This window comes from Serratia sp. Ae19-1, from assembly GCF_059801225.1.
In genome coordinates this window covers 55,477-111,956 of sequence record NZ_JBCHWD010000007.1, presented here as the reverse complement: position 1 = coordinate 111,956, position 56,480 = coordinate 55,477, and the positions used below count along the sequence as shown (strand labels likewise).

52 protein-coding genes and 1 riboswitch (2 of these 53 only partly in view) are annotated in these 56,480 nt (G+C 61.4%); of the genes, 19 read left to right on the top strand and 33 right to left on the bottom strand.

What is annotated here, in order from left to right; all coding sequences use genetic code 11:
• Window positions 1–508 carry the 3' end of a glutamine-hydrolyzing GMP synthase gene (gene guaA, locus AAIE04_RS19510; RefSeq protein ID WP_019452367.1) on the top strand. 1,070 nt of this gene lie to the left of the window's left edge, so only the last 508 of its 1,578 coding nucleotides appear in the window; its start codon lies off the left edge, out of view; its stop codon occupies window positions 506–508.
• 269 nt (window positions 509–777) lie between these two features.
• On the opposite strand, the gene AAIE04_RS19505 is transcribed toward guaA, so the two are convergent.
• Entirely contained in the window at window positions 778–1,140 is a 363-nt protein-coding gene (locus AAIE04_RS19505; RefSeq protein WP_063919889.1) for a winged helix-turn-helix transcriptional regulator, read from the bottom strand.
• 123 nt (window positions 1,141–1,263) lie between these two features.
• Here AAIE04_RS19505 and AAIE04_RS19500 point away from each other — a divergent pair, with 123 nt between their 5' ends.
• Complete coding sequence (locus AAIE04_RS19500) at window positions 1,264–2,097, top strand: enoyl-CoA hydratase/isomerase family protein (protein ID WP_025159559.1); 834 nt, start codon at window positions 1,264–1,266, stop codon at window positions 2,095–2,097.
• 14 nt (window positions 2,098–2,111) lie between these two features.
• Here the strand turns inward: AAIE04_RS19500 and AAIE04_RS19495 are convergent, their stop codons facing one another.
• Both AAIE04_RS19495 and AAIE04_RS19490 read right to left on the bottom strand, forming a co-directional pair.
• The gene (locus AAIE04_RS19495; protein ID WP_019452370.1) at window positions 2,112–3,893 is read right to left on the bottom strand and encodes a hybrid sensor histidine kinase/response regulator; all 1,782 of its coding nucleotides are present in this window, start codon (window positions 3,891–3,893) and stop codon (window positions 2,112–2,114) included.
• On the bottom strand, window positions 3,890–4,522 hold the full coding sequence (locus tag AAIE04_RS19490) for a LuxR C-terminal-related transcriptional regulator (protein ID WP_498577550.1): 633 nt from the start codon (window positions 4,520–4,522) through the stop codon (window positions 3,890–3,892). The genes AAIE04_RS19495 and AAIE04_RS19490 overlap by 4 nt, the downstream gene beginning before the upstream one ends.
• Window positions 4,523–4,697: 175 nt before the next feature.
• On the opposite strand from AAIE04_RS19490, the gene AAIE04_RS19485 reads away from it, so the two are divergent.
• Window positions 4,698–5,012: a lipoprotein gene (locus AAIE04_RS19485; RefSeq protein WP_004941478.1), complete on the top strand. Its 315-nt coding sequence runs from the start codon at window positions 4,698–4,700 to the stop codon at window positions 5,010–5,012.
• Between the two features lie 195 nt (window positions 5,013–5,207).
• A complete protein-coding gene (locus AAIE04_RS19480; RefSeq protein WP_498577549.1) occupies window positions 5,208–8,255 on the top strand; it encodes an autotransporter outer membrane beta-barrel domain-containing protein in 3,048 nt (1,015 codons plus the stop codon).
• A 146-nt stretch (window positions 8,256–8,401) separates the two neighbouring features.
• Here the strand turns inward: AAIE04_RS19480 and rluF are convergent, their stop codons facing one another.
• Both rluF and AAIE04_RS19470 read right to left on the bottom strand, forming a co-directional pair.
• Window positions 8,402–9,271 (bottom strand): 23S rRNA pseudouridine(2604) synthase RluF, encoded by an 870-nt coding sequence (gene rluF / locus AAIE04_RS19475; protein ID WP_019452373.1) that lies wholly within the window; start codon window positions 9,269–9,271, stop codon window positions 8,402–8,404.
• A gap of 105 nt (window positions 9,272–9,376) precedes the next feature.
• Complete coding sequence (locus tag AAIE04_RS19470) at window positions 9,377–9,817, bottom strand: winged helix-turn-helix transcriptional regulator (protein ID WP_025159561.1); 441 nt, start codon at window positions 9,815–9,817, stop codon at window positions 9,377–9,379.
• Between the two features lie 94 nt (window positions 9,818–9,911).
• On the opposite strand from AAIE04_RS19470, the gene AAIE04_RS19465 reads away from it, so the two are divergent.
• Window positions 9,912–11,141, top strand: a complete 1,230-nt coding sequence (locus tag AAIE04_RS19465) for an MFS transporter (protein WP_498577548.1) — start codon at window positions 9,912–9,914, stop codon at window positions 11,139–11,141.
• Here AAIE04_RS19465 and AAIE04_RS19460 read toward each other — a convergent pair.
• Together AAIE04_RS19460 and AAIE04_RS19455 are read right to left on the bottom strand one after the other, a co-directional pair.
• Complete coding sequence (locus tag AAIE04_RS19460; protein ID WP_063919883.1) at window positions 11,118–11,798, bottom strand: class I SAM-dependent methyltransferase; 681 nt, start codon at window positions 11,796–11,798, stop codon at window positions 11,118–11,120. The two genes, AAIE04_RS19465 and AAIE04_RS19460, sit on opposite strands and share 24 nt — an antisense overlap.
• 101 nt (window positions 11,799–11,899) lie before the next feature.
• Complete coding sequence (locus AAIE04_RS19455; RefSeq protein ID WP_019452377.1) at window positions 11,900–12,325, bottom strand: GNAT family N-acetyltransferase; 426 nt, start codon at window positions 12,323–12,325, stop codon at window positions 11,900–11,902.
• A gap of 178 nt (window positions 12,326–12,503) precedes the next feature.
• Here AAIE04_RS19455 and AAIE04_RS19450 point away from each other — a divergent pair, with 178 nt between their 5' ends.
• Both AAIE04_RS19450 and AAIE04_RS19445 read left to right on the top strand, forming a co-directional pair.
• Entirely contained in the window at window positions 12,504–13,820 is a 1,317-nt protein-coding gene (locus AAIE04_RS19450) for an aconitase X (protein ID WP_063919882.1), read from the top strand.
• The gene (locus AAIE04_RS19445; protein ID WP_019452379.1) at window positions 13,817–14,215 is read left to right on the top strand and encodes an aconitase X swivel domain-containing protein; all 399 of its coding nucleotides are present in this window, start codon (window positions 13,817–13,819) and stop codon (window positions 14,213–14,215) included. Before AAIE04_RS19450 ends, AAIE04_RS19445 begins: the two co-directional genes overlap by 4 nt.
• A gap of 51 nt (window positions 14,216–14,266) precedes the next feature.
• On the opposite strand, the gene AAIE04_RS19440 is transcribed toward AAIE04_RS19445, so the two are convergent.
• Complete coding sequence (locus AAIE04_RS19440) at window positions 14,267–14,488, bottom strand: hypothetical protein (RefSeq protein WP_498577547.1); 222 nt, start codon at window positions 14,486–14,488, stop codon at window positions 14,267–14,269.
• A gap of 305 nt (window positions 14,489–14,793) precedes the next feature.
• On the opposite strand from AAIE04_RS19440, the gene AAIE04_RS19435 reads away from it, so the two are divergent.
• From AAIE04_RS19435 to AAIE04_RS19420, 4 genes are all read left to right on the top strand, one after another.
• On the top strand, window positions 14,794–16,491 hold the full coding sequence (locus AAIE04_RS19435; RefSeq protein WP_498577546.1) for a hypothetical protein: 1,698 nt from the start codon (window positions 14,794–14,796) through the stop codon (window positions 16,489–16,491).
• A 1-nt stretch (window position 16,492) separates the two neighbouring features.
• A complete protein-coding gene (gene eno, locus AAIE04_RS19430; RefSeq protein ID WP_498577545.1) occupies window positions 16,493–17,746 on the top strand; it encodes a phosphopyruvate hydratase in 1,254 nt (417 codons plus the stop codon).
• A 66-nt stretch (window positions 17,747–17,812) separates the two neighbouring features.
• Window positions 17,813–18,523, top strand: coding sequence for an AzlC family ABC transporter permease (locus tag AAIE04_RS19425; protein ID WP_019452383.1), 711 nt, complete (start codon window positions 17,813–17,815; stop codon window positions 18,521–18,523).
• The gene (locus tag AAIE04_RS19420) at window positions 18,520–18,840 is read left to right on the top strand and encodes an AzlD domain-containing protein (RefSeq protein WP_019452384.1); all 321 of its coding nucleotides are present in this window, start codon (window positions 18,520–18,522) and stop codon (window positions 18,838–18,840) included. The genes AAIE04_RS19425 and AAIE04_RS19420 overlap by 4 nt, the downstream gene beginning before the upstream one ends.
• A gap of 6 nt (window positions 18,841–18,846) precedes the next feature.
• Here AAIE04_RS19420 and AAIE04_RS19415 read toward each other — a convergent pair whose 3' ends face one another.
• Complete coding sequence (locus tag AAIE04_RS19415) at window positions 18,847–19,686, bottom strand: AraC family transcriptional regulator (RefSeq protein WP_063919877.1); 840 nt, start codon at window positions 19,684–19,686, stop codon at window positions 18,847–18,849.
• A 334-nt stretch (window positions 19,687–20,020) separates the two neighbouring features.
• Window positions 20,021–20,117, top strand: a riboswitch (TPP riboswitch).
• Window positions 20,118–20,152: 35 nt separating this feature from the next.
• Between AAIE04_RS19415 and thiM the strand changes: the two genes are divergently transcribed.
• From thiM to AAIE04_RS19400, 3 genes are all read left to right on the top strand, one after another.
• Window positions 20,153–20,944, top strand: coding sequence for a hydroxyethylthiazole kinase (gene thiM / locus AAIE04_RS19410; protein WP_019452387.1), 792 nt, complete (start codon window positions 20,153–20,155; stop codon window positions 20,942–20,944).
• On the top strand, window positions 20,944–21,744 hold the full coding sequence (gene thiD / locus AAIE04_RS19405) for a bifunctional hydroxymethylpyrimidine kinase/phosphomethylpyrimidine kinase (protein WP_019452388.1): 801 nt from the start codon (window positions 20,944–20,946) through the stop codon (window positions 21,742–21,744). Before thiM ends, thiD begins: the two co-directional genes overlap by 1 nt.
• Before the next feature lie 84 nt (window positions 21,745–21,828).
• Window positions 21,829–22,287 (top strand): inhibitor of vertebrate lysozyme family protein, encoded by a 459-nt coding sequence (locus tag AAIE04_RS19400; protein ID WP_019452389.1) that lies wholly within the window; start codon window positions 21,829–21,831, stop codon window positions 22,285–22,287.
• Window positions 22,288–22,326: 39 nt separating this feature from the next.
• Here the strand turns inward: AAIE04_RS19400 and gutQ are convergent, their stop codons facing one another.
• From gutQ to AAIE04_RS19345, 11 genes are all read right to left on the bottom strand, one after another.
• Complete coding sequence (gene gutQ, locus AAIE04_RS19395) at window positions 22,327–23,298, bottom strand: arabinose-5-phosphate isomerase GutQ (RefSeq protein ID WP_063919874.1); 972 nt, start codon at window positions 23,296–23,298, stop codon at window positions 22,327–22,329.
• Complete coding sequence (gene srlR, locus AAIE04_RS19390) at window positions 23,291–24,064, bottom strand: glucitol operon DNA-binding transcriptional repressor SrlR (protein WP_019452391.1); 774 nt, start codon at window positions 24,062–24,064, stop codon at window positions 23,291–23,293. The genes gutQ and srlR overlap by 8 nt, the downstream gene beginning before the upstream one ends.
• 83 nt (window positions 24,065–24,147) lie before the next feature.
• Complete coding sequence (gutM, locus tag AAIE04_RS19385; protein WP_019452392.1) at window positions 24,148–24,504, bottom strand: transcriptional regulator GutM; 357 nt, start codon at window positions 24,502–24,504, stop codon at window positions 24,148–24,150.
• Between the two features lie 45 nt (window positions 24,505–24,549).
• Complete coding sequence (gene srlD / locus AAIE04_RS19380) at window positions 24,550–25,329, bottom strand: sorbitol-6-phosphate dehydrogenase (protein WP_074055521.1); 780 nt, start codon at window positions 25,327–25,329, stop codon at window positions 24,550–24,552.
• 10 nt (window positions 25,330–25,339) lie between these two features.
• On the bottom strand, window positions 25,340–25,702 hold the full coding sequence (gene srlB / locus AAIE04_RS19375) for a PTS glucitol/sorbitol transporter subunit IIA (RefSeq protein WP_019452394.1): 363 nt from the start codon (window positions 25,700–25,702) through the stop codon (window positions 25,340–25,342).
• Between the two features lie 22 nt (window positions 25,703–25,724).
• A complete protein-coding gene (srlE, locus tag AAIE04_RS19370; protein WP_063919872.1) occupies window positions 25,725–26,705 on the bottom strand; it encodes a PTS glucitol/sorbitol transporter subunit IIB in 981 nt (326 codons plus the stop codon).
• 15 nt (window positions 26,706–26,720) lie between these two features.
• Window positions 26,721–27,269 carry a PTS glucitol/sorbitol transporter subunit IIC gene (gene srlA / locus AAIE04_RS19365; protein WP_004941528.1) on the bottom strand — a complete coding sequence of 183 codons (549 nt, stop codon included), beginning with the start codon at window positions 27,267–27,269 and terminating at the stop codon, window positions 26,721–26,723.
• Window positions 27,270–27,505: 236 nt separating this feature from the next.
• Window positions 27,506–28,555 (bottom strand): class I fructose-bisphosphate aldolase, encoded by a 1,050-nt coding sequence (gene fbaB, locus AAIE04_RS19360; RefSeq protein WP_019452396.1) that lies wholly within the window; start codon window positions 28,553–28,555, stop codon window positions 27,506–27,508.
• 272 nt (window positions 28,556–28,827) lie between these two features.
• A complete protein-coding gene (yegS, locus tag AAIE04_RS19355) occupies window positions 28,828–29,733 on the bottom strand; it encodes a lipid kinase YegS (RefSeq protein ID WP_019452397.1) in 906 nt (301 codons plus the stop codon).
• Window positions 29,734–30,200: 467 nt separating this feature from the next.
• Window positions 30,201–31,553 carry a prephenate-dependent tRNA uridine(34) hydroxylase TrhP gene (trhP, locus tag AAIE04_RS19350; RefSeq protein ID WP_498577544.1) on the bottom strand — a complete coding sequence of 451 codons (1,353 nt, stop codon included), beginning with the start codon at window positions 31,551–31,553 and terminating at the stop codon, window positions 30,201–30,203.
• A gap of 179 nt (window positions 31,554–31,732) precedes the next feature.
• Window positions 31,733–32,071, bottom strand: a complete 339-nt coding sequence (locus AAIE04_RS19345; RefSeq protein ID WP_033644064.1) for a YegP family protein — start codon at window positions 32,069–32,071, stop codon at window positions 31,733–31,735.
• A 338-nt stretch (window positions 32,072–32,409) separates the two neighbouring features.
• Between AAIE04_RS19345 and AAIE04_RS19340 the strand changes: the two genes are divergently transcribed.
• Together AAIE04_RS19340 and AAIE04_RS19335 are read left to right on the top strand one after the other, a co-directional pair.
• Entirely contained in the window at window positions 32,410–32,673 is a 264-nt protein-coding gene (locus AAIE04_RS19340; RefSeq protein ID WP_019452401.1) for an antitoxin, read from the top strand.
• A gap of 3 nt (window positions 32,674–32,676) precedes the next feature.
• Window positions 32,677–33,066: a type II toxin-antitoxin system VapC family toxin gene (locus AAIE04_RS19335; protein WP_498057189.1), complete on the top strand. Its 390-nt coding sequence runs from the start codon at window positions 32,677–32,679 to the stop codon at window positions 33,064–33,066.
• A gap of 7 nt (window positions 33,067–33,073) precedes the next feature.
• Here the strand turns inward: AAIE04_RS19335 and baeR are convergent, their stop codons facing one another.
• Genes baeR through AAIE04_RS19305 form a run of 6 tightly spaced genes read right to left on the bottom strand, consistent with a single transcriptional unit; the run spans window position 33,074 to window position 44,047 of the window.
• Window positions 33,074–33,790 carry an envelope stress response regulator BaeR gene (baeR, locus tag AAIE04_RS19330; protein WP_019452403.1) on the bottom strand — a complete coding sequence of 239 codons (717 nt, stop codon included), beginning with the start codon at window positions 33,788–33,790 and terminating at the stop codon, window positions 33,074–33,076.
• Window positions 33,790–35,172, bottom strand: coding sequence for an envelope stress sensor histidine kinase BaeS (gene baeS, locus AAIE04_RS19325; protein WP_019452404.1), 1,383 nt, complete (start codon window positions 35,170–35,172; stop codon window positions 33,790–33,792). The genes baeR and baeS overlap by 1 nt, the downstream gene beginning before the upstream one ends.
• Complete coding sequence (gene mdtD, locus AAIE04_RS19320) at window positions 35,169–36,599, bottom strand: multidrug transporter subunit MdtD (protein ID WP_019452405.1); 1,431 nt, start codon at window positions 36,597–36,599, stop codon at window positions 35,169–35,171. The genes baeS and mdtD overlap by 4 nt, the downstream gene beginning before the upstream one ends.
• Window positions 36,600–36,609: 10 nt before the next feature.
• Window positions 36,610–39,690 (bottom strand): multidrug efflux RND transporter permease subunit MdtC, encoded by a 3,081-nt coding sequence (gene mdtC / locus AAIE04_RS19315; protein ID WP_019452406.1) that lies wholly within the window; start codon window positions 39,688–39,690, stop codon window positions 36,610–36,612.
• The gene (locus tag AAIE04_RS19310; RefSeq protein ID WP_435981670.1) at window positions 39,687–42,806 is read right to left on the bottom strand and encodes an MdtB/MuxB family multidrug efflux RND transporter permease subunit; all 3,120 of its coding nucleotides are present in this window, start codon (window positions 42,804–42,806) and stop codon (window positions 39,687–39,689) included. The genes mdtC and AAIE04_RS19310 overlap by 4 nt, the downstream gene beginning before the upstream one ends.
• Window positions 42,806–44,047: an MdtA/MuxA family multidrug efflux RND transporter periplasmic adaptor subunit gene (locus AAIE04_RS19305; protein WP_154747534.1), complete on the bottom strand. Its 1,242-nt coding sequence runs from the start codon at window positions 44,045–44,047 to the stop codon at window positions 42,806–42,808. The genes AAIE04_RS19310 and AAIE04_RS19305 overlap by 1 nt, the downstream gene beginning before the upstream one ends.
• Window positions 44,048–44,320: 273 nt before the next feature.
• On the opposite strand from AAIE04_RS19305, the gene AAIE04_RS19300 reads away from it, so the two are divergent.
• Window positions 44,321–45,274: an aldo/keto reductase gene (locus AAIE04_RS19300; RefSeq protein ID WP_154747535.1), complete on the top strand. Its 954-nt coding sequence runs from the start codon at window positions 44,321–44,323 to the stop codon at window positions 45,272–45,274.
• A 68-nt stretch (window positions 45,275–45,342) separates the two neighbouring features.
• Window positions 45,343–45,960 carry a pyridoxamine 5'-phosphate oxidase family protein gene (locus AAIE04_RS19295; RefSeq protein WP_154747536.1) on the top strand — a complete coding sequence of 206 codons (618 nt, stop codon included), beginning with the start codon at window positions 45,343–45,345 and terminating at the stop codon, window positions 45,958–45,960.
• Here AAIE04_RS19295 and AAIE04_RS19290 read toward each other — a convergent pair.
• Both AAIE04_RS19290 and yegD read right to left on the bottom strand, forming a co-directional pair.
• The gene (locus AAIE04_RS19290) at window positions 45,957–46,523 is read right to left on the bottom strand and encodes a GNAT family N-acetyltransferase (RefSeq protein ID WP_154747537.1); all 567 of its coding nucleotides are present in this window, start codon (window positions 46,521–46,523) and stop codon (window positions 45,957–45,959) included. The genes AAIE04_RS19295 and AAIE04_RS19290 overlap by 4 nt on opposite strands.
• A gap of 51 nt (window positions 46,524–46,574) precedes the next feature.
• Window positions 46,575–47,927 carry a molecular chaperone gene (gene yegD, locus AAIE04_RS19285; RefSeq protein ID WP_019452412.1) on the bottom strand — a complete coding sequence of 451 codons (1,353 nt, stop codon included), beginning with the start codon at window positions 47,925–47,927 and terminating at the stop codon, window positions 46,575–46,577.
• A 164-nt stretch (window positions 47,928–48,091) separates the two neighbouring features.
• Between yegD and alkA the strand changes: the two genes are divergently transcribed.
• Window positions 48,092–49,582, top strand: coding sequence for a DNA-3-methyladenine glycosylase 2 (gene alkA / locus AAIE04_RS19280; protein ID WP_154747538.1), 1,491 nt, complete (start codon window positions 48,092–48,094; stop codon window positions 49,580–49,582).
• An 8-nt stretch (window positions 49,583–49,590) separates the two neighbouring features.
• Here alkA and AAIE04_RS19275 read toward each other — a convergent pair whose 3' ends face one another.
• The 5 genes from AAIE04_RS19275 to ppx all read right to left on the bottom strand — a co-directional run.
• A complete protein-coding gene (locus AAIE04_RS19275; RefSeq protein WP_025159567.1) occupies window positions 49,591–49,944 on the bottom strand; it encodes a DNA-binding protein in 354 nt (117 codons plus the stop codon).
• Between the two features lie 173 nt (window positions 49,945–50,117).
• The gene (locus tag AAIE04_RS19270; protein ID WP_498577543.1) at window positions 50,118–53,444 is read right to left on the bottom strand and encodes a diguanylate cyclase; all 3,327 of its coding nucleotides are present in this window, start codon (window positions 53,442–53,444) and stop codon (window positions 50,118–50,120) included.
• 186 nt (window positions 53,445–53,630) lie between these two features.
• A complete protein-coding gene (gene mgtE / locus AAIE04_RS19265) occupies window positions 53,631–55,064 on the bottom strand; it encodes a magnesium transporter (protein ID WP_063919865.1) in 1,434 nt (477 codons plus the stop codon).
• 103 nt (window positions 55,065–55,167) lie between these two features.
• On the bottom strand, window positions 55,168–55,350 hold the full coding sequence (locus AAIE04_RS19260; protein WP_004941600.1) for a YfgG family protein: 183 nt from the start codon (window positions 55,348–55,350) through the stop codon (window positions 55,168–55,170).
• Between the two features lie 180 nt (window positions 55,351–55,530).
• Window positions 55,531–56,480 carry the 3' portion of an exopolyphosphatase gene (gene ppx / locus AAIE04_RS19255; protein WP_019452418.1) on the bottom strand. It continues 601 nt past the right edge of the window, so the window shows 950 of its 1,551 coding nt (coding positions 602–1,551); the start codon falls outside the window, past its right edge; the stop codon is at window positions 55,531–55,533.

Genomic DNA, 56,480 nt, shown 5'->3' with positions numbered 1-56,480 from the left:
GCACCACAACGTGGGCGGCCTGCCGAAAGAGATGAAGCTGGGCCTGGTCGAGCCGCTGAAAGAGCTGTTCAAAGACGAAGTGCGCAAGATCGGCCTGGAGCTGGGCCTGCCGTACGACATGCTGTTCCGTCACCCGTTCCCGGGTCCGGGTTTGGGCGTGCGCGTGCTGGGCGAAGTGAAGAAAGAGTACTGCGATCTGCTGCGCCGCGCAGACGCCATCTTCATTGAAGAGCTGCACAAGGCCGACCTGTACAACAAAGTCAGCCAGGCGTTCACCGTGTTCCTGCCGGTGCGTTCGGTCGGCGTGATGGGCGACGGCCGCAAATACGACTGGGTCGTTTCCCTGCGTGCGGTAGAAACCATCGACTTCATGACCGCGCACTGGGCGCACCTGCCGTATGACTTCCTCGGCCGCGTCTCCAACCGCATCATCAACGAAGTGAACGGCATCTCCCGCGTGGTGTACGACATCAGCGGCAAGCCGCCGGCGACGATTGAGTGGGAATGATTAATCCCTTCACAGCCTGTTCGTAACTAGGCCGACGTGACTGAAACCCTCTGTTTTTACAGAGGGTTTTTCTTTATATGACCAAATATTTTCTGCTTGATGCCAGCCATAAGTAAAGCCGAACATCGTTTGTGGTCTAAATATGGCCTATGTTCAGACCTTGGTATGATTGATAGCGCCAGGGGGCATGAAGAAAGTAGAGACCATCGGTTACGTTAAAAAGAACGGGCCATGCTCGATCTCTCTGAACCTATCTATGGGGGACCGCATCACTCGTCCTGCTCATCATACTTGCGCTGGCACTCCTGAATCGCCTCGATATTCCCCAACGTCCAGTCGAACAGTATCGAGAACGGCCCCTGCAGGGATTTGCCAAGCGGCGTCAGCGAATACTCAACGCCAAGCACCCGCCCATCCAACACTTTGCGATGCACCATACCGTTGCGTTCCAGCTTGCGCAGCGTCTGGGTCAGCACGCGTTGCGTGACGCCGTCCAAACGGCGCTTGATGGCGTTGAAGCGCTGCGGCTCGCGCAGCACTTCCAGCACCATCATGGACCATTTATCGGCAATCTGATCGAGCACGATGCGGCTTGGGCAGTCAGCGCGGTAAACAAGGTCGTTCTTTTCCATCGGTATCCTCCTGCATCCCTGGGATGCTTAAGGTGCGTAATTGACGCCAGGTATGCAAAGTATACCATTCGACACATGGCGCGAAAAACCCGCACTTGTACCCCCAGGTAAAAGGACATTGAGATGACAGATACAGATTTCAGCAAACTCAGGCTGTCTCATGCGCACGGCGTGATGACCATCGCTATCGATAACCCGCCGGTAAACGTGCTTGATGTGGCGCTGATGTCGGAAATCAGCCGTTTATTGCTGGCGGTGCGTGACGATCCGGATACGCGCGTGTTGGTGTTCCAGAGCGCGAACCCAGCGTTTTTCATCGCTCACGTCGACATGACCTTGATCGATGAGCCGCACGCTTTCGACGAACTGGCGAGCAACGCGCCGGAGGGGCTAAATCCGTTCCAGGCGTTTGGCGAACTGCTTCGCAGCCAGCCGCAGGTCACTCTCGTTAAGTTGAGCGGGCTGGCGCGCGGCGGCGGGGCCGAGTTTGTTGCGGCGGCCGATATGGCTTTCGCCGCACAAGAGCTGGCGGGGCTGGCCCAGTGCGAAGCCTTGATGGGCATTACGCCCGGCGGTGGCGCGACGCAGTATCTGACGAGCCGAATGACTCGCGGCCGCGCTCTGGAAGTGATCCTGGGCGCCGACCTTATCGATGCCGCTACCGCAGAGCGGTATGGCTGGATTAACCGCGCCTTGCCTGCCGCCGAGCTGGATGATTTCGTCGATCGGCTAGCGCGCAATATCGCGGCACTGCCTGAGGGCGTGATTGCAGCGGCCAAACAGGCGATGCCCGCACCGGATTTGCAGGCTGGTTTTTATCGCGAGCACGACGCCTGGGCGGGATTGTTTGCCCGCCCGGCTGCGGAACAGTTGATTCGCGGCGGGCTGAAGGCCGGGGCGCAAACCCCGGAGGGGGAGCGCAACCTTGAAAGCCTGCTGCGCCATCTTGCCCGCTAAGGTACCGCATCGCGCTAGCCGGCCCCCCACTGCGTCAGCAGCGCATGCAGCCTGGCCGGCTCCAGTGGCTTACGCAGCACCAGATAGCCTTCCTGCTCGGCCTCTTGCAATATCTGCGAGTTGAACTCGCCGCTGACCATCGCACCGCTTACGTCCGGCAGGCGTTCGAACAGCGCCTGCAGGATGTCGAAGCCGCTCTCGCCGGAGCGCAGGCGCTGGTCGCACAGCACGGCGAACGGCGTGAAGCCGCCGTCGACGATGGCGAAGGCTTCCTCAGCGGAGGCCGCGCAGCGCACGGTGATGCCCCAGGTGCTCATCAGACTCTCCCAGGCGGAGGTCACCAAGGGATCGTCGTCCACCACCAGGCAGGCGCCTCGCAGCGGCGCATAGCGGGTAGGCGTGGCGGTGTTGTCGTAGGCGGCGGCGGTTTCCGGCGCTTTATCTTCGCCGCTGTATTGCGTGAAGCGCATCCAGAAGCGCGAGCCTTTGCCTTCGACGGAGTGCATGCCGTACTTCACCTTCATCAGCTTGGCGCAGCGCGCCACCACCGCCAGCCCCAGCCCGTGGCCGGCGCTGTCTATCTTCCACGCCAGCTCGGGGCGGTAGTAAGGGGAGAAGATTTTGCTTTTCTCTTCGTCGGCAATGCCCACGCCGGTGTCCCACACTTCCACCAGGCACTCGGCGCCGCGCGGGCGGATGGCGATCAGCACGCCGCCCCGTTGCGTGTAGCGCAGGGCGTTTTGGATCAGGTTGATCAGCGATTGCCGCACCAGCAGCGGGTCGCCCATCACGCTGATGCGCCGTTTGGGCCGCCAGGTGCGCAGCGCCAGGGTGCGGCTGTTGGCCTCTTCGCGGAACAGGGTGATCACCGAGTCGAGCAGGGCGCCGATATCCACATGGGTGGCGGCGGTGCGCACGTTGCCGGATTCGATCTTGCTGAGATCGAGCAGCGAATTGAACATCAAATGCACCGAACGCACGCTCTGCTGCAGATCCAGCAGCTGTGGCGTCAGGCTATCGTCGCGGTTTTTGTGGATGATGGCTTCGATCAGAAAACCCATGGCGTGCACCGGCTGGCGCAGGTCGTGGCTGGCGGTGGTCAGGAACTGGTTCTTATCCAGCAGCGCCTGTTCCGCCTCTTCTTTGGCCTGGCGGAACTGCTCCGCCAGGCGCGAGCTTTGTTCTTCGAGCAGCGCCTGCTGAATAAAGAACGCATGCGAGGTTAACGCGTGGCGGTAAATGGCGAAGCCGTACAGCAAGTTCAGCATCAGCACGATGAACATCACGTCTTCCAGCCGCCAGATGATGCCGATGTTCAGCAGCCCCCAGGAGGCGAAGAAAAAACGGGTAAAGGTGCTGATGACCGGCGTCAGATGCGTGGCGTTGGCGGCGACGATCGCGGCGATGCTGATATTGAGCAGCAGAAAAAAGTCAAAGTTATGGGTCTGCGGCGTAATTAAATAGAGTGAGGAGATCCCCAAGCCGTGAATAAAGGCCACCTTATTAATGCGCGGCAGCCAGCGGCGCAGCACGGTGTCTTCATCATTTTCTTTAGCCTCGCGCTGATAGCGGCGGTACCCTATTCGGATCGCCACGGCACATAGCAGGTAAACGATGATCCAGGTAATGGTTGGGCCGAGCTCATCGCCCAGCAAATAAATCCAGATGGCGAAAGGGATACCGACGAAAGGCACGGCGGTAAAGCTGAACACCAACCGCATGAAGGTATTGTCCAGCAGGCGGATCTGCGCGCGCGGCGAAATGCCATCATTTTGTAAATTCTGGAAAAACCTCATGACGACGGCTCCCGTTTGCCGTGCAACAGCGTGATGGCTTCCACCCGGCTGTTGACGCCGATCTTTTTCAATATATTACTGATATGCTCTTTGACGGTCGGCTCGGAAATAGACAGCTGCGCGGCGATCCTTTTATTTGGCAGGCCGCGCAGCATCATATTTAATACGTCAATTTGCCGTGGTGTTAAATTGAATTTATTTAAATGTTCGTGATTGTTTTTAGCGATGGCTTCATTCTCTTCGGGGAACCACTCCTGATTGTCATTTAGCGCAAAAACTGCCTTGGCGAATAATTCAGGTGGCTCGTTTTTTAATATGAATCCGTGCCCGCCGGCATTATGCACTTTCTGCCAGATATCGTTATTCTCGTCGCCGCTCACCACCAGTATTCGCACCTGGGGATAAAGCTGTTTGACTTCCTTGAGTAATTTCAACGCCGTAGCGGAAGAGAGCCAGAAATCGATCACCAGTAAACGCGGTGGGCCATTTTCCCTAATATGGCGGTAGCAATTTTCCTCATTGGTCACCACATGCGCCTGTTTGAATCGGCAATGCGTGCTGAGAAAATTAGCGATGCCGCTTGCTACCAATGGATGGTCATCAACGACCAACGCATAATCCTGCCCCAAAGGATTCTCCTTTCGCCTTCAAATATCAGATAGGTCTGATGAATTATTATCAACCCTCCCTACTTTAGGAGGGTTTTTTCGTTTAGGAAAGGGAAATATATTATTCGAGGATTTGGATAAGAGAAAACATAAAGCCAATCAATAAATTCAACTGATTGGTTATAAAGGATAATTTATGAAAAAACCACTTATCGCTTTAACCGTTACGATGATGCTAGCCGGTTGTTCCACCCTGAAAACCGATCAGGCCATTCCGCTGCTGCAGGCGGAAACCGCCAAAATGTTGGGCCTCGGCTCATCGGACGAAATTACCGTGACCAACGTCAATGGCGCGCAGCCGGATGCGCTGGGCGGGCAAAAACTTTCATATCGCGCCACCACGGAAAAGGGCCGAATTTTCGATTGCTCGTCGTTGATGATGCCGGGAATTTTAGGTTCCTCGCCGTCGCTGAGCGCGCCGACCTGTACGCCGGTCGTCACGCATAAATAATTCGCTTTGGGGGCGGTATTACCGCTTCCTGGTTTTCCATCGTCGGAGCGCCAGCGCCGGGGGGCAATAAGCTTTTGCTTCGACGATCAATAAACCGGCGTGCGCGGAATAACGCCTCATACCTCCTCTAGCGCATTGAGTTTCTCGATAACAATAAATTCCGCGACATCACGCTAATGAGTACGGAGATAGCCCGTGAATGACAAGACATCGCACCCTTTAGCGGTTAAAACGCCGCTTTCCAAACTTTACCTCGCTCTATTTTCCGCGCCGTTGTTGATGCTGGCGCCCGCCGATCTCGCTCGCGCAGACGATGCCATTTTTGACGGCGACTCACGCATTACCGAATCATTGGCCTACACCGGGGACGTTTACGTCGGCCGTAACCAAAGCGGCAACCTGCTGATCGATAATGGCAAGATCAGCGCCTATAACATCAATATCGGCCGGATGTTCAACGGCCAAATTCATGACAGCCTGGTCACGGTCCGCGGGCCGAACGCCGAGCTGAACGCGGTGAACGATCAGTTCGTACTGCGCGGCGGCCTGAATCTGGGGCGGGGCACCTTGCGGGTTGAAGACGGCGCGCTGGCCAGCGCAAAAGAGATCGTGGTCGGCACCACGCGCGGCTATGACAGCCACCTGATCGCCACCGGCGCGGGTTCCCGCGTCACCAGCAATTTTCTCAGCGTCGGCACCGACTTAGGGGCGCGATCCACGCTGGCGATTGAAGACGGCGCGGTGCTGAACACCGCCTTTGACGCGCGCATCGGTAATGGCAGCGGGCCGAACGAGACCGATACGCTGAGCCCGAAAGCCACGGTCACGGGGGCCAATTCCCAGTGGAACGTTGGCCGCGCGCTCACGCTTTACGGCGATCTGGATGTGCTGAATGGCGGCGTGGTCAACGTCGGTAATATTCAGGTGGCGGGTGTCTCCGGCGCGCGTAAAACCGCCGAGCTGGTGGTCGCCGGCAGCGGCTCGCGCTTTACCAGCGGTAGCAGCGTCAACGTCGGCGATTACGGCAACGGCGTGTTGGCGGTCATGGACGGCGGGACATTCTCCGCCGGCGCCAACGAAGTGGTGCTGGGTAAGACCGGCTCCGGCTCGAACCGCGGCGCGCTGATTATCGGCAGCCGCGGCAACATGGATACCGGCACCGGGTTGACCGAGCCGACGCTCGGCGCGGCGGGCGCTGCTGGAGCCATCGATGCCCAGACGGCGATCGCCCTGCGGGGCGGATTGTTCCGCAGCTATGTGTACTTTAACCATACCGACGGCAATTACGTTTTCAGCAACAAGATGAGCGGTGAAGGCGAGGTGATCAACACCGCCGGGCACACCACGCTGAACGGCGATCTCACTGAGTTACAGGCCAACGTCACCGCGCGCGGCGGCAAGCTCATCATCGCCAGCGACATCAATACCCAGAAAGAAGACGATATCTTCGAGATCCAAACTCTCAGCGCCGAGAACGGCGGCACGCTGATCCTCAACGCGACGGCGGGCTCCGACGTCAATAACGGGCAAGGCTACAGCAGCGCCGCCTCGATCAAGGCCGGCGGCACGCTGGGCGGCAACGGCACGTTGGGCCAGACCGAGATCCAGTCCGGCGGCCATATCTCGCCCGGCGACGGCAATATCGGCACGCTGACGCTGAAACGCTACCTGAACTTTATCGGCGAATCCTTCTACGACGTAGATATCGCCGGCGACGGCCGCAGTGACCAGCTGCTGGTGGCGGGCAAAACCACCATCAGCGATCGGGCCAAGGTGCAGGTTACGGCGCTGGATCCGCAAACCAGCTATAAAACCGGCCAAAGCTACCGCATCCTGACCTCGGACGGCGGCATTGATGGCCAGTTCGCGGCGGCGGTCTCCAAGTCTGCTTTCCTCGATGTGGCGTTGAACCACAGCGCCAACGCCGTCGATCTGACCATCGCGCAGAAAGATACGGGCGGTGAAAATCCAGGCGGCGAGAATCCGGGTGGGGAAAACCCAGGCGGTGAGAATCCAGGGGGCGAGAATCCGGGCGGGGAAAACCCAGGCGGTGAAAATCCGGGGGGCGAGAATCCGGGGGGTGAAAACCCAGGCGGTGAGAATCCGGGCAGCGGCAAACCGGGCATTTTCCAAACGGTGGCCGAGAGCGGCAACCAATGGAATACCGCCGGTGCGCTCTCAACGCTGACGCAGAGCGGCCCTTCGCTGGCGCTGTATAACTCGCTGCTGCTGCTGAGCGCGCCGGAAGCGCGCGAGGCGTTCAATCAGCTGTCCGGCGAAGTCTATCCGTCGATGCAGTCTAACCTGATCGCCGGCAGCACCCAGCTGTTCAACGTGCTGAACCAGCGCATGCTGCGCCTGTTCGACAACGACAGCCTGCCGGTGCCGCCGTTGGCGATGTCGCTGGTGCAACCGGCGCCGGCGCAAAACAGCGGCGTCTGGGGGCAGACCTTCAGCTCCTGGGGCAGAAACAGCGGCAACGGCAACGTGGGCAAGCTGGACGGTAATACCACCGGCTTCCTGTTGGGGGCGGATCGCAAGCTGACCGATCATAACGTACGCATCGGCGGCTACTTCGGCTACAGCCGCGGCGATTATGACGTCGACAGCCGCCGTTCCAAGGCCGATACCGACAACTACCACCTCGGCCTGTATGCGGCAGGGCAGCAGGATGCGTTCTCGCTGCGCGGCGCGCTGGGTTACACCTGGCACAAGATTGAAGGTAAGCGCAACGTCGATTTCAGCGGCTTCTCGGATCGGCTGAAGTCGGACTACGATGCCAACTCATTGCTGGCGTTCACCGAAGCGGGTTACCGTTTCGGCCAGCCGGAGATGAACGTCGAACCGTTCATCAATCTGAGCTATATCCGCCTGCATACCGACAGCTTCCAGGAGTCGGGCGGCGCGGCGGCGCTGAGCGTGCGCAATGAAACGATGAACACCTTCTACTCCACGCTCGGGGTGCGCGGCGTGACCGAACTGCCGAAGAACGTCAGCCTTTACGGCTCGCTCGGCTGGCAGCATGCCTACGGCGATAAGAACACCTCATCGCGCATGGCGTTTGCCGGCAGCGACGCGTTCGTCACGCAGGGCCAGGCCGTGGATGACAACGTGATGGTGGGCGATATCGGCGTGAGCGTGAAGCTGTCGCGCGCCGCGACGCTGGATGTCGGCTATCAGGGGCAATTTGGCGCAGATACCCGCGTCAATTCGGTCAACGCCAATTTGCGCTGGTCGTTCTGATTTTTCTTCTGAACTTCTCTGGTACTTACAGGCCCGCTTGATGCGGGCCTTTTTTATGGTGAGAGCTCAGCGGCGGCTTGCGACGGACTTTTATGATGCAAAAGCCCGCGCCATGGTGGGTGGGCTTGGCGAGAGCGAGCGGGGGATTAACGCCCTTTTTTCTTGCGCCCTGGCTGGGTAAAGCGTTTGCGGCCGGCCGGCGCAGCGGCTTTGTCGGCGCCTTTTGGCCCACCGGCGCTCGGCTTTTTCGCCGGGGCGGATTTGGCCGGGGCTTTCTTCGCCGGCTTGGCCTCGGACGAAGAGCCCTCGATCAGCTTGAACAGCTCAATCAGCTCGTCATCGGTCAGATCGCGCCACTCGCCCAGCGGCAACCCTTTCAGGCTGACGTTCATGATGCGCGTGCGTTCCAGCTTGGTGACCTCGTAGCCGAAGTGTTCGCACATGCGGCGGATCTGGCGGTTCAGCCCTTGCACCAGCGTGATGCGGAACACGAAAGGCGCCTCTTTCTTCACCTTGCACTTTTTGGTCACCGTGCCCAGCATCGGCACGCCGGCGCCCATGCCGCGAATAAACTCGTCGGTCACCGGCTTGTTGACCGTCACCAGATACTCTTTCTCGTGATTGTTGCCGGCGCGCAGGATCTTGTTGACCAGGTCACCGTGGTTGGTCAGAAAGATCAGCCCCTGCGAATCCTTGTCCAAACGGCCGATCGGGAAGATACGTTTGCTGTGGTTGACGAAGTCGGCGATGTTGTCGCGTTCGCCGTCTTCGGTGGTGGTGACGATACCGACCGGTTTGTTCAGCGCAATCAGCACCAGATCTTCTTCATTACGCGGTTCGATCAGCTGGCCGTTAACCTTCACGACATCGCCGGCAAATACCTGAGCGCCAACGGTGGCGCGTTTACCGTTGATGAAAACGTTGCCCTGTTCGATGTATCGATCGGCGTCGCGGCGTGAGCAGATGCCGCTCTCGCTAATGTATTTGTTCAGACGAATGGATGAGTTAGTCAGCATGGGATCTCCGTAAAACGCGGACTATACATTACCCGCAGGGGATTGCGGAAGCTGTTCGAGAATAGATGCAATAGCGCAAGGTAACGCAGGCCTTATTAAGACCCTTCATACCTTCACCACCCGGGTATTGAGCGGGGTCAGCGTCTGCCCGGCGCTGCCGATCGGCGTCAGGCGCGGTACGGGGCGGCCGCTGTCGCTTTCCACCAGCGTCGAATGCGGTTCTCCCTCGGCGAACAGATGATCCTCCCCCCACTGGCGCAGGCCGACGATCACCGGAAACAGCGCGCGGCCTTTCTCGGTCAGCACATATTCCTGATAGGCGCTACCGTCCGCGGCGGGCACGATCTCCAGCACGCCGTGCGTCACCAGGGCGCGCAGCCGGGTGGCAAGGATATTCTTCGCCATCCCCAGCCCTTTTTGAAACTCGCTGAAACGGGTGACGCCGTCGAAGGCGTCGCGCACGATCAGCAGCGACCACCAGTCGCCAATCACATCCAGCGTGCGCGCCACCGGGCAGGGCGCGTCTTCCAGGCTTTTACGTTTCACGGCGGTTATCTCCAGCTGCACATTCTGGTTGCATTATAAAACCTCCACGCCTAAAGTTCATTGGGTTTAATAATGAAACCAGCTTGAGGTGTGCATGAGCGACAAACTGCTGGATCCTCCTTGTGCGGCGCTGGGGCGCCTGCCGGCCGCCCTGGTGCTGCTGTTGGCCGCCGCCAGCGCCTTTAGCGTGGCCAACGTTTACTATGCGCAGCCGCTGCTGGACGCCATCGCCCGTGATTTTTCCATCAGCCTGGCGGCGGTCGGTATGGTGATCACCGTGACCCAACTGGGCTGTGCGCTGGCGCTACTGTTGGTGGTGCCGTTGGGGGATCGGCTGAACCGGCATCGGCTGCTGGCGGGGCAACAGCTGGGGCTGATCGGCGCGCTGCTGCTGGTGGGGTGGGCGCACGGCGCGCCTTGGCTGCTGGCGGGTATGTTGCTGGTGGGGTTACTGGGCACCGCCATGACGCAGGGGCTGATCGCTTTCGCCGCCGCACTGGCTGCGCCGCAGGAGCGCGGACGGGTGGTCGGTGCAGCGCAGGGCGGCGTGGTGTTGGGGCTGCTGCTGGCGCGCACCCTGTCCGGCGCGCTGGCGGACGTCGGCGGCTGGCGCACGGTGTACTTCTTTTCCGCTGGGGTGACGCTGGTGCTGCTGCCGATCCTGGCGCGCCTGCTGCCTGCGCCGCGCACCTCTCCCAGCACGCTGAGTTATCCCGCCTTGCTGTGTTCAATGCTGACCCTGTTGCGGCATGATCGCACGCTGCAAATTCGCGGCATGCTGGCGCTGCTGATGTTCGGCGCCTTCAGCCTCTTTTGGAGTTCGCTGGTGTTGCCGCTGAGCCAGGTGCCGTTCAACTTCACGCATGCGGCGGTGGGGGCGTTCGGCCTGGTCGGCGCGGTGGGGGCGCTGGCGGCGGTGCGCGCCGGGCATCTGGCGGATCGCGGGCTGGGGCAGGCGGCCAGCGGCGTGTGTCTGCTGCTGTTGACGCTGGCCTGGCTGCCGCTCGGTTTGCTCGGCAGCGGCCTGGCTTGGCTGGTGGCGGGCATTGTGTTGTTGGATCTGGCGGGGCAGGCGATCCACGTACTGAACCAGAGCATGATCTTCAGCGCCCACCCTCAGTCGCACAGCCGCCTGGTGGGCTGCTACATGTTGTTTTACGCCGTCGGCAGCGGGCTGGGCGCCTTTGCCGGCACCCATATGTACGCCTGGGCGGGCTGGCGCGGCGTCTGCTGGCTGGGTGCTGGCGTCAGCCTGAGCGCGTTGCTGTTTTGGTGGCTGACGCTGCGCCGGATGCCGGGCTCAGCTGCGGCGGTGGAGCAGTGAAAGCTGGAACCCCAGCGCACCGCACAACGCCTGAGGCGCGGTGAAGCCGCTTTCCGCCAGGAGGAGACGGCTGCGCGCCGCCGTCATCGGGTGCCAGTTACGGCGGATGCGTTCGATCGTTTCCTGCGCCTGCGCCGCCGAATGCCCGGTGCTTTGCAGCCAGTGTTGGTAGTGGCTGGCGGGCAGGCCCTCCGGTTGATAGTCGAACAGCAGCAGCGGTGCGGCGGGGGAGAGGCGCTGTGCCAACTGCCGCAGGAAATCCAGTTTTGCGCCATCGTCGGCGATAAAGTGCAGCACCAATGAGCACACCGCCGCGTCGTGGCGAGTTTGCGGCGCTTGTTGCAGCAGGGTTGGCTGGAAGCTCACCCGCTGTGTGTAACCTGCGGCTTCGGCCTTGGCGCGTGCGGCCGCCAGCATGCCGGCGGAGGGTTCCACGGCGCTGAAACGCCAGCTTACGTTGGCGGCGGCCAGCGCCTCCAGTTCGCTGCCGGTGCCGCAACCGGCCAACAACAATGTGGCGTCATTCGGCAGCGTCTGCACGAGCGTCGCCGTCAGCAGCGCCTGGGCAAACTGATAGCCGGGCACCAGGGTCAGAATACGGCGATCGTAGTCTGCCGCCGCAGCATCGGGGAAGCGAGTATCCGTTTGATGTTGCATAACCTTCCTTGCAAAGTTCATCGAGAGAAGCAAAGAAGGGTATGCCTAAATGGTAATGAAATCCATTATCGTTAATGGATTCTGTGACAGGACATGCGGCGCTAACGAACCGGCGAATGCATCAGGTAATAATCTTCTTCGCCGTCGTTGCCGGTAGAGATGACGCGCCAGCCGTGCTTGCGGTAGAACGCCAGCGCCTTTTCATTTTTCACCAGGCATTTCAGCGAGCCGGTGGCGGTGAAGGTAGCTTGCGCCGCCTGCAGCAACGCACTGCCGACGCCGCGCGGCGGCTGATGGGGATCGACATACAGGTTATGAATGAAGTTGTCTTCGCGGTAGACGGAGACGAATCCCAGCAGCGTGCCGCCGTCTTCCGCCACCCAAATCGCTTCGCCCAGCGTCGCGCTGTCGAAATCTTCCAACTGGTAGTTTGAGGTATCGCGCCAACCGAACGCCGCCTTGCGCGATGCCAGGTATAGCGTGCGCAAGAAGGGGCGATCGGCCTCTTGGTAAGGTCTTATCTGCATGGCATCTCCCGGTGGTTTGTGCTTCCAACTATAGCGCATCGCCGTGGCGCAAGTTGGCCGCTTATTGTTATTAATCTTCTGATTATTGATATTTCCATTCTGTTTGTGGTGTTAATTTTTCGTCACGCTCAATATTGCAGGGGCCGCTCTGGGGCTCCTTCCAAGGAATCAGTGACTTATGCAACTCACCGAAACGGATCGGGCATACCTTGCCGGCGCGGCCGGGCCAGGCGCGCAAAAGTGCATGCAGGTGCTCGTCAATTTCTCGAACGCTTTTGGCGCGCCGAAGCTGGTCAATATCGCCAGCGCACACGTTATTCCCAATATACCCTTGGGGCTGCTGGAAACGCTGACGGAGGGGGTGGAGACACTGCCGGTCATGACCACCTTGCATCCCCACATGTCGGCGCTTTGCCCCAGCGCCTGGCCAGCGATGGGTATCGATACGCAGTATGCGCAGACGAAACTGCCCGATGTGAAACGCCGGGCGGCCCTGTTCGCGGAGAAGGGCTTTAACCAAACCTACACCTGCTACCCGGCGATGGTGGGCAGCCTGCCGAAAAAAGGCGACTACGTCTCCTGGATCGGTTCCGGTGGCCAGGTATTGGTGAATTCGACGATCGGCGCGCGCTGCAATCGAGACGGGGCGCTGCTTACGCTGGCGGCGGCCATTACGGGGCGTTCGCCTTATTATGGTTTGTTCCTGGAGAGCAACCGGCTGGCGGAGGTATCGGTCACGTTTGACGGCCTCGATGCGAATCGGCTCTCAAAAACCGAGCTCAGCGCGATCGGCTATTACCTGGGGGCGCAGGCCAAATCGCACAATATCGTGATCGACGGCATCGATCGTGAACTTGGCATGGACTTTCTCAAGCAGATCATGATCCCGCTGACGGTCACGGGGGCCGTGGGGGTCTGTCATGTTCTCGGGGTCACGCCGGAAGCCGGCACGCTGAAAGAAGCGCTAGGCGGGCGCCGCCCGGTGAAAAAGATCTCGGTCGATCGCGAGATCCTGCGGCGCTCGCTGGCGCTTTATGCGCCGCAGAGCGGGGCGGGGGGGCCCCTGTTGTCGCCACTGGCCGGCGTGACGGCGCAGCGGGAGGTGGCGGCGACCGATATGGTGGTGCTGGGGTGCCCGCACCTCAGCATTCAGGAGATCCGTTTACTCGCTAAGCTACTGGCCGGGCGGCAGATCCCGCGCCATAAACATTTGTGGATTGGCCTGGCGCATCAGCAATATCAGCTCGCCAGGGAAATGGGCTATGTGGCGGCCATTGAGCGTGCGGGCGGTGTCATGGTCAGCGCCTGCATGTCTACCATTCCCGACTCTCCTATACCCGCGCAGGTGAACGCCGTTATGACGTCGTCGATGAAAGCCGCTCATTACATCTCGCAGCTGAACCAGAAACGCCTCTCCGTAGGCGTTGCGGACATCGAATGCTGCATCCGGTCATTGCTTGACTCCACCCCCCTCACACCGCAGGTGACCGCATGAAATTACAGGCCAGACCGCTGAACCCTGGTTGGGTGGTTGCCGAGGCGTTTCTCGTCGAACAGGCGTTTTCGTTTATCGGCGACTTTGATCCTCAGACCGGGGCGCTGCTGATCCCGCATCATCCGCGCTATGGCGAGTCGCTGGCGGGCAAGGCGCTGGTGTGCCCGGGCGGCAAAGGGGGAACCATGGCGCCGTTTTTAATTTACGAGGCGTTTCAGCAGGGCAACGCCCCGGCGGCAATTATTTGCAATCACGCAGATCCGATTCTGTTTGAGTCGGCGATGGCGATAGACATCCCCATTTTTGACCGCTTCGACGAGGACGTCTTGGCGCTGTTCAAGCACGGTCAACGGGTGGCGATCGACGGTGAAGATATCGCCATCGAGGCGGGTTAGCCAACGGATCAATAAAGCGCCGGTTGGAGAATGGCTGGCGCTGTTATATTTTCAATCGCGGTCAGCCTGCATTTTCAGCCAGAAACTTTCCTGGCAGCGGTTATAAAACTGCTTTTTCTGCGGCGAGATGGCGTATCCGCCATCATGCACCACGTCATAACTTATCCAGCATTCCCGGCAAATATCATCCGACTGGAAGGTATCGGATTCCATTTTATATAAAACCTGCACGCCATTATTAAAGGTGTAAAGGATCTCGCGTTCTTCGATCATGTTTTCCCCCTCGGGGAAACGCTCGAGGGTTTCCGTGGTCTTGACCGTTTTCACCGGTGACGGCAGCGCATGGATAGCGCAAAGGTAGGTGTAGAGTCGATGCATGGTAGTCTGTCCAAAACGCGCGGCGGGCGGAAATACGCCGCCCCAGAGTAAAGCAAATGCCCGCCGATGAAAAGGTGAAAGCGCGGCAGGCGGTCTTAGCTTGGCGGACTTTGGTAATTAACTGGCGTATTTCTTATATTTCGCCATTTAGACGGCTTGCTACTATTTTCATCCCGAAAACCTCAGGGTGAACAATGATAATGATGAACAATGAGTTGGCCGAAGCTATTTTCGATCCGCGTGGAGAGAACCGTTTTTACGAATTACAGTTGGCGCCGCGCCCCAGTCTGCAGGCATTACGGGATGGCAAAATCCTGTTTTTTGACAATACCAAGCTGGACTTCTGTCATTACCGCGAAATATTCACCCGTCTTGAAACGATCTTGAATGAACTCGGCATTCATCACATCGAACATGTTCGTCAGTCCGTGCGTGGCACGATGACGGCACAGATCCGCGTGTTGGCTGACCAGTTGGCGCAAACAGGGGTGCAGGCCGCCGTTGTGGCGTTAGCGGACATGGGCACTTCGGTGATGACCACCATCCTCGCCATCGAGTTGGAGAAAAGGGGTGTCGCCACGTTATTGATCGCCTCGCCCCCCGGCGACAATCTGGCCGAGCACGTGGCCCATTATCGAGCGGGGCAGCTGTGCATTTGCCGTCTCGACATCTATCAGGCAAGCTCCGTCAGCGATATTCGCCGGCAGGTTGACGCCCGGCGCGCTTACGTTCTGGAGGCGCTCACCGGCGCCGGCGATAGGCCTGCCGCCGCGGCGCTTCATCCGAAAATGGATCTTGACCGAGGCCATTCCGGGGCGGACATGATGCCTTACCACGGCCTGGACGCGCTGATGGCGGAGTATGAACGCCAGTCTATCGGTGACGGTTTGCCGGTGATCCCGCCGACGCCGGCGCGTTTTGCCGCCATGCTGGCCTACTGCCCCGAACCGCTGGATACCGTGCTGATCCCGGAAGCGGGCCCCTCGGGCAAAGACATTCGGGTGCGCGATGTGGTCATCAACAGCATCCTGGCCGGCTGCAAACCCGCATTCTTACCTATCGTGACGGCGACGCTGCGCGCGATGGCCGATCCCGCATTCAACTTCCAGCAATCCATCACCACCTCGTACAACGGCGGCAATCTGGTGTTGGTCTGCGGGCCGATCGCCGCTGAACTGGGGATCAGTTCCGGCCAGGGCTGTATGGGGCCGGGGTTCCGGGCCAACGCCACCATTGGCCGTGCGGTTAACCTGACCATCCTCAACGTGTGCCGTGCCTACCCGGGCAAGGCGGATCTGGGCTGCCTCGGCTCGCCGGTCGAGTTTACTTACTGTTTTGCGGAAAGCCTGGTCAACAGCCCCTGGCCGACCTTGAACGAAGAACGATTCGGGCCTGAAGCCACCAGCGTGTATCTGATGAAGGCGGAACCGCCGACCGACGTGGTTGATTTTCTGAGCCAAACGGCGGGCAGCCTGCTCGACGTGATTGTCGACAGCGCCACCCACCTGGGGCGCATGAATGCGTACATTCCGGGACGGATTTTGATTGTCCTGACGCCCGATCACGCCCAGATGCTGCATAACGCGGGCTGGAGCAAGAGCGCGCTGCGGGAATATCTGCACGCACATATCCATAACCCGCTTGGCGCCGTGCAGGGCAAAGGTCTGGTGCCCGTGAGGCCGGCGCAGTTTGCCGGCCGCGATCCCATGCCGGCGACGCGCAGCGCCCAGGATATCGATCTGGTGGTCGCGGGGGGGCGGGGCGGGCATTCCGCCATTCTGGCGAGCTGGGGCCTCTATTGCGATGCGGTGCTCACGCCGTTGACGCTGCCCGGCGGGCAACTTGCGCGCACCCTTGAAGACTTCCGGGCCGCGCCAGCAAACTTAAGGAATCACTAGCATGCCGACCATTATGGACATACGCGCGCGTGAAGTGTTTGACTCACGCGCGGACATTACGCTGGAGGTCGAAGTGGTGCTGGACAGCGGCAAGCGTGGCCGCAGCATCATTCCAACGGGGTGCTCCAAGGGCAAGCATGAGGCGATCGAGGTGCGTGATAACGATCCGCAGCGCTTCAGCGGGCAGGGCGTTTTGCGGGCGATAGACATCGTGCACACCGTGATTAAGCCGCGGCTGCGCGGCATGTCGCCCTATGCGCAAGACGAGATAGACCGCATGCTGATAGCGTTGGACGGCACCGCCAACAAAAGCCGGCTGGGGGCCAATGCGATCCTCGGCGTGTCGCTGGCGGTGGCGAATGCGGCGGCAGTGCACAGCAATCAGTCGCTGTGCGATTACGTCAGCCGCGGGCAGGCGAAATCCATGCCGCAGCCCATTTTCTCGATGTTGTCCGGCGGCATGCATGGCGACGGCAACTGCGATTTTCAGGATTATCAGGTGATCGCGCTGAACGCGGCGCATCTTGAAGCGGCGCTGCAGGTGGGTAAAAACGTGCATATGGCGCTGAAAGCCCTGCTGATGGCGCGCGGGATCGGCACCGGCGTTTCCGGCACGGGGGGATTTCTGCCGCCGCTGAGCTCCAATGAGCAGGGGCTGGCGCTGTTGCTGGAAGCCATCGGCAAAGCGGGCTATGAGCCGGGCGTGGACGTCGGCTTGAGCATGGACATCGCGGCCGAGATGTTCTTTAAAGATGGCCGCTATCACCTGGCGGCGGAAGGGCGGACGCTGACGACCACGGCCTTTATTGATTACCTGGCGTCGCTCTGCGAGCGCTATCCGATCGTGCTGATGGAAGATCCGCTGGGGGAGGACGACTTCGAGGGCTGGATTGCGCTGACGCGGCGGCTGGGTGGCCAAATCGAGCTGGTGGGCGACGATCTGTTCACGACTAATCTGGCGCGTTTTGAACAGGGCATCGCCCTGAAGATGGCCAACTCCATTTTGGTGAAACCGAATCAGGTCGGCACGCTGAGCGAAACCATGAGCCTGGTGGCGTCAGCCAAGGCAGCCGGATACGGCGTCGTGTTCTCACGGCGATCCGGTGAAACCGAAGACACCAGCATTGCCGATTTGGCGGTGGCGCTGAACGCCACCAAGGTGAAGTTCGGTTCGCTGGCGCGCACCGAGGCGATGGGCAAATACAATCAGCTGCTGCGGTTGCAGGATGCGATCGCCGATGCGCAGGCCGTCTGAACCCGCCCGCGCTTTTTACCCCTTGCCCCGTTGCCGTGGGCAAGGGGGATCCACGAGAAGCCTACCATGAAGCCGATGCCTTTCTTTGTTCAGGGCAGTAAAGACGCCATGCCTCTGTTGCTGGGTTTGCTGCCCTTCGCCGTCCTGACCGGCGTCAGCGCCATTCAGGCGGGAATGACGCCCTGGGTGGCTCAACTGTCGTCGTTGTTGTTAATGTCCGGGGCTTCGCAAATTGCCGCTGCCACGCTGATGACGGCCGGCGCCGCACCGTTGGTGGTGATCGTCACGCACATTGCGATCAATTTTCGCTATGCCATCTACAGCGCCGGGCTGTCTCAGCTCAGGCTCCAGTTCAGCCCGCTGACCAAGCTGGCGGCGGCGCAGGTATTGATCGACCAGACTTACGCGCTGACGTTTTTGCGCTGCCAGGCCCAGCCGCTGAGCGCGAAAGAAAAAACGCTGTATTACTTCGGCACGGCGCTGCCGATGTGGCTGGTGTGGCAAACGGGGACGGCGGCGGGGATCCTCGCCGGTCCGTTAATTCCCGCCGCCTGGCATCTGGAGTTCGCCATCACCCTGTGCTTTATCTCGCTCCTGGTGCCAATGTTGAAAAACGCCCCCATCGTGGTGGCGGCCGCGGTTGCCGGGCTGGTTTCCGCCTTTACCTGCGGATGGCCCTATAACCTGGGGTTCTTGTTTTCGATGGCCGCGGGCGTCTTGGCCGGCGGTTTGTATCACAAGGGCAGAGGGCCTCAACGCAGCGAGGAGCCGTCATGAGCGAGACGACGATTCTATGGGTGCTGGCCATCAGCACGCTGGGCACGTTTTTACTGCGTTATTCCTTTTTGTGGCTCAACGATCGTGTGCCGTTTCCCGAGCGGGTGGGCGAATGGTTGAAACTGATCCCGGCCACGGCCATCGTGTCTCTGATCGTGCCGGCCCTGATCGCTTCACCCTCGGCGCTGTCGGCCGAAGGCGCGCCGAAACTGTGCGCGGCGATCGTGGCGACGCTGGTGATGTGGAAAACGCGCAACGCCACCTTGATGCTGTTGCTCGGGATGGCGGCGTTTTGGCTGATTCGCGGGCTTGGCTGACAACGCTCAGCGCGTGTTGGGCTTGTGCAATTGGTCGCGGTATTTTTTCGGCGTCACGTCCCGGTGGTGTTTGAAAAAGGAGATGAAGGCGCTGGTGGTGGAGAACTCGAGATAGTGAGCGATCTCGGTGATCGGTTTATCGGTGGTCAGCAACTCCAGGGCCAGTTTCAAACGCACCTGCTGGCGCCACTGCTGATAACACATGCCGGTTCCCTGAACGAACAGACGATGGATGGTGCGCTCGGAAGCGCCGCAATGGGACGCCAGCTCATTCAATCGCGGCACCATTTCACCTTTCAAATGGTAACACTGCAGGTAATTGCGCACCCGGGCATCGTTCGGCAAGGCCGGCCAGGCGGGGGAATGGGCGGCGACGCGGATTTTGTCGATGAGCAGAGATTGCAGATGGAACTCGGTTCCCGCCATCCAGTCGGTGTGGAAAGGGGAACGGCACATGGTTTCGATAACCTCTTCCAGCAGCGGAGTGAGGGTAAAGACCTCGACGTTTTTCGACAGCGGCGCGAAGCGCTGTTGGTCGAGATAGACGGCGCGAAAATCGACGTTGTCGCGCAGGATCACATTGTGGGCAACGCCGCCGGGGATCCAAAGCAACTGATGCGGCAACACGGAGCAAATGCGCGCTTCCAGCATGACGATAGCGGCGCCCGATTTGACGTAGACCAGCTGGCCTTTGGCATGCGAATGCATTCTTGAACGTAACGAATGTTCTTTCTCATCTGAGAAAGTGGCGTAGATCGACACGATGGGCGTATCGATGGCGTCGGGGTCAAAATGTTCATTAAGCAGATCTGAATTGACGAAGATGGATTCAGTGATTTCTGGCATAGCATCATGACTCATAAAATGTGTGGCTATAGTAATGAGAATTGATGAGTTGTGTCTAGCCCGTGCTTGCGTCGCTTGCATCAGGTCACGTTTTCGCTCCGGTTTGATAAGGAGTGAGCGTGTTTTCCCGCCTCAATGACGGCATCGGTTAGTTTTTTTATTATCAGTAAATTTGATGTTTTCGGGCCGCAGGCCGACGGCGGGCCGCTTCTGCCACATTCTGCCCAGCGTCTGCTCCGCCAGCGCACGGCCAATTTATTCGCTTGTTTGTCCGCGCCGCCGCTGGCATGATCCCGCTCAGGGATTAACGCAGCGTTGATCACAACCTATTGATTTTCATGACTCGGGGTGCCCTTCCTGGTGAAGGCTGAGAAATACCCGTATTACCTGATCTGGATAATGCCAGCGTAGGGAAGTCACGGCAGCCCAACCGGCGCCGCCTTCTTGAACGCCGGTTGGGAGGAATATGATCGCTCGACCTGATGCACTACCCGGCGCTCGCGCCGCGGCCTGTCTGACCCAATTCCAACAGCGGCCTCCGCTGATCCACTGCCTGACCAACGAAGTGGTGCAATCGCTGACCGCCAACGTGTTGCTGGCGCTCGGTGCCTCCCCGGCGATGGTGGTGGAGCCGCAAGAAGCGGCGCAGTTCAGCGCGTTGGCCGACGGCCTGCTGATCAACGTCGGCACCCTCAACGCGCTGCGCGCCGAATCGATGCGGGCGGCGGTGGCCGCCGCCAATCAGGCCGGCAAGCCCTGGACGCTGGATCCGGTGGCGGTCGGCGCGCTCTCCTACCGCACCGCCTTCGCTAAACAGCTGCTGGACGAGCAACCGGCGGCGATACGCGGCAATGCCTCGGAAATCATGGCGCTCAGCGGGTTGCTGGCCAGCGGCCGCGGCGTGGACAGCGGTGACGATTCGCTGGCGGCACTGCCCGCCGCGCGTGAGCTGGCGCGGCGCAGCGGCGCGGTGGTGGCGGTCACCGGCGTGGTGGATTACGTCACCGACGGCCAGCGCGACTGGGCGATCGAAGGCGGCTCCCCGCTGATGACGCGGGTGGTGGGCACCGGCTGCGCGCTGTCGGCGGTGGTGGCGGCGTTTTGCGCGCTGCCGGGCGATCGCCTGGACAACGTGGCGACCGCCTGCCGGGTGATGTCCCATTGCGGCGGCCTCGTGGCCAAACAGGCCGCCGGGCCGGGCAGCTTTACGCCGGCGTTCCTCGACGCGTTGTATCAACTGCGCGGGGAGGATCTGTGATGAAACGTATCAACGCGCTGACCATCGCCGGCACCGATCCCAGCGGCGGCGCCGGTATTCAGGCCGATCTGAAAGCTTTCTCGGCGCTTGGCGCCTACGGCACTTCGGTGATCACCGCGCTGGTGGCGCAGAATACCCGCGGCGTGCAGTCGGTGTATTACATCGATCCGGCGTTCGTCGCCGCGCAGCTGGACTCGGTGTTCAGCGACGTGCGCATCGACAGCGTCAAGATCGGCATGCTGGCCAACGCCGACATCGTGCAGGCGGTGGCCGAACGCCTGCGCCATTATCGGCCGGAGTTCGTGGTGCTGGATACCGTGATGCTGGCGAAAAGCGGCGATCCGTTGCTGGCGCCAGAGGCGGTGGCCTCGATTCGCAGCGAGCTGTTGCCACTGGTGTCGATCATTACGCCGAATCTGCCGGAAGCGGCGGCGCTGCTGGCGTGCGCGCCGGCGGAAGATGAAGCGCAGATGCGCGAACAGGGGCGGGCGCTGCTGGCGATGGGCTGCCAGGCGGTGTTGATGAAGGGTGGCCACCTGAGCGAAAGCGAGAGCCCGGACTGGCTGTTTACCGCAGAAGGCGAGCAGCGCTTTACCGCGCCGCGGGTCGCCACCCGCCACACCCACGGCACCGGTTGCACGCTCTCGGCCGCGCTGGCGGCGCTGCGCCCGCGCCATGCCGACTGGGCGGCGACGGTAGCCGCCGCCAAGGACTACCTGCAAAAAGCGCTGCAACAGGCGGATACGCTGGAAGTGGGGCACGGCATCGGGCCGGTGCATCATTTCCACGCCTGGTGGTGAGTCAACTTTTTGCCGCAACCGTGGTCTGACTAGTTCAGGCCCGGTTTTACGGGCGAAACCTGATTTAACCTAGGGAGAAGGACTATGACGGGACACCAGACGCTGCGTTGCGCCCTCTTCGGCGTACTGCTTAGCTTCAGCGCGGGCAGCTTGGCCCAGCAGATCGTCACCACATCGGATTTGATTCAGCAGCCGGGGTATCAGGCCAGCTGGCAAAATATGGTGAAAGGCCAGGCGCGGATGCCGGGCTGGGCGCGCAAGGGCGTCGGCACCTCTACGCCGGCGCAGAATCTGAACTGGAAGGGCAAAGAGTATCTGGTCGGCAACCTGTGCAAACCGCACGACTGCGGCAACAACTTTTTAATCGTGGCGTTCAGCGCGGATAAATCCCAGGCCTGGGGCGTGCGGGTCGAGGTGGCGGACCGGCCGGAAGCCGTCGATCACCCGAAGAAGTACGCCAAGTACCAGTGGCTCGGTAAGCCGGATGAAGATATGAAGGCGCTGCTGAAGCAGCAGTTCGAGAACAATCCTGACTGGAAATAATCTGGCTGGGGGCGCCGCTGCAGGCGCTCCCAGCACCGATCAGCCGATGCCGGCCTGATGCAGATCGTGCAGGTTGAGCGCCCCCACCAGTACGCCGTCCATATCGACCACCGGGGCTGCGCTGATGTGCTGTTCGTGCAGCGCTTCCAGCGCTTCGCCGGCACGCCACTGCTCCGGCAGCCGATAGCCGGGGCGGGTGATCGCCGGGCTGAGCGGATCCTGCAGGCTATTGCCTTTCACCAGCCAGCGGCGCAGGTCGCCGTCGGTAAACACCCCCACCACCCGTTGCTGCGTGTCGCAGACCGCCACTAACCCGAGCCCGGTGCGGCTCAGTTCCAGCATCGCTTCCATCACGTTGGCGCTTTCGCTCACGCGCGGCAGGCGATCGCCGGTGCGCATCAGGTGATGCACGCGGTTCAGCAGGCGCGCCCCCAGGCTGCCGCCCGGGTGCGAACGGGCGAAGTCTTCCGCGTTGAAACCGCGATGGCGCATCAGCGCCATCGCCAGGGCGTCGCCCATCATCAGAGTGTTGACCGCGCTGGAGGTCGGCGCCAGCCCCATCGGGCAGGCTTCGCGCTCGACGCCGATATCCAGTACGCAGGCCGCGGCCTGCGCCAGAGGCGACTCTTTGCCGCCGGTGATGGCGATCACCGGAATGCCGTTCTCCGCCAACAGCGGCAGGATCAGGTCCAGCTCTTTGGCGCGGCCGGAGTAGGAGATGAACACCACCACGTCGTCGGCGCCGATCATGCCGAGATCGCCGTGCAGCGCTTCCGCCGGGTGCACGAAGAACGACGGCGTGCCGGTGCTGGCCAGCGACGCGGCGATCTTCTTGCCGATATGGCCGGACTTGCCGATGCCGGAAATCACCGCTTTGCCACGGCAGTTCAGCAGCAGCTCGCAGGCGCAGACGAAGTTGTCGTCGAGGCGCGCCAGCAGGCGCTGCGCTTCGGTCAGCTCGATCTCCAGCGTTTCGCGGGCGAAGGCGAGCAGGGCGTTGGCGTTACTCATCGGGGTCTCCTACCAGAAAGATATTGATGCCTTTCGCCTGCAGGGCGGCGAGGTAATCGGGGTTGATGTCTCTGTCGGTGATCAGCGTGTCGACGGCGCTGAGTTCGCACACCACGTTCGGGCTCTTGCGGCCGAATTTCGAGGAGTCTACCAACAGAATAATGCGGCTGGCGGCTTCGCACATCGCCTTGCTGACGTTGTGCACTTCGTTGAAGGTGGTGACGCCGGCGTTGAGATCGACGCCGTCCGCGCCGATAAACAGCTTGTCGAAGCTGAATTGCTGAAACGCCGATTCCGCCAGGCTGCCGTGGAACGAGGCCGACTTCTTGCGGTAGGTGCCGCCGGGCATCAGGATAGTCTGATCGTTGTCCAGCTCCACCAGCGCGTTGACGATGGTCAGGCTGTTGGTCATCACCGTGATGTTGTTGAACTGTGCCAGGTGCGGCACCATCTGCAGCACCGTGCTGCCGGCGTCGAAGATCAGCGAGTCGCCGTCGGCGATCAGCGCCACGGCGGCGCTGGCGATCTGGCGTTTTTTCTCGGTGTTGATATGGGTTTTGCGGTCGATCGGCTGATCGCCGTCGTCGCGGCTGAGCACCACGCCGCCGTAGGTGCGGATCACCTCGCCTTCTTCTTCCAGCAGGGTGAGATCCTTGCGGATGGTGGTGCCGGTGGTGGAGAAATGCTCGGCCAGGGCGTCCACTGCCGTTTTGCCATGCCGCTGCAGATATTCAAGGATAGCGGCCTGCCGCTGCTTTGGTTTCATCGCGATTCCCGTTCACAAGAGTTGGGCATTTCCTCTCGCTGAATAATTCACTATGAAAGGTAATGTCTTTTAATGTGAAAATATCACGATTTGGGTTCAATCGCTAACGATAGTGCAGACTGGCATGCGCGATCCTCGGGGAAGATCACATCCGGGCGTAAATCCTGCTGATGCAAACCGTGCAATCGAGGCAGCGGGCGGGGCCGGGCGAAAACGGTCAGGCCGCGCAGCAACAGGCTGCCGCACACCCGCCGATCGGCGTCGAAGGCCAGCGCCAGCACCACTCGCGGGCGAAAACGGCCACCGGAACGGCCGACGCCGACGACGCCCAGCCGGCACAGGCCGTCGAAGGCGCGGTTGAAGCGCTGCAGTTGCCACCAGCCGAAGGCGATTTGCAGCAGCCAGGCCAGCAGCGCGAAGGCGATCAGAGCTTGTGTCATGGAGTTCTCCTTAGCCCCCTCTGCTGAAGGGGGCGTCGATTGGCGTCAGAACATCACCTGGCCGCCGGTGATGTTGATCGATTGGCCGGTGCAGTAAGAGGCCTTATCGCTGGCGTAGAACAGCAGGGTGTTCAGCACGTCCTGGTAGTCGCAGCCGCGTTTCAGCGGCACTTTGTCGATGTAGTACTGCTCCACCTGATCCGGCGCGATGCCCAATTTTTGCGCGTACTGTGGCAGCAGCGACTGGAACATCGGCGATTTCAGCAGGTTGCCGAGCATCAGCGAATGCACGGTGATGCCGTACTCCGCCAGATCGAGCGCCAGCGACTGCGTCAGCCCCACGCCGCCGAACTTGGCGGCGCTGTAGCCGGAGTTGTGCTTGCTGCCGACCTTGCCGGATTTAGAATTGATCTGAATGATGCGCCCGGCGATGCCGTCGCGGATCATCAGCCGCGAGAACTCGCGGGCGCAGAGGAAATAGCCCACCAGGTTCACCTGCAGCGAGCGATCGAAGTCGCCCAGCGGGAAATCGGTGATCGGCGCCGCCTTGGCGATGCCGGCGCTGTACACCAGCAGATTAGCCTGGCCGAACGCCCGGTCAACCGCCGCCGCCAGCGCGATCACGCTCTGCTCGTCGGTGGCGTCGGCCTGAAAACCGCAGGCGCTGCCTGCGCCGTACTCTTCGTTGATCTGCTGCGCCACCCGATTGGCGTTGTCGGCGTTCAGATCGGCCACCGCCACCCGATAACCGGCCTGCGCCAGCCCGTGGCTCAAAAATGCACCTAACGTTTGGCCGCCGCCAATCACTACAGCTACTTCAGACATGGTCTACTCCTTATGCGATAAATGACAGCGTGCTGCCCAACGGGATATCGGTCGGCGTCGGGCCGGATACGTGGATCGAGCCGGGGAATTCGGCTTCGGCTTCGCCGTCGAAGCGCACGGTGATGTGGCCCAGCTCGCGCAGATTCTGCGTGGCGACGCTGCCGACGGCGGTAATGGCGTAGCGCCGCTGCGCCAGCTCCATCACGCCGCCCACCTGCAGTTCGCCGGCGGTCGCGCCGTGGCGGTGGATAAAGCAGAACTCTTCGATGTCCGCCGGCGCGCCTTCACGGAAAGTGATCAGCATATTGTCCAGCAACGCCTCGCGGGCGCAGCCGCCGATTTGCGTGATGGTGGTATGAAAAATGGTGTGCATGAACGTCTCCCTGAAAATCACACTATTGATAAATGAAGGCCGAGGCGGCCCAGGCGATCAACACCGTCGGGGCGCCGGTCAGGAAGCGGCCGACCAGCACCGACGGCACGCCGACCCGCACGGTGTCCTGTTTGGCTTCCGCCAGCGACAGGCCGACCGGAATGAAGTCGCAGGCGGCCTGCGCGTTGATGGCGAACAGCGCGGGCAGCGCCAGCTGCGGCGGAATATGGCCGAGGCCGATCTGCACCCCGACCAGCACGCCGATCACCTGGGCGATGACCGCGCCGGGGCCGAGGAACGGCGACAGCAGCGGGAACGAGCAGATCAGCGCCAGCGTCACCAGCCCGATCGGGCTGTTGGCCAGCGGCGTCAGGCCGTGAGCGATAAAGTCCCCGAGGCCGGAGGCCATGATGATGCCGATCAGCGCCGAGACGAACGCCATAAACGGCAGAATGGTCTTCAGCACGGTGTCGATGGTGTCGCGCCCGGCCTGGAAGAACACCGCCACCACCGAGCCCATGCCCATGCCGACCTTCGCCAGCAGCCCGTCGCTTTGCTCGGTGATCTTCTTGCTGGTGTCGTAGTCGCGCGCCTTGGGCGGCGCTGCCACGGCGGCGGCGGGCGGGGTTTCCGCCGTTTCGATTCGGCTGATGTTGTGGTCGCGCACGCCGGAGACATAGATGTCTTCGAGGATAAACTGCGCCAGCGGGCCGGACTGGCCGGTGGCGTGGATGTTGACCGTCGGAATGCGGCGTTTCGGGTACAGGCCGCAGCGCAGGGTGCCGCCGCAGTCGATCACCGCCACGCCGATTTCGTCCGCCGGCGGCTCGCCCTCTTTGAAACCGTCGACGGCCGGCCAGCCGGTCAATTCGCTGAGGCGATCGACGATGGAAGGCCGGGTACCGGCGGTGATGTACACCACTTTCTTGCCGGGTTCGATCGGCAGTTCCAGGGGGCCGCCCCAGCCGCTGGCGCCTTTTTCAATACGGATATAAGCACTCATGCTGCACTCCACGAATTAAAGTTGCACCTGGCGATCCAGACGGATGCCCATCTTGCGTTCGAACAGGCTGGTGGTGAGATCGGTAACCCAGCCGCGGAAGAAGTTAGTGAACAGCCCCACCAGGAAATAGCTCACCGCCAGCGGGCCGAGCGGCAGGCCGAGGGTGGTCAGGCCGCTGGCGATGCCGAGGTAAACGAACAGCTCGCCGGGGTTGATGTGCGGGAACAGACCGTTCATCGAGTGGCAGCTGTAAGAGGCCGCCGCGTAGTAGCTCGGCTTGTATTTCTCCGGCATGAAACGCCCCAGGCTGAGGGTCATCGGGTTGCAGAAGACAAAGGTGCCGATCAGCGGCAGCAGCAGATAACGCGAGACGGGGTTGCCCGCGCAGCGCTGCGCCAATCGTTCGATACGTTCCTGGCCAACAAATTTGATCAGTGCGTTCATGATAACCAACAGGCTGATCAACAAAGGTAAAATGCCGGTCACCATGCCGACAAACACTTCACCGCCTTTCTGAAACAGGCCGATAAACCACTCGGCGCCGTGGGTGATTAGCTCAATCATTATGTTCTCCTGTAATGGACTTATATGGCCTGGAGCGAACGGCGGCTCTGTCGCCATAGGGCCTTACAGTAGTCACTTTGTTGGGCTATTTGTTTTAAATAGATCACAATTTGAAAGATAAATATTTTATTTTGAAAGTTTAAAGTGAAAGAAAGAGAAGGTGTGCGGCTTGAGGAGTGGGGGACGGGCACAAAAAAGCCCGGCGAACCGGGCTTTGGGACAGGTGGTCTGTCACATCAGGCGATGGTGACCTTCTTGTCCAGGTAGGCGTCTTGCACGGCGTTGATCAGTGCCACGCCGTCTTTCATCGATTTCTTGAACGCCTTGCGCCCCAGGATCAGGCCCATGCCGCCGGCGCGTTTGTTGATCACCGCGGTGCGCACCGATTCCTGCAGATCGTTCTCACCGGCGGCGCCGCCGGAGTTGATCAGCCCAGCGCGGCCCATGTAGCAGTTGGCCAGTTGGTAGCGCACCAGATCGATCGGGTGATCGGTGGTCAGCTTGTCGTAGACGCGGTCATCGGTATAGCCGAATTTCACCGCGCGGTAGCCGCCGTTGTTTTCCGCCATTTTCTGTTTGACGATGTCGGCGCCGATGGTGGCGGCGATGTGGTTGGCCTGGCCGGTCAGATCGGCGCTGGAGTGGTAGTCCACGCCGTCCTTGTTGAACGCCGGATTACGCAGATAGGCCCACAGCACCGTGACCATGCCCAGCTCATGCGCGCGCTCAAAGGCGATAGAGATCTCTTCGATCTGGCGGCGCGACTGCTCGGAGCCGAAGTAAATGGTGGCGCCGACCGCCACCGCACCCATGTTGAACGCCTGCTCGACGCTGGCGTACAGGGTCTGGTCGTACTGGGTCGGGTAGCTCAGCGTTTCGTTGTGGTTGATTTTGACCAGGAACGGGATCTTGTGCGCGTAGCGGCGCGATACCGACGCCAGCACGCCGTAGGTGGAGGCGACGCAGTTACAGCCGGCTTCAATCGCCAGCTCGACGATATTCTTCGGATCGAAATACAGCGGGTTGGCGGCGAACGACGCGGCGGCAGAGTGCTCGATACCCTGGTCGACCGGCAGGATAGACAGGTAGCCGGTGCCGGCCAGGCGGCCGTGGTTGAACAGGGTTTGCATCGAACGCAACACCGTGTTCGGGCGGTTGTTATCGATCATTACGCGGTCGACGAAGTCGGCGCCCGGCAGGTAGAGATTCTCGGCGGGGATAGTGGTACAGCGGTGTTGCAGCAGATCTTCCGCTTCCTTTCCTAGCAACTGCACAATATCAGTCATGATTCACTCCCGATTAAGCTTCTTCATACACCGGCAATGCATGGGTTTTTGACCACCGGCGCAGTAAAAAAGCGGTGATTGAAGCTGTAAAGCGATGCTACCGAACTTGCTCCGGCAAGGACAAACAATAGATGCGATTGAGAAGAAATGCTATTTGCGCGGCCAAATACGTGGGGACGATCGCCCCCGGCTTGCCAAGCGGTTGATTATTCGATCTCGAACCACTCGGTGTTCTGCAGGGCGATCGGGCGCAGCGGCTGCGCCCGACAGAATCAGCCCAGCAGGGCGCAGTTAGGCGGCAGGCGGCATTCGATGGCCTGCGGCAACACTTCGATGCGGAAATGGCGGCCTTTGAGCGGCTCGCCGTCAAGGTTGAAGGTGATTTCATGCGGCGCGTCGATCTCCAGCCAAGGCAGCGCCGCGCTGAGGATGCTGTTGCTTTCTTCGTCGTTGAACAGGGCGGCGACCAGCGCCGGCAGCAGTTCATCGGCGATCAGCAGACGCAGCTGCAGCAGGCCGTCGTTGATCAGCGCAGTGGGGCACAGTTCCTGACCGCCGCCGGCCTGCTTACCGTTGCCGATGCCGATCACCAGCGCTTCACCGGCCCAGCGGAAGTCCGGCCCGCGGATTTCACAGCGATCGGCCTGCAGCGTATCCATGCGCAGTAAGCCGTGGACGAAGTAGGAAACGCCGCCCAGTGCCGCCTTCAGCTTCTCCGGCGTTTCGGTGGTGATGCGGGTGCCGAAGCCGCCGGTGGCCATGTTGATGAAGTAGCGTTCGCCGTTGACCCTGGCCAGATCGATAGGCACCGAGCGGCCCTTGATCGCCAGTTGCAGCGCCTGTTCCGGCGAAGGGGGAATATTGCAGGCCATGGCGAAGTCGTTGGCGGTGCCGAGCGGCAGAATGCCCAGCACGGGTCGGCCGTGCGTCGGCAACTGTACCAGTGCGGCTGCTACCTCGTTAATGGTGCCATCACCGCCGCCGGCGACGACGGTATCGACGCCAAGCTGAGCGGCCTCCGAGACGTAGCGCGCGGCGTCGCCGTGCTCCCAGGTGACGCGTACGTGCAGCGTCACCTGTTCTGCGCGCAGCCGTTTGACCGCCTGGCGCAATTCTTCGTTGCCGGCACCCTTGCCGTTGATAATAAGCAGGGCTGTTGCATGTGGGGGGTGAGCCATTGCCGATATCCTCCGGCGGAAAACCAAGAAGGTCCCAAGATAAACCAGCCGACGCCGTCAGGCCATCAGAATATTCAGCTAATTCCGCTTATTTCCCGCATCGCCGTGAATATGAAAGCGGTGCGAATTTATCTGAATTTTACCGGGCAACAAGAAAAATTTTAATGAAGGCGGGATTAATCGCTATAGCGTTATTTATATATCGATGTGACGTTATTATTCTTATTAAAATGGATAACGGGAAAAGATAATGAAAATAGGTGCTGTGGTGAAAATAGAGTGGCCCCACAAAGAAAAAGCCAGCCCAAGGGAGATTGGGCCGGCTAAGGAGGTGGTTCCTAGTATTGCTATGCAAATATTTTCGTTGTTCGTTTTAAGCAGCGTGATAGTAACCAAGCTGCGAGCATATTGATGTGATCTAATTCTAATATTTGCTAAAAATCGCCACCGTATGGTGGCGATTCATTTTATGCCTGGGCGCTATTTTCTTCCGCCAAATTGCGGATCAGCAAAGCATAATTGAGATCGATATCCTGCGGGATCGGCAAATAAACGATATGGCCGTTGCCCGGCGCCACTTCAATCAGCTCACCTTTCTTATTTTGCATGCTTTCGAGCGTAAACAGCACGTTGCCGCCCGGCGTCATCATCTCGACGCTGTCGCCGAGCGAGAACTTATTCTTCACGTCGACTTCCGCCCACCCTTCGCGGCGCACGCCGGTGAACTCGCCGACGAACTGCTGGCGCTCGGAGAGCGAGGAGCCGTATTCGTAGTTCTGCTGCGCTTCGTGTACATGGCGGCGCAGGAAGCCCTCGGTGTAACCGCGGTGCGCCAGGCCTTCCAGCGTGGTGAGCAGGGTCGGATCGAACGGCTTGCCGGCGGCGGCGTCGTCGATGGCGCGGCGGTAGACCTGGGCGGTGCGCGCGCAGTAGTAGAAGGACTTGGTGCGGCCTTCAATCTTCAGCGAGTGCACGCCGAGCTGCGTCAGACGCTCCACGTGCTGAATGGCGCGCAGATCCTTGGAGTTCATGATGTAGGTGCCGTGTTCGTCCTCAAAGGCGCTCATATATTCGCCTGGCTTTTGCGCTTCAGACAGCATGAACACCTTATCGGTCGGCGCGCCGATGCCCAGCGTCGGCTCAACGGTTTGTACCGGGATCGGCTCGTGCAGGTGCACGATATTGCCTGTGTCGTCCTCTTTGCCTTCTTCCGCCTTGTATTGCCAGCGGCAGGCGTTGGTGCAGGTGCCCTGGTTGGGATCGCGCTTGTTGATGTAGCCGGACAGCAGGCAGCGGCCGGAATAGGCCATGCACAGCGCGCCGTGGACGAAGATCTCCAGCTCCATATCAGGCACTTCGGCGCGGATCTCGGCGATCTCCTCCAGCGACAGTTCGCGCGACAGGATCACGCGGGTCAGGCCCATTTGTTTCCAGAATTTCACCGTCGCCCAGTTAACGGCGTTGGCCTGAACCGACAGGTGGATGTCCATCTGCGGGAAGGCTTCGCGCACCATCATGATAAGGCCGGGATCGGACATGATCAGCGCATCCGGGCCCATATCGATAACCGGCTTCAGATCGCGCAGGAAGGTTTTCAACTTGGCGTTGTGCGGGGCGATGTTGACCACCACATAGAATTTTTTGCCCAGCGCGTGCGCTTCGTTGATGCCCTGCGCCAGATTCTCGTGGTTGAATTCGTTGTTGCGCACCCGCAGGCTGTAGCGCGGCTGGCCGGCGTAAACCGCATCGGCGCCGTAGGCGAAGGCGTAACGCATGTTTTTCAGCGTTCCGGCAGGGGAGAGAAGTTCCGGTGTAAACATAGTGTGTCTCGGTCTGATTTCAGGTCAGCACCGCGCCACCTGATGGCGCAGTAAAAGCGGGGAATTGTAGCGGCGGCGCGGCAAAAAATCAGCAGTTAACCGGATTTATTCAGGGGAGATTGATCCCGGTCAAACGGAAAACGCGCGATGGCGGCCACCGCGCGGGCGAAACGGAGGGATCAGGCGCTCAAATCGCGGATATCGGTGGTCGGGCCGTTTTTTATCACCGACTGGATACCGTTTTTGGCCGCGCTTTCGGAGCTGTACATTTCGCTGACGCCGATCACCTGATGGTTCTTGGCCTTCAGCACAAAATAGGGCTGATTGCTGGTGCTGTGCTTCAGTTCAAACTGCGCTTCGTGCGGCGAATTGGTCTGCACCGAGGCGATGCCGTTCTCCGCTGACGCTTTGCTGGCGTACATCTCGCTGGCCAGAATGATCTCGCCGTTACTGGCTTTCAGGTTGAAGTGGTACTGTCCGTTCTTTGCTTTTTTCAGCTCGTAATGACCGATTGCCATGGTTCTTCTCCTGTAGGTTCCGATTCGTGATGTAAGTGTAGCCAATCGCTTGAAAATCGGCGGCTAAACCTCACCGCAGCTTAGTCGAAAAAATGCGCAATTTTTTTGCGCCGGCGCGGAGTTTTCATTCGGTGAGCCTGCCGCCGCACGGGAAGCTAAGGAAAGGCGCGGTGATTGCGCAGTGCACCGCATAACGAGGGGAACAGGGTTTCAACCCGTGAAATTGTGCGTTAGTGTTTGGCCGTTTCGTCAATGTGGATGAAAAATGAGCGATACATCTTGGCATCGACACGCTACAGGCATATGCTTTGGCCTATGCCAGCTGTGGAGGTGTCGAGATGGAAAGAATCGCAAAGCTGTTTAAAAACGGCAGAAATCAGGCGGTGAGGTTACCGGTGGAGTTTGAATTTGATACGGATCGTGTCTATATCCGTCGCGATCGGGAGGGCAACGTGATTTTATCCAAATATCCAGCAAAGCCGGACAGCTGGGCGCCGCTGCTGAGCATTATCGCCCAAACGCCGGTGCCGCAAGAGTTTCTTGGCGCGGAAGATCGTCAGCAAGGGGTTGCAGACCGCGATCCATTCTCAGAGGACGAATAGGCGATGTACATGTTTGATACCAACACCGTCAGCCACTTGTTTCGGCAGCATCCGCAGGTGCTTAACGTCATGGAAAAGCTCCCGCCTTCTGCCGTATGTATTTCCAGCGTCACGGAGGCGGAACTGCTTTACGGTGTGGCTAAACGGCGGAACAAGGCGTTGCAAAACATGGTCGAGGCCTTTATTGCCGCGGTAACGGTCTATGCATGGGATAGCGAGGCTGCCCGCTGTTACGGTGAAATGCGGGCAAACATGGAGAGAAAGGGGAAAATCATGGGCGCGATGGATCAACTGATCGCCGCTCATGCGCAGAGCCGTGGCGCGACGCTGGTGACCAACGATCGCGCATTCGCCATGGTGCCCGGATTGGCTGTTGAGGACTGGACGCGCTGATTTCCCCCTAAACCCCATTCACCAGCCGGCAAGGGTCGGCTTCCCAGCGGTAGCCCACGCCGTATACCGAGCGGATAAAGGATTTCTCCCCGTCGATCAGCTCCAGCTTGCGCCGCAGATTTTTGATGTGGCTGTCGATGGTGCGGTCGGTGACTACCCGATAGTCGTCATACAGGTTGTTCAGCAGCTGTTCGCGCGAAAACACGTTGCCCGGTTGGCTGGCCAGGGTTTTCAGCAGGCGGAACTCCGCCGGCGTCAGATCCAGCAGCTGCCCCTGATAACTGGCCTGGAAACGCGGTTCATCGATGTGCAGCAGGTCATCTTCCCGCGCATTATCCTGCGGCCGATAGCTGCGGCGCAGGATGGTTTTCACCCGCGCCACCACCTCGCGCGGGCTGTAGGGTTTGCAGATGTAATCGTCGGCGCCGATCTCCAGCCCCAGCAGGCGGTCGATCTCTTCGATTTTCGCCGTCACCATCACGATCGGCACATCGCTGAAGCGGCGCAGCTCGCGGCATACCGTCAGGCCGTCGGCGCCCGGCAGCATCAGATCGAGTAAAATCAGCGCCGGCGGATGTTGATGCACGGTCGGCACCACCTCACTGCCGTTGGTCAGCCAGCGGGTGGCGTAACCCGCCGCCTGCAGATAATCCACCAGCAACTGACCCAGCTTGGGCTCATCTTCAACAATCATGATCTGCATAGGTTGATTCTGAATGTCCATCAGGGCGCCTTATTTTTTATCGGGGTAGCAAATTCTACTGTAATGCGCACGCCGCCTAAAGGCGAATGCTCGGCGCGGATTTTTCCATCGTGCGCCTCCACAATGTTGTGGCAGATCGCCAGACCCAAGCCGGAACCGCCGCTGGCGCGGTTGCGTGAGCCTTCCGCCCGGTAGAAACGTTCGAAAATGCGCGTCAGTTGCTGATCGCTGATGCCCGGCGCGCTGTCCTGCCAGTAGAGGAAGAGCCGCCCCGGCTGTAGCTCGGCGCTGATTTCCAACCGGCCGCCGGCGTCGGTGTAGCGCAGGCTGTTTTCCAGCAGGTTATTGAACAACTGGTTCAGGCGATCGGGATCGCCGAACAGCGGCGCCTGAGGCGGCAGATGCGTGACGATTTCCAGCCCTTTGGCGCGGAAGCGTTCGCGGAAGGCGGCGACGGCAACCTGCAGCAGATGCACGCAGTCTACCGACGACTTGCGATAGGCCAACGCGCCGAGATCGGAAAGCGAAAGCTGGTGCAGGTCATCGACCAGTTTGGTCAGGGTGGACACCTCGGCCTGCAGCGAGCTGAGCGACGCCGGCGTCGGCTGGCGCACGCCGTCCTGCAGCGCCTCCAGCTCGCCGCGCAGCACCGCCAGCGGCGTGCGCAGCTCATGCGACACGTCGGCCATAAAGGCGCGGCGCATCTGCTCATTTTTCTCCAGTGAGGTGGCTAACTGATTGAAGTCGTGCGCCAGCCTGCCCAGCTCATCCTGGCTGCTGACCGTCACGCGGGTGGTGAAGTCGCCCGCCGCCAGGCGATGAGTGCCCGCCACCAGGCGCTTGACCGGCGCCAGCATGCCGCGCGACAGCAGCCAGGTCACCGCCGCCGCCAGCAAGGTGGAGAGCGCGACGATAATCCAACTGGTGCGCCGCTGCTGGCGATCGAAGTTGATATCGGTGTTGCGCGTCAGGCGTTCGACCGGGGTAGTGATCACCCAGCCGACGATCGTGTTGTTATAGCGGATCGGGTGGCGCGGCCCCTCTTTCGGCACCGGTCCGGAGTGGCCCACCAGCCGGTTGAACTGGCTGTCCACCACCCAAAACTGGGTGCGCCAGCCCTTGGGCGGCAGGTTGTGGCTGCTGTCGCTGTTCTGTTCGAACGAACGCATGATCTGGTAGATAACCTGATCGTTGTTGCGCAGGAATATCCAGTTGCCGTGGCGGCTGTACTGCTCCTCCAGCGCTTCGCTCAGCATGTTGATGCGCTGCTCGTTGCTGTGCTTGATGTAATCGATAAAGCCGCGTTCAAAGCTGACGCGCACCCCCCAATGCATGGTGATCAACACCAGCATGCAGGTAGCGAAAATGGCCAGGAACAGTTTCCCGGTAATGCCTATCTTCATTGCAACCTCGTTGAGCCGGTACCCGGCTCTTTGGTCAGCGTGCGGTTGGGCGCGCTATCGGCCGGCACGCGCGCGAAGGCCAGCGCGGGCAGGGCGATAATCAACGCCATACAGCAGTAGCTGTAGATAAATGCGCTGTGGATGGCCGGGCTGTCGGCCACCACCTGGTGATGGGCGAAGCTGCCGATCAAGATGCCGGCGACGCTGACGCCAAGGCTCATCGACAGCTGCATGACCATCGACAACAGGCTGTTGCCGCTGCTGGCCAGCCGGTCCGGCAGGTCTTTCAGCGTCAGGGTGTTCATCGCCGAGAAGCGCAGCGAGTTGACCATCCCCTGGAAGAACAGCACCACCGGCAGCAGCCACAGCCAGCCGAGCATCGCCGCCAGCAGGAAACTCAGGCTGACCAGCGCCAGCAGCAGCGTGGCCGCCACCAGCACGTTGCGATAGCCGAAGCGGTTGACCACCTGCACCACGATGCGCTTCATGCCCATGCTGCCGATGATCATCGGGATCATCATCAGCCCGGCGTGGAACGGCGTGAAGCCCATGCCCACCTGCAGGAACAGCGGCGTCATGAACGGCAGCATGCCGCTGCCGATGCGCCCCAACAGGCTGGCCAGCAACCCGATCTTGTAGGTCGGGGTGCGCAGCAGCCGCAGCGAGAACAGGGCGCGGCTATTGCCGTAGGCATGCCAAACATACCCCAACAACGCCGCTGCGCCCAGCGCCACCAGGCCGGCGATGGCGGCGCCGGACAGTCCCATGCCCTTGTGGCCATCGAGCGCCAGCGTCAGCGATGCCATGCCGATCGCCAGCAGGATAAAGCCGCTGAGGTCGAAACGCCGGGTTTGCATTTGGTAGTTGGGCATCAGCAGCAGCGTGGCGATGGCGCCCACGATGCCTACCGGAATATTGATCAGGAAAATCCAGTGCCAGCTGGCGTACTGCACCAGAAAGCCGCCCAGCGCCGGCCCCATCAGCGGGCCGATCTGGCCCGGCAGCGTCACGAAGGTCATCGCCGCCATGTACTGCTCGCGCGGTACGATCTTCATCACCGTCAGGCGGCCGACCGGCACCATCATTGCGCCGCCGACGCCCTGAATCACGCGCGAGGCGATCAGTTCGTTCAGGGTTTCCGAGCGGGCGCAGAGGATGGAGCCGAGGGTAAACAGCACGATGGCGCTGAAAAACACCCGCTGTACGCCGACCTTGTCCGCCAGCCAGCCGCTGGCCGGCAGCGTCACCGCCACCGTCAGCACATAGGAGACGATCACCGACTGCATGCGCAGCGGGTTCTCCCCCAGGCTGGCGGCCATCGAGGGCAGGGCGGTGTTGACGATCGTGGTATCCAGCGTCTGCATAAAGAAGCCGAACGCCACTATCCAGAGTTGCCAGCGTACCGTGGCGGTGTGTTTCATCAGCATCGGTCGGCCATTAGTGCGGCAGCGGGGCCAGTTGCTTGTTACGGCGGAACTTCGCCTGCAGCCGGTCGAAGTAAAGATAGACCACCGGCGTGGTGTACAGCGTCAGCAGCTGGCTCATCACCAGGCCGCCGGCGATGGTGATGCCGAGCGGCTGGCGCAGCTCCGCGCCGTCACCGCTGGCCAGCACCAGCGGCAGCGCGCCGAACAACGCCGCCAGCGTCGTCATCATGATCGGCCGGAAACGCAGCAGGCTGGCCTGGAAAATCGCCTCGCGGGCGCTGATGCCTCCGTTGCGCTGCGCCTCGAGCGCGAAGTCGACCATCATGATGGCGTTTTTCTTCACGATGCCGATCAGCAGCATGATGCCGATCAGCGCGATCAGGCTGAACGGCGCGCTGAACAGTTCGAGCGCCAGCAGCGCCCCCACGCCTGCGGAAGGCAGCGTGGAGAGGATGGTCAGCGGGTGGATATAGCTCTCGTACAGCACGCCGAGCACGATATACACCGTGGCGATCGCCGCCAGGATCAGGATCACCTGCGATTTCAGGGTGTCCTGGAACACCTGGGCGGTGCCGGCGAAGGCGCCGCGCACCGTGGGCGGCACGCCGAGCTGGGTCATGGCGCGGGTGACGGCGTCGGTGGCGTCGCCCAGGCTGGCGCCGAGCGGCAGGTTGAACGAGATGGTGGAGGCGGCGGACAGCCCCTGGTGGTTGACCGCCAGCGGCGTGTTGGCCGGCTGCCAGTGCGCGAAGTAGGAGAGCGGTATCGCCTTGCCTTCGCTGTTGATGATGAACATTTTATCCAGCGAACTCACGTCCTGGGTGTAGGGCGGCGCCACTTCCATCACCACCTTGTATTGGTTGAGCGGTTGATAGATGGTGGAGATCTGCCGTTGGCCGAAGGCGTTGTTCAACAGGTTGTTGGCGTCCGACACCGAAATGCCGAGGCGGGACATGGTGTCGCGGTCGTAAATCAGATCCATCTCCGAGCCTTTATCCTGCTGATCCGAGTTGACGTCCGCCAGCTCCGGCAGGGCGGCCAGCGCGGTGCGGATTTTCGGCTCCCAGGTGCGCAGGGCGCTCAAATCGTCCGACAGCAGCGTGTACTGATAGCTGGCGTTGGCCTGCCGGCCGCCGACGCGGATATCCTGCACCGCCATCAGGAACAGGCTGGCGCCGGGCTCTTTCGCCAGCTTGGCGCGCAGGCGGGCGATCACCTGCTGCGCGCTCTCTTTGCGTTCGGACAGCGGTTTAAGCGCGATGAACATCGAACCGCTGTTGGTGCGCGAACCGCCGGTGAAACCGGTGACGTTGTCCACCGCCGGATCGTCGCGCACGATGGTCATAAAGTCCTGCAGTTTTTGGCGCATCGCCTGGAACGAGATGCTCTGATCGGCCTGAATGGAGCCCATCAGACGGCCGGTATCCTGCTCCGGGAAGAACGTTTTCGGGATGCTGATGTACAGCCAGACGTTGAGCGCCACCGTCGCCAGCAGGATCGCCAGCACCCAGCGAGCGTGGTCGAGCACCCAGTGCAGCGAGCGGCCGTAGCCCTGCTGCAGTTTCATCAACAGCTTGCCGAAGCCGCGCACGCGCTGCTGCGCGCGTTCAGGCTGCGGGCGCAGCAGGTAGGCGCACATCATCGGCGTCAGCGTCAGCGAGATGATCAGCGACAGCCCGATCGACACCGACAGGGTGACGGCGAACTCGCGGAACAAACGCCCCGGCAGCCCCTCCATCAGCAGCAGAGGAATGAACACTGCTACCAGCGACATGCTCATCGAAAGCACGGTAAAGCCGACCTCGCGTATCCCCTGCAGCGCCGCCTGCAGCGGTTTGATGCCGGCCTCCACGTGGCGGGAAATGTTTTCCAGCACCACGATGGCGTCGTCCACCACAAAGCCGGTGGCGATGGTCAGCGCCATCAGCGACAGGTTGTTGAGGCTGAAACCGCACAGGTACATGGCGGCGAAGGTACCGATCAGCGACACCGGCACGGCGACGGCGGGGATCAGCGTAGCGCGGCCGGAACGCAGGAAGGCGAACACCACCAGGATCACCAGCGCGATGGCGATGACCAGCGACTGCTCCACTTCCGCCAGCGAAGCGCGAATGGTCGGCGAGCGATCCTGCGCGATGTTCAGTTTGATCGAGGCAGGAATGCTGGCCTGCAGGTCGGGCAGCTCGGCGCGGATGCGATCGACGGTGGCGATGATGTTGGCGTCCGGCGAACGGCTGACCACCAGCAGGATCGCCGGTTGGGCGTTGGTCATCCCGGCGTTGCGCACGTCCTGCACCGAATCGATGACGTTGGCGACGTCGCTCAGCCGGACGGCGGAACCGTTGTTGTAATGCACGATCAGCGGCTTGTAGCCTTCGGCCTTTTTGATCTGATCGTTGCTCTGGATCTGCCAGCGCTTGTCCTGGCTTTCGGTCGAGCCGAGCGGCGTGCGCAGGTTAGCGTTGCTGATGGCCTGGCGCACGCTGTCCAGCGACACGCCCTGGTTAAACAGCGCGGAAGGATTCAGCTCCACCCGCACCGCCGGCAGCGAACTGCCGCCGACGGTGACGTCGCCGACGCCCTCGGTCTGGGCGATCTTCTGCGCCAGCTGGGTGGAGGCGAAATCGTAAAGCTGGCCCTGGCTGTAGGTGTCGGAAGTGAGCGTCAGGATCATGATCGGCGCGTCCGACGGGTTCATCTGCCGATAGGTTGGGCGGCTCGGCATGCCGGAAGGCAGCAGGCTTTGCGCGGCGTTGATCGCCGCCTGCACGTCGCGCGCGGCGCCGTTGATGTCGCGGCTGAGATCGAACTGCAGGATCACCCGGGTGCTGCCCAGCGAGCTCATCGAGGTCATTTCGTTGACCCCGGCGATGCGGCTAAGCGCGCGCTCCAGCGGGGTAGCGACCGAGGTCGCCATGGTTTCCGGATCGGCGCCCGGCAGGGTGGCGGTGACGGAGATCACCGGGTAATCCACCTGCGGCAGCGGCGCGACGGGCAGCAGGCTGAAGCCCAGCGCGCCCGCCAGCGCGATCGCCAGCGTCAACAGGGTGGTGGCCACCGGGCGGAAGATAAACAGCGAGAAGAATTTCACGGTGTCTCCCGCGCTTCTTCTTTGGCGTGGGTATTGCGCGCCAGTTTATCGAACAGCAGGTAGATCACCGGGGTGGTGAACAGCGTCAGGATCTGGCTCATGATCAGGCCGCCGACCATACAGATGCCGAGCGGCCGGCGCAGCTCCGCGCCGACGCCGGTGCTGAGCATCAGCGGCAGCGCGCCGAGCAGGGCGGCCAGCGTGGTCATCAGAATCGGCCGGAAGCGCAGTAAGCAGGCCTGATAGATGGCGTCATAGGGCTTCATACCCTGCTCGCGTTCGGCGGCCAGGGCGAAGTCGATCATCATGATGGCGTTTTTCTTCACGATGCCGATCAGCAGGATGATGCCGATGATGGCGATCACGTCCAGCTCGCTGCCCGCCAGCATCAGCGCCAGCAGCGCGCCGACCCCGGCGGTCGGCAGGGTGGAGAGAATGGTGACCGGATGGATGAAGCTTTCATACAGCACGCCGAGCACGATATACATCGCCACCACCGCCGCCAGGATCAGCCACAGCGTGCTGCCGAGCGCGGCCTGGAAGGCCAGGGTAGCCCCCTGGAACTTGGTGGTGATGTCTTTCGGCATCGCCAGGTTTTTCTCGACCTGGGTGATGGCGTTGACCGCTTCTTCCAGCGAGTAGCCCTCCGCCACGTTGAAGGAGACGGTGGTCGCCGGGAACTGATCGAGGTGGTTAATCGCCAGCGGCCCGTTGCGCTGCTCGATTTTGGCGATGGTATTGAGCGGTACCACGGCGCCGCTGCTGCTGGTGAGGCGGATATCGTTCAGCGCCGCCAGCCCTGGCGTCGCCTGCACGTCATGTTCCAGCACCACGCGATACTGGTTGGCTTGGGTGTAGATGGTGGAGATCAGGCGCTGGCCGAAGGCGTTGTACAGCGCGCTGTCCACGTCGCTCATCTGGATGCCGAGGCGCGAAGCCGAGTCGCGATCGACGTTGATATAAGCTTCCAGCCCCTGATCCTGCCAGTCGCTGCTGACGTCCTGCAGTTCGGGGGTTTGCCGCAGTTCATCGACCAGTTGCGGCACCCATTGGCTGAGCTGCTCGAGGGACATCGCCTGCAGGGTGAACTGGTACTGCGTGCGGCTGACCTGGGTATCGATGGTCAGATCCTGCACCGGCTGCAGATAGAGTTTCAGGCCGGGCAGCGCCGCCGCTTTTTCCTGCATTCGATCGATGATGGTTTGCAGGCTGTCGCTGCGTTCGCTCAGCGGTTTCAGGTTGATCTGCAGCCGGCCGCTGTTGAGCGCGGCGTTGGTGCCGTCGACGCCGATAAACGAGGTCAGGCTCTCCACCGCCGGATCCTCCAACACCTGGGCGGCGACCTGTTGTTGCAGCACCGCCATTTTGCTGAACGACACCGACTGCGGCGCTTCCAGCGTGCCCTGGATCAGGCCGTTGTCCTGAATCGGGAAGAAGCCTTTGGGGATGAACAGGTAGAGCAGCACGGTGACGGCCAGGGTGCTCAACGCTACGCACAGCGTCAGCCACTGGTGGGCGAGCACCACTTTCAGCCAGCGGCCGTAGCCGGCGATCACGCGCTCGAAGAAGCGTTCTGAGGCGGCGGAGAAACGGTTTTGCTTGCGCAGCGACTCATGGTTCAACAGGCGGGCGCACATCATCGGCGTCAGCGTCAGCGACACCACGGCGGAGATCAGAATCGCCACCGCCAGCGTCACGGCGAACTCGCGGAACAGGCGGCCAACGATGTCGCCCATGAACAGCAGCGGGATCAGCACCGCCACCAGCGAGAAGGTCAGCGAGATGATGGTGAAGCCGATTTCGCCGGCTCCCTTTAGCGCGGCGTCGAGCGGTTTTTCGCCTTTCTCGATGTAGCGCGAGATGTTCTCGATCACCACGATGGCGTCGTCCACCACGAAGCCGGTGGCGATGGTCAGCGCCATCAGCGTCAGGTTGTTGATCGAGAAACCGAGGAAGTACATGGCGGCGAAGGTGCCAACCAGCGACAGCGGCACCGCCACGCTGGGGATAATGGTTGCCGGCACGTTGCGCAGGAACACGTAGATCACCATCACCACCAGCGCGATCGCCAGCAGCAGCTCGAACTGCACGTCGCTGACCGAGGCACGAATAGTGGTGGTGCGGTCGGTCAACACCTTGACGTCGACCGACTTGGGCAGGCTTTTAATCAGCGTCGGCAGCATCTCACGGATGCTGTCGGCGGTGGTGATGACGTTGACGCCGGGTTGGCGTTGGATGTTCAGCACGATCGCCGGCTGCTTGTTAGCCCAGGCCGCGAGCCGGGTATTTTCTGCCCCTTGCTCGACGGTGGCGATGTCCTGCAGGCGGATCGGCGCGCCGTTTTTATAGGCGACGATCAGCCGCCGGTACTCATCGGCGGACTTCATCTGATCGTTGGCGGACAGGGTGACCGAACGGGTCGGGCCGTCCAGGCTGCCTTTGGCGGAGTTGACGTTGGCGGCCGTGATGGCGGTGCGCACGGTTTCGCTGTCGAGCCCGTTGGCCGCCATCGCCGGCGCATTGAGTTTTACGCGCACCGCCGGGCGCTGGCCGCCGGAAAGGGTGACCAGGCCGACGCCGGTCACCTGGGAGATTTTCTGCGCCACGCGGGTTTCCACCATGTCTTCCACCTGCGTCATCGGCAGGGCGGTAGAGGTGACGGCCAGCGTCAGGATCGGCGGATCGGCGGGGTTAACCTTGCTGTAGATTGGCGGGTAGGGCAAATCGGTCGGCAGCAGGTTGGTGGCGGAGTTGATCGCAGCCTGCACTTCCTGCTCGGCGATATCCAGCGACAGCGCCAGCTGGAACTGCAGGGTGATCACCGAGGCGCCGCCGGAGTTTTGCGACAGCATCTGCTTGAGGCCGGACATCTGGCCGAACTGGCGCTCCAACGGCGCGGTGATGGCGGAGGTCACCACGTCCGGGCTGGCGCCGGGGTACAGCGTCACCACCTGAATGGTCGGGTAGTCCACTTCCGGCAGGGCGGATACCGGCAGCGCGCGGTAGCCGATAATCCCTGCCAGCAGGATCGCCACCATCAGCAGCGTGGTGGCGACCGGGCGCAGAATAAACAGGCGGGACGGGCCGCCGCCGGGGTTCGGCGTCATCACCTGCATCAGGCTTTCTCCCGCTTGGCGTGCGGCGCGGCGTTGCCGTCGGCCGCTTTGGTTTGCGGCGTCACCACCTCGACCTTCATCCCCTCCGTCAGTTGATCGATGCCGTCGGTTACCACGCGCTGCCCGGCGTTCAGGCCGCTGGCGATCACCACGTTTTGGCTGTCTTCAATGCCGACGGTGACCAGGCGTTTGCTGACTTTATTCTCGTCGTCCATCGTCCAGACGAAGTTGCCTTCGTTGCCCATCTGCACGGCGGCGGTCGGCACCACGATGGCGTTTTGCAGCGTGGCGACCTTCAGCCGCGCATTGACGAACTGGTTGGGGAACAGCGCATCGTCCTGGTTGGCGTACTGCGCCTTCAGCTTGATGGTGCCGGTGGTGGTGTCTATCTGGTTATCCAGACTCAGCAGGTTGCCCTGCGCCAGCAGGGTCTTGTTGGTGCGCCCCCAGGCCTCGACGCTGACCGGCCCGGCTTTCTGCGCTTTCATGATGTCGCTGATGTTGCTTTCCGGCAGGGTGAACACCACCTCGATCGGGTGCGTCTGCGTGATCACCACGATGGCCGTAGAACCGCTGGTGATGTAGTTGCCCATATCGACCTGCTTGAGGCCTACGCGGCCGGAGATTGGGGCGATGATTTTGCTGTAGGTCAGCTGCAGCTGCGCGCTGTCCACCGCGCCCTGATCGGCCTTGATCGATCCTTCGGTCTGCTGCACCAGCGAGACCTGGGTATCCAGTTCCTGGCGGGAAACCAGGTTGGTTTTCACCAGTTGCTGATAGCGCGCCAGATCGCGCCGGGCGTTGGCCAGCGTCGCCTGGTCTTTCGCCAACTGCCCCTGGGCCTGCGTCAGCTGCACCTGGAACGGACGGGGATCGATCTCCGCCAGCAGATCGCCGGCCTTCACCTGCTGCCCTTCGGTGAAGTGCAGGGCCATCAATTGGCCGTCGACCCGGCTGGTGACGGTAACGGTGTTGGCGGCGGTGACAGTGCCCAGCCCGATCAGATAGCTCGGCACCGATTGCTGAGTGGCCGTGGCCACCTGAACCGGCGACAGATTGCCGCGCCGTTTGCCACCGGCAGCCGCTCCTTTGGCTCCACCGGCATGGTGAGCGGCCGTCGGCGTTTCAGCCGCCGGCGGTGCGGCGTTGAAGTGGCGCCAAATCAGTACGGCAGCGATGACCGCGATGGCGGCAACCAGCAGGCGCAGCATCAGGGAACGACGTTGGGGTTTTGCTTTCATGGCGGCGAAAATTCTCTCCAGAGGACAAGCGTGTGCGCACGCATTGCCACAAAAATGACACTCCTTACAGAATACTAGTTTAGCCAGTCAAAGCGGCATAAAAATGAAGGAAATAAGGAGGAACCGTCAGCATTTTCCGAATAAGTTAACGATTGTCGCCTGCTATGTTTATAAGCGTTGGGTTTTTGCTTATAGCCAATGAGTTTTAACGGCTTTTTATTTTTAAAGCTAATAATTAACCAGTAAATCATTCAACTCCATGGAGCCTCTATCATGAGCAAGAAACAACTGGGCCGTTCGGGCATTCATGTGCCGGCGTTGACCTTCGGCGGCAACGTATTCGGCTGGACGGCGGATCAGGCGACCTCTTTCAGCCTGTTGGATGCGCTGGTGGAAAATCAGCTTAACTTTATCGATACCGCCGACGTCTATTCCAGCTGGGCGCCGGGCAATCGGGGCGGTGAATCGGAAACCGTCATCGGCGAATGGTTGAAGAAGAGCGGCAAGCGCGACCAGGTGATCATCGCCACCAAGGTGGGCAAACCGATGGGTGAGGGTAAGCAGGGGCTGTCGCCGCGCTATATTCGGCAGGCGGTGGAAGACTCGCTGCGCCGTCTGCAAACCGATTATATCGACCTTTACCAATCGCACGACGATGACCGCGATACGCCGCTGGAAGAGACGCTGGCGGCGTTCGATGCGCTGATCAAGGCCGGTAAGGTGCGGGCGATCGGCGCTTCCAACTATCAGGCGGATCGTCTGGAAGAAGCGCTGCGGGTGAGCGAAAGCCACGGGCTGGCACGTTATGAAACCCTGCAGCCGGAATATAACCTGTATGCGCGCGAAGGCTATGAGGCCGAGCTGGAGGGCGTGGCGCAGCGCCACGGGCTGGGGGTGATCAACTTCTTTGCGCTGGCCAGCGGCTTCCTGACCGGCAAATACCGCAGTAAAGAGGACGAAGGTAAAAGCCAGCGCGGCGATCGCATTGTCGAGCGCTACCTTAACCCGCGTGGTTTCCGCATTCTGGCGGCGCTGGATCAGGTGGCGAGCAAACACGGCACCTCGCCGGCGCAGGTCTCGTTGGCCTGGCTGATCGCGCGCCCAAGCGTCACCGCGCCGATCGTCAGCGCGACCTCGCTGCAACAGCTGGATGAATTGGTCAGCGCCACCCGCCTGACGCTGGATGCGGAGGATATCCAGGTGCTGAACCTCGCCAGCGCCTGGTAAGGCGCATTACCCGGCGGCGATTTTGCTCTATGCTGAATGGGTCAACATGGCCCATTCAGGAAACCGCAATGACTGGTGATACCATCAACGACCTCGCGACGCTGGAACAGCTGTACGGCAAACCCGGCGCGCCCTCGGTTTTTAAAGAAGTCAGCTATATCCACCCGGCGTACCGTCCATTTATCGAGGCGGCGCCGTTTGCCGCCCTCTCGACGGTTGGGCCGGACGGCATGGATGTCTCCCCGCGCGGCGATCCGGCCGGTTTTATTCATATCGAAGACGAGAATACCCTGCTGCTGCCGGACCGGCGCGGCAATAACCGCATCGATAGCCTGCGCAATATCCTGCACGACAATCGGGTGGCGCTGCTGCTGCTGATCCCCGGCATCGGCGAAACGCTGCGGATTAACGGGCGGGCGGAGATTGTGGTCGCGCCGGCGGTGCTGCAGCGCTTTGCCTACCGCAACCAGCTGCCGCGTTCGGTGCTGCGTATTCGTGTCGAAGCGGTATTTTTCCAGTGCAGTCGGGCGATCCTGCGTTCAGGATTATGGGAAGAGGGCAGCCGCCTCGAACGTTCGGCGTTGCCCAGCCCCGGCCATATTTTGGCCGCGGTCAGCCAAACGCGCTTCGACGGCGAGGAGTATGACAGCGCGTTGCCGCAGCGGCTGAAGGATACGCTGTATTAATCGCCGTGGCGTGCGCGCCATGTTTGCCGGCTTAGCCGGTATAAAACATGCTTCTGTAGCGGATGGCCCGCCGGCAGGCGCGGGTGCAGGAAGGTTTCGCCGTCGAACTGCATGCCGATGCGCGTCATCACCCGGCGCGACGGCTGGTTATCTTCGGCGGTGAAGGACACCACTTCCGGCAGGTGCAGCGTGCCGAAGGCGCACTCCAGCGCGGCGCGCGCCGCTTCAGCGGCGTAGCCGTTGCCCCAGTGGGCCGCCGCCAACCGCCAGCCGATCTCCACGCAGGGGGAGCAAGGCAGATCGTCGCCCGGCACCGCCAGGCCGACAAACCCGATAAAGGATGCGCCGCCTTTCACTTCCACCGCCCATAGCCCCCAGCCCTGTTGTTGCATGGCGGCGCGGAGGCGCTCGGCCTGCGCGCGGCTTTCCTCGGCCGTCATCGTCGCCGGGAAATAGCGCATCACTTGTGGATCGGCATTCAGCGCGGCGAAGGCCGGCAGATCGTCGTCGCGCCAGGGGCGTAGCCGCAGTCTGGCGCTGTCGAGGGTAAGAAGGGGTGACATGATGCATAGCCTCCAATGAACGAGGGCGCGGCGAGTCGCGCCCTTGGGCTGTCAACGGAACAGCGTTTGCGCCCAGCGTGCCAGCCCGGCGGTGACCGAGCCGAAGTCGTTGCCGCCGACGATCGGAATGCCCGGCAGCTGCTGTTGCAGCGCGGCGCGCAGCAGCGGCGAACGCGCGCTGCCGCCGGTCAGGTAGATCACCTGCGGCGCGGTCTGGCTGCTGGCCAACGCGGCGCTGACCTGCTCTTGAATGCGCATCAACGGCTGCGAGATGGCGTCGGCGAGCTGATCCTGGCTGATGCTTTCCGCCAGATCGGCCTGCACGAAGCCGAGCGGCGCGCTGATGGCCGTTTGGCCGGACAACGCTATCTTACTCTCTTCGGCCGCACGCACCAGTCGGTAGCTCAGGCGCTGCTGGTACACTTTCAGCAGGCGTTTGACCTTTTCCGGCTCCGCCGCGTCGAGGATCAGATCGCGCAGCACACGGCCGTTGGCTGCGCTGTAGAAGTCGTTTTGCGCCGGCACGTCGTTGGTCGCCACCGCGTTCCAGTAAGGCAGCGCCGGCAAGGCGATGCCTTTCCCGGTTTCGCCGCCGAGGCCAAACAGCGGCATCAGCTGTTTGAAGGCCAGCATGATGTCCAGATCGTTACCGCCGACCCGGCAGCCGCTGTGGCCCAGCAGGCTTTGTTGGCGATCGGCGCGGTCGCGCCACTGCGGCCCCATCAGCAGCACCGAGCAGTCGGTGGTGCCGCCGCCGATGTCCACCACCAGCACGGTTTGCTCTTCGCTCAGCGTCGCTTCGAAGTCCAATCCCGCCGCCACCGGCTCGAACTGGAATTCAATCTCCTTGAAACCGGCGCGTTCGGCGGCGCGCTGCAAAATGCCCTGCGCCTGCCGGTTGGCCTCTTCGCCGCCGATGCCCTGGAAGTTGATCGGCCGGCCGATCACCGCCTGATCGATGCCGGTTTGCAGCACGTTTTCCGCCTGGCGTTTGATGTGGAACATCATGGCGCACACCAGATCTTCGAACAGCGCGATCTGCTGCGGCTTCAGGCCGTTGGCGCCGAGGAAGGACTTCGGCGAGCGCACGAAGTACACCTCTTCCGGATCTTCCATGTAGTGCGCCAGCGCCTGCAGACCGAACAGCACGCTGTCGCTGCCGACCGGAATGTCTTCTTCGCGGTTGTAACTGATGGCGCGGCGCAGCAGCTGCTGGTTTTCTTCGCTGCCGGTCGGCACCTGCCAATGGCGGTGCAGGCATTCGCTCACCGCTTCGCGGGTCGGTGCGCACAGCATCGAAGGCAGATACGGCGCGTTGTTCTCCAGCGTCAGCAGCTCGGGGCCGTGGTCGCGCATCACTGCAACGGAACAGTTGGCCGTCCCGTAATCGAATCCAATAAACATCTCTTTTTAGTCCCCATGCCAATGAAGGGGGGCGACTTTACCCGAGACGGGGCCGGCGGGCAATGCGCCGATGCGCGAGTGTCGAAAAATTTAGCGGGCGCGGTGGCGGCATGCTTAACTTAATGTCCGAATTCCGCACGTCAGCGCGTCAGCCGAGTCCCATAATGCAGAAAAAACCGAACCCGAGCGTTGCCATGAATACTCAACAGCAAGCGTTGTACGACGCGCTGCGCGCGCGTGACCGAAAATTCGACGGCCGCTTTTTTGTCGGCGTTTCCTCCACCGGCATTTATTGCCGCCCGGTGTGCAGCGCCCGCACACCGAAGATGGAAAACTGCACCTTTTATCCGAGCGCGGCCGCGGCCGAGCTGGCGGGGTTTCGCCCCTGCCTTAAATGCCGGCCAGAGCTGGCGCCCGGCCTGGCGCTGATCGATCTGGGCAACCGTTATGCGCAGGTGGCGGTACAGCTCATCGAGCAGGGCTATTTGTCCGAGCACAGTTGCGAAGCGCTGGCGGCGCGGCTGGGTATTTCCGATCGCCACCTGCGGCGCATCTTCGCCGAACAGTTTGGCGCTTCGCCGATCGATTACGCCCAGTCGCACCGGCTGCTGCAGGCCAAACGCCTGTTGGCGGATACCGACCTGCCGCTCAGCGAAGTGGCGTTCGCCGCCGGTTTCGGCAGCCTGCGGCGTTTCAATGAGCTGTTCAAGGCGCGCTATCGCCTGATTCCGTCGGCGCTGCGCAGCGGCGGCGCGCGCGGTGAACGGGCCGCCGCCAGCGGGCTGGTGTTTCACCTGGGTTATCGGCCGCCCTATGATTGGGATCGCATGCTGAACTTCTTGCAGGCGCGCGCCGTGCAGGGCGTGGAACGAGTAGCAGGGCGCCGCTATCTGCGCTCGATCGCCGTCAGCCAGGGCGGCACGGAACACCGCGGTTGGGTCAGCGTGCAGCCGGAAGAAGAACGCAACCGGGTCAGGGTCGAGATCGCGCCGGCGCTCAGTTTGGTGACGACAGAGGTGCTGCGCCGCGTGCGCTTGCTGTTCGACCTGGACGCCGCGCCGGACCGCATCAATGAGGCGCTGGGCTCGCTGGCGGCCGATGCGCCGGGGCTGCGTCTGCCGGGCTGCGTGAACAGTTTCGAGCAGGCGGTGCGTGCGGTGTTGGGACAATTGGTCAGCGTGAAAATGGCGGCGACCTTCGCCGGACGAATGGCCGAACGTTGGGGAGAAGCCCTGGACACGCCGCATGAGGGCATCACCCATGTCTTCCCTTCCGCCGAACGGGTGGCACAGCTGCAGCCCGAAGCGCTGCGCCCGCTAGGCGTACAGTTAAAGCGTGCGGCGGCGCTGATCGAGATCGCTCGGGCGTTGGGCGAAGGGCGGTTGCAGCTCGATAACGTGCTGGATATTGAACAGGGGATCAAGGCGTTGACCGCGTTGCCGGGCATCGGCGGCTGGACCGCCAGCTATATCGCGATGCGCGCCTGGTCGTGGCCTGACGTGTTCCTGGCCGGTGACTACCTGATCAAACAGCGTTTCCCCGGCATGACGCCGCGCCAGATTGAACGTTACGCCGAACGCTGGCGCCCGTGGCGTTCTTACGCCACGCTGCATCTGTGGCACAACGACGCATGGGCGCCGGAAGGGGAGCGCTGAAGGCGGGGCTAGCGAGGGGCGTCGATCAGCTGCAGCAGGCGGCTCATGCCTTCACGCATCAGGAACGCCAGCAGCTTTTCCCGCTCGGCCGGCGTCAGGTGGTAGTAATACTCGATCCAGACCCGCACCGGATCCTGGCGTTTGACGTCGTAGTCCGGATGGTCGGCTTCGCGCAAGGCCGACAGGCTGCGCGCGCTGAACGGCAGGCTGTCGATATGGTATTCCAGCGCTTTGCCCTGTACGCCGCTGCGGCGGCGACTGACCCAGCCTTCGCGCCGGGCCATCAGATTGACCCCTTGCGGGGTTGAGGGCAACCCCGCCTTACCCATCAGTTCCCTGGCGGAAAACCATTTCTTTTCCATAGTCCCTTGTCTCTGAGCCATCACATGTCGAGGTAAATCAACGAATACGCCGATGTCCGCATGGGCGTTTCATCTTACTTAATCGTTTAAGCTTAAGGTGTTATTTATATCACTAATCTCGTATCGGTTAACAGAATGTGAAGCGCGAGACGGCGGTGGAAGAGGGGAACGGGTTAGCGGATGCCGAAGTAGCCGTCGCTGAGCAACACCGTCAGCGGCTGCTCCAGCGCCACCAGGTCGCCGTCAGCCAGATCGACGCCGACGTCACGCAGCGCCTGCAGCGTTACCGGCTGATGCGCCGGCCCGGCGAGCGTTTGCGCCTTGATCCGATGCGCCGCGCCGTTGAGCATCGACACCATCAGCTCATCCATCTGGTTGCAGTGCACGTTGGTGATAAAGCGTTCATCGATGCGAATGATGTCGATCTTCTGATCGCTCAGCTCATCGAAGGCATTGATGTTATGCCCGAAACCGTTGACGATCAGCCGGCAGCCCAGCTGCTGCAGGCCACGGAGAAACGCCCGGCACTGCGCGGCGTGTTCCAGCACCACGGCCTCATCGACGCTAAACAGCAGCGCCTGCGGCGGCAGCGACGAAGCGCGCACCGTTTCCGTCAGGTAGTGCTGGAAGTCGGCGCTCAGCAGGCTGTCGGTGGCCAGCGGCAGCGCGAGCGACAGCCCTTTGCGTTTGATGTCGTCAGCGTGCTTCACCAGCAGCTGTGCGACCGTCCAGCGGTCGATGTCCGGCATCAGACCATACAGCTGCGCGGCGGCGATGAACGCCTCGTGCGGCAACGGCCGATCGTCCGGCGCCATCACCTGCAGCTTCACCTGGTGGAACGCGGCCGACAGCGGCGTCGCCGGCGGCGCGACCGCGCGGGTCAACAGCCGCAACTGCCCCTCGCTGACGATCGCCTGCACCTCCTGCGGGTTCAGCAACTCATGTTGCCGCTCCAGCAGCTGTTTTTGTCGCGTTTCGTACAGATAAACCTGGCCGCGCCCGTGGTGTTTGGCGGTATAGCAGGCGATATCGGCCTGCGCCAACAGTTCGCTGCTTTTGGCGTCGCCGTCGATGCGGGTGATGCCGGCGCTGGCGCCGACGCGATAAATCTTCCCTTCCCAATAGAACGGGTGCTGGCTGATTTGGTTGACCACCTGCTGCATCAGCGATTTGGCCTGCTCCAGCCGGCAGTCGAACAAGATCAGACCAAACTCGTCGCCGCCCAAACGCGCCAGGCAGTCGCTGCCGCGCAGTTGGTGCCGCATCAGCTGGGCGATATCCCGCAGCAAGGCATCGCCCGCCGCGTGGCCGGCGGTGTCGTTCACCGCCTTGAACCGATCCAGATCGAGGAACACCAGCGAATGCGGCGACGACGGCTCTCCGCCGGCGACGATCGCTGCCTTCAGCTGTTTCTCGAAGCGGGTGCGGTTCGGCAGGCCGGTCAGCGCGTCGTGCGAGGCGCTGTAGCTGAGCTTTTTCATCAGTTCGCGCGAAGCGGTGACGTCCTGCAGCACCATGACCGCGCCCATGGTTTCGCCGTCGAGGGTTTTGAGCGGTGAGACAGACTGCTGCACGTCGAAATAACGTCCGTCGCGGCTGTGCAGCACCAGCGCGTAATCCGCCGGCCACTGGCGCGGATATTGCGTGAGGTTTTCGATTTCCGGGCCGTCTTTGCCGTTGGTCAGGCGCACCACGCCGGCGACGGGCATGCCGATCGCCAGGTCGAGCGGCCAGCCGCACATCTGCTCAGCCACCGGGTTCATAAAGGTGATGCGCTGGTGGCTGTCGGTGGAGATCACCCCTTCGCCGATGGCGTCGAGGGTAATGTGCAGCCGCTCTTTCTCTTCGTGCAGCGCCTCGGCGAGGCTCTTGAGTTCGGTCATGTCGATATTGGTGCCGATCAGGCGCAGCGGGCGGCCCTGGTCGTCGAGGATCACGTTGCCCTGACCACGAATATGGCGCAGTTTGCCGCTGCGCGTGATGATGCGAAATTCCATGACGAACGGCCGCGGCTGCGCCAGGATCTCGGCCAGTTCACGGTCGGTGCGATCGCGATCCTCCGGCACCAGCAGGGTGCGCCAAAGCGCCAGCGTCGGCGCTTGGTCAGGGCTGAGATCGTAGAGTTCGAACATGCGCTGATCCCAGGTGAAGTTTTCCTGGTTCATCACCCATTCCCAGATGCCGACGCCGCCCACCTGGTTGGCCAGCGTAATGCGCTCCACCAGCCGGTTGTTCTCCGCCTCGCTGCGTTTGAGGCCGCTGATGTCTTCCACCTGGGAGATGAAGTACAGCGGCTGGCCCTCGGCGTCGCGCACCAGCGACACCGCCAGCAGCGCCCAAACGATCTGACCGTCGCTGCGGATATAACGTTTCTCCATGGTATAGCTGCTGATATGGCCGTCGAGCAGATCGTGCAACTGGCTCAGATCGGCGTTGAGGTCGTCCGGATGGGTGATCGCCTGGAACGTCAGGCGATGCAGCCGTTCGGGCGTGTAGCCGAGCAGTTTGCACAGCGCCTGATTGACCTGCAGCCATTTCCCCTCCGGCGACACCAGCGCCATGCCGATGGCGGAATACTCCAGCGCGCTGCGAAAGCGGCTTTCGCTCTCGACGATGTGCTGTTTCTCCACCCGGAAGGTGTGCATCACCATCGCCATCGCATGCGCCGGCACCAGGATCAGCAGCATCGGCAGATAGAGACCGAGATCGCCAAGGCGGCTATTGGCGGTCTGAAAATGCGCCAGCCCCAGAGAAATCATCACGGTGATCAGCAAAATAGTGCAAAAGCAGACGGTAAACGCCTCGAAGCGCGGCAGGGCGATAGCCGCCCACAGCAGGGGCAGGATGACGAAGGTGAATGGGAACGGCAGGTAGATTAACGCCAGATAGCTGAAGACCAGCGTGAGCATCAGCGTCAGCAATAGCGGGTAGAGGTTTAACGTCGCCAGCGTGCGGCGGCGATAGCTGAGGCCGAGCGGCGCCAGCGACAGTACGCCGATCGCCTCGGAAATGAACCAGGTGCCGAAAGGCTGCCAAAATGGCTGATCTGGCGCCGGTGCCGCAACGGTGGCCAGCAATGCGCTGAACAGCGGGGTAAAAATCACCGCGCACACCACGAAGCGCAGCCAACTGTTCAGATCGCTCAGCGGATCGCTCGCCGGCAGCGATCGGCGCAGCAACTGGGCGCAAACCGCCGCCTCCAACAGATTGATGGCGGCCAGTTTGACGGGCAGGATACTGATGCCGAGCAGCGCGAAGCTGGCCAGTACGATGCCCAGACCGCTGGCCAGCAGCGGCAGGCCCCAATGGCGGGGAGGATGCCGGTACAGCACCGCGATGGCGGCGGCGGTTGGGAACCACAGCGGCGTAAAATGATGCGCTTCGCTGGACAGCGACAGGCTCAGCAAGGCGAGCAGAAACGTCGCCAGCGCCACCAGCAGGGAATGCGTCAGCATGGTGCCTTTGTGTGTGCCGAAATAGCTCGGTGCGCTGATATCCATAGACATCCCTACCGGTGGGGCCTCTGTCAGTAATTGATTCATCACATGGATGAATTAAGGCGATTTATTGGCAAAGGGTAGTACAGCGCGCGAGGAAAACCTACCGGGAAGGCCGACTTTACTGCGTTAACGCAAGCTCGGCGACAGAATGGCGAAAAAGCCGGCGCGGAGCCGGCTTTTAGCGTATTACAGCAAGAACAGGGTGGCGAGGCCAAGGAAGATGAAGAAGCCGCCGGTATCGGTCAGCGCGGTGATGAGCACGCTCGAGCCGACCGCCGGATCGCGGCCCATCTTGAGCATGGTCATCGGGATCACCACGCCCATCAGCGCCGCCAGCAGCAGATTGAGCAGCATCGCCAGCGTCATCACGCCGCCCATCGCCGCGTCACCATACAGCAGCCAGGTGATCACGCCCATGATGCCGCCCCACACCACGCCGTTGATGATGGCCACCCCCAGCTCTCTGAGCATCAGGCGCGAGATGTTGCCGACTTCGATCTGGTGCAGCGCCAGCGCGCGCACGATCATGGTGATGGTCTGGTTGCCGGTGTTGCCGCCGATGCCGGCGACGATCGGCATCAGCGCTGCCAGCGCCACCAGTTGGGAAATGGTGTGTTCGAACAGGCCGATCACTCGCGAGGCGACGAACGCGGTGCAAAGGTTGATCGCCAACCACGCCCAGCGGGTCTTGACCGCTTTGCTGACCGGGGCGAACACGTCTTCTTCCGGGCTCAAACCGCCCATGCGGCGCAGATTGGTATCGCTCTCTTCGTTGACGGCGTCGACGATCTCTTCGATGGTCAAACGGCCCATCAGTTTGCCCTTGGCGTCAACCACCGGGGCGCTGATCAGGTCGTAGCGTTCGAACGCGCCGGCCGCTTCATCGGCCTTGTCTTCGGGCTGAAAGGTGGCGGGATCGCTGTCCATCACCTCGCGCACCGGGATTTCCGGGTCGTTCAACAGCACCGCAGTGAGCGGCAGCTCGCCCAACAGGGTATTTTTGCGGTCGGTGACGAACAGTTTATCGGTGGCGTCGGGAATGGTTTTGCGCATGCGCAAAAAGCGGTGCACCGCGCCGAGCGTAACGTCCGGCCGCACCGTCACCAGTTCGAAATCCATCATCCAGCCGACGCTGTCTTTGGCGTATTGGCTCATCTCGCGCACCTGGGCGCGCTGCTCCGGCTCCAGCGAGGTCAGCAGCCGGCCCATCAGGTTACGCGGCAGGTATTGCGCCAGATAGGCCTGTTCGTCGACGTCCAGCGTTTTGATCGCTTTGAGCAGGTCTTTGTCGCTCATCTCCTCGATCAGGCTGTCCCAGACCGGTTCGGCGACTTCCACCAGCGTCTGGCCGCGCTTGCTGTTGCCCACCAGCCGCCACAGCGCCATGCGCTCGTCCTGTGGCAAGGCTTCCAGCAGGTCCGCCAGGTCGGCAGCGTGCATGTCGTCCAGCAGGCCGGTAATTTCCGCCGTCTGGTTCAGCAGTTCGCTTTGGCTGAGGGCGTGTTCATCCCCTGGCCGGCCGAGGATGCCGTCGACCAATTCCTTATTGTTCAACAGCAAAGTGAGAATGCGCTGGCGATGTTCAGCGACTTTTTTGACGTTATGGGTTGCGGCTGACATGGTGTTCCTTAACGGGCGCTCGGCGTTCCTGACGCAGGCTCATTAAAAGATAGAGCATAGCGAGTGCCGGAGTCATTTTTATGAAACGGACGGGGCGCGGCGGTTATTCAGAGGAGGCGTCCTGTTGCGGCGCGCTGACTTCGGCGGCGTTTTGCGCAGCGGCCTGCTTTTTTTCCTGATGATGAGGCACCGCCACCACGGCGGCGTACAGCAGTCGGCCGACTAAAATGATAAAGCTGATAAACAACACTATCTTCGTCATCTGTCCGGTGGTTTTCTTGCGCATATATCACCCGGTATGCCGGTGTCCTGTGTTATTCGCTCGAGAATTTGTAACCGGATTTTAGGCGCTGATGACAAAAGTTGTCCATTTTTTTCCGGCGTGCGGCGTGGCGTATTAGGGTTTCGTTTAGGTTGGCGGGGCGAAGGCGGAAAGAAAAACCCCCTGCTGGCAGGGGGCGGGGGATCAGGCGGAGCGCTGTTCGTCTTGCGAACCTTCTTCGTCGATCAGCAGCTTCCAGCCGACGACGTCGTTCCAGTAGGCCTGCTCGCGTTCGAAATCCAGCTGCACCAGGTTGTTCTGCGCCAGGTAGCCGGCCGGGAAGCGCAGCGTCCAGTGGTTGTCGTCGGTGGTCAGGCGCAGCGTTTCCGGCGTGGTGGTCGACTGACGCTGGTTGTTGAGCAGGGTGCTCAGACGCAGCAGCTGGATCAGCGGCAGGTAGTGTTTCTTCTTGAACAGGTTGAGGCGCGGCAGCTCTTCCAGCTTGATCGCCTTGCGGTGGAAGCGCACCAGCGCCGCCAGCAGCAGCTGCTGTTCCTGGTTAAAGCCAGGCAGGTTGGAGTTTTGCAGAATGTAGGCCGAATGGCGGTGCATGCCGCTGTGGTTGATGCTCAGCCCCACCTCGTGCAGCATGGCGGCCCATTTCAGCAGGGCCTCCAGCTGTGGATGCGCCAGCTTGGTGTTTTGCGCCATCCACTGCGAGTAGAGCAGCTCGGTGGTTTCCAGCACCCGCTTGGCCTGCTCGCGGTCGATGTTGTAGTGATCGGCCAGGCTTTTGGCGGTGCGGCTGCGGATGTCCTGGTGGCGGAAACGGCCTTCCATTTCATACAGCACGCCTTCGCGCAGCGCGCCGTCGGACAGGCGCAGATCGCGGATCGCCAGCGCGTCGAACACGCCGCACAGGATAGCCAGCCCCGGCACGAATACCGACTGGCGATCTTCCGACAGCCCCGGCAGGCTCAGCGAACTGAAGCTTTTAAACTGCAGCACCTGCTCGGCGAGCATTTCCAGACGCTCCAGGGTGATAAGACCGTCTTTTTCCCCCATCGCGACCAGCACTTCATGGGCGGCCTTGATGGTGCCCGAGGCGCCCAGCGCATACTGCCAGCCCTGAATGCGGTACTGCCAGGCCAGCG

Bases quoted from the DNA above. Each gene is read 5' to 3' on its own strand.
- mgtE (WP_063919865.1), bottom strand. From the start codon at position 55,064: ATGTCAGCCGCAACCCATAACGTCAAAAAAGTCGCTGAACATCGCCAG.
- AAIE04_RS19435 (WP_498577546.1), top strand. From the start codon at position 14,794: ATGATGAACAATGAGTTGGCCGAAGCTATTTTCGATCCGCGTGGAGAG.
- AAIE04_RS19415 (WP_063919877.1), bottom strand. From the start codon at position 19,686: ATGCCAGAAATCACTGAATCCATCTTCGTCAATTCAGATCTGCTTAAT.
- AAIE04_RS19335 (WP_498057189.1), top strand. From the start codon at position 32,677: ATGTACATGTTTGATACCAACACCGTCAGCCACTTGTTTCGGCAGCAT.
- AAIE04_RS19400 (WP_019452389.1), top strand. From the start codon at position 21,829: ATGACGGGACACCAGACGCTGCGTTGCGCCCTCTTCGGCGTACTGCTT.
- AAIE04_RS19445 (WP_019452379.1), top strand. From the start codon at position 13,817: ATGAAATTACAGGCCAGACCGCTGAACCCTGGTTGGGTGGTTGCCGAG.
- srlB (WP_019452394.1), bottom strand. From the start codon at position 25,702: ATGCACACCATTTTTCATACCACCATCACGCAAATCGGCGGCTGCGCC.
- yegS (WP_019452397.1), bottom strand. From the start codon at position 29,733: ATGGCTCACCCCCCACATGCAACAGCCCTGCTTATTATCAACGGCAAG.
- AAIE04_RS19345 (WP_033644064.1), bottom strand. From the start codon at position 32,071: ATGGCAATCGGTCATTACGAGCTGAAAAAAGCAAAGAACGGACAGTAC.
- AAIE04_RS19300 (WP_154747535.1), top strand. From the start codon at position 44,321: ATGAGCAAGAAACAACTGGGCCGTTCGGGCATTCATGTGCCGGCGTTG.
- AAIE04_RS19420 (WP_019452384.1), top strand. From the start codon at position 18,520: ATGAGCGAGACGACGATTCTATGGGTGCTGGCCATCAGCACGCTGGGC.
- thiM (WP_019452387.1), top strand. From the start codon at position 20,153: ATGATCGCTCGACCTGATGCACTACCCGGCGCTCGCGCCGCGGCCTGT.
- baeR (WP_019452403.1), bottom strand. From the start codon at position 33,790: ATGGACATTCAGAATCAACCTATGCAGATCATGATTGTTGAAGATGAG.
- AAIE04_RS19295 (WP_154747536.1), top strand. From the start codon at position 45,343: ATGACTGGTGATACCATCAACGACCTCGCGACGCTGGAACAGCTGTAC.
- srlA (WP_004941528.1), bottom strand. From the start codon at position 27,269: ATGATTGAGCTAATCACCCACGGCGCCGAGTGGTTTATCGGCCTGTTT.
- fbaB (WP_019452396.1), bottom strand. From the start codon at position 28,555: ATGACTGATATTGTGCAGTTGCTAGGAAAGGAAGCGGAAGATCTGCTG.
- gutM (WP_019452392.1), bottom strand. From the start codon at position 24,504: ATGACACAAGCTCTGATCGCCTTCGCGCTGCTGGCCTGGCTGCTGCAA.
- AAIE04_RS19505 (WP_063919889.1), bottom strand. From the start codon at position 1,140: ATGGAAAAGAACGACCTTGTTTACCGCGCTGACTGCCCAAGCCGCATC.
- rluF (WP_019452373.1), bottom strand. From the start codon at position 9,271: ATGCTGACTAACTCATCCATTCGTCTGAACAAATACATTAGCGAGAGC.
- AAIE04_RS19260 (WP_004941600.1), bottom strand. From the start codon at position 55,350: ATGCGCAAGAAAACCACCGGACAGATGACGAAGATAGTGTTGTTTATC.
- AAIE04_RS19340 (WP_019452401.1), top strand. From the start codon at position 32,410: ATGGAAAGAATCGCAAAGCTGTTTAAAAACGGCAGAAATCAGGCGGTG.
- AAIE04_RS19290 (WP_154747537.1), bottom strand. From the start codon at position 46,523: ATGTCACCCCTTCTTACCCTCGACAGCGCCAGACTGCGGCTACGCCCC.
- AAIE04_RS19275 (WP_025159567.1), bottom strand. From the start codon at position 49,944: ATGGAAAAGAAATGGTTTTCCGCCAGGGAACTGATGGGTAAGGCGGGG.
- AAIE04_RS19500 (WP_025159559.1), top strand. From the start codon at position 1,264: ATGACAGATACAGATTTCAGCAAACTCAGGCTGTCTCATGCGCACGGC.
- alkA (WP_154747538.1), top strand. From the start codon at position 48,092: ATGCAGAAAAAACCGAACCCGAGCGTTGCCATGAATACTCAACAGCAA.
- trhP (WP_498577544.1), bottom strand. From the start codon at position 31,553: ATGTTTACACCGGAACTTCTCTCCCCTGCCGGAACGCTGAAAAACATG.
- srlE (WP_063919872.1), bottom strand. From the start codon at position 26,705: ATGAGTGCTTATATCCGTATTGAAAAAGGCGCCAGCGGCTGGGGCGGC.
- AAIE04_RS19305 (WP_154747534.1), bottom strand. From the start codon at position 44,047: ATGAAAGCAAAACCCCAACGTCGTTCCCTGATGCTGCGCCTGCTGGTT.
- AAIE04_RS19440 (WP_498577547.1), bottom strand. From the start codon at position 14,488: ATGATCGAAGAACGCGAGATCCTTTACACCTTTAATAATGGCGTGCAG.
- AAIE04_RS19310 (WP_435981670.1), bottom strand. From the start codon at position 42,806: ATGCAGGTGATGACGCCGAACCCCGGCGGCGGCCCGTCCCGCCTGTTT.
- yegD (WP_019452412.1), bottom strand. From the start codon at position 47,927: ATGTTTATTGGATTCGATTACGGGACGGCCAACTGTTCCGTTGCAGTG.
- AAIE04_RS19270 (WP_498577543.1), bottom strand. From the start codon at position 53,444: ATGGATATCAGCGCACCGAGCTATTTCGGCACACACAAAGGCACCATG.
- AAIE04_RS19450 (WP_063919882.1), top strand. From the start codon at position 12,504: ATGCAACTCACCGAAACGGATCGGGCATACCTTGCCGGCGCGGCCGGG.
- AAIE04_RS19465 (WP_498577548.1), top strand. From the start codon at position 9,912: ATGAGCGACAAACTGCTGGATCCTCCTTGTGCGGCGCTGGGGCGCCTG.
- srlD (WP_074055521.1), bottom strand. From the start codon at position 25,329: ATGTCTGAAGTAGCTGTAGTGATTGGCGGCGGCCAAACGTTAGGTGCA.
- mdtD (WP_019452405.1), bottom strand. From the start codon at position 36,599: ATGCTGATGAAACACACCGCCACGGTACGCTGGCAACTCTGGATAGTG.
- srlR (WP_019452391.1), bottom strand. From the start codon at position 24,064: ATGAAACCAAAGCAGCGGCAGGCCGCTATCCTTGAATATCTGCAGCGG.
- AAIE04_RS19495 (WP_019452370.1), bottom strand. From the start codon at position 3,893: ATGAGGTTTTTCCAGAATTTACAAAATGATGGCATTTCGCCGCGCGCG.
- AAIE04_RS19460 (WP_063919883.1), bottom strand. From the start codon at position 11,798: ATGCAACATCAAACGGATACTCGCTTCCCCGATGCTGCGGCGGCAGAC.
- AAIE04_RS19425 (WP_019452383.1), top strand. From the start codon at position 17,813: ATGAAGCCGATGCCTTTCTTTGTTCAGGGCAGTAAAGACGCCATGCCT.
- AAIE04_RS19485 (WP_004941478.1), top strand. From the start codon at position 4,698: ATGAAAAAACCACTTATCGCTTTAACCGTTACGATGATGCTAGCCGGT.
- thiD (WP_019452388.1), top strand. From the start codon at position 20,944: ATGAAACGTATCAACGCGCTGACCATCGCCGGCACCGATCCCAGCGGC.
- baeS (WP_019452404.1), bottom strand. From the start codon at position 35,172: ATGAAGATAGGCATTACCGGGAAACTGTTCCTGGCCATTTTCGCTACC.
- eno (WP_498577545.1), top strand. From the start codon at position 16,493: ATGCCGACCATTATGGACATACGCGCGCGTGAAGTGTTTGACTCACGC.
- gutQ (WP_063919874.1), bottom strand. From the start codon at position 23,298: ATGAGTAACGCCAACGCCCTGCTCGCCTTCGCCCGCGAAACGCTGGAG.
- AAIE04_RS19455 (WP_019452377.1), bottom strand. From the start codon at position 12,325: ATGCAGATAAGACCTTACCAAGAGGCCGATCGCCCCTTCTTGCGCACG.